The following is a 57,671-nucleotide window of genomic DNA, read 5'->3' as shown; positions in this document are numbered from 1 at the left end:
TTGCGTCGAGCCTCCTGATCATGCACGGGCTGATCGGCCATACGGTGATGATGTCCACCATCCTGCCGGTGGAAACCTGGTATGTGATCAGCGTTATCCTTGCCCCGGTGGGATATGTCATTCAGGACGTTGTCGCCGACGCCATGACGGTTGAGGCCGTGCCCGCGGTTGAAAAGGATGGCACCCCTTTTCCCGAAGACCAGATCAAGGCCATGCATACAACCATGCAGATGCTTGGCCGCTTTGCGATCATCGGCGGCACGGTGCTGGTGGCCCTGGCCAATGTCATTCTGTTCAGCGGCGTTGATGATCTGGGGGAAAGCCAGCGCATCGATCTTTATGCCGATATCTATCTTTATGCCCTGATCATCCCGGCGATATCCGTTCTCGGCGTGGCGCTGGCCTGGTTTCTCGCCGCGAAATCGGCAAGGGATTTCGCTGCCCGCGGCATTGACGCCCCGAGTGAAGACGCCATGCGGGAGAAGACCGAGGTCAACTGGTCTGTTCTTCTCGGCAGCCTTGTTTTCGTGATCTTCTCGGTGAGCATCGGCGCCTTCAACCTGCCTTTTGCGCAGGAAATCGTTTTTGCCGGTTCGGCGGCCATCATCCTTTTCCTGATGAGCCGCCTTGTGGCCTACCTGCCACCATCCCAGAGACTGATGATCATCGGCACGGCGATCATCATCTTTGTCTTCCGGGCGATGCCAAGCCCCGGGCCCGGATTAACCTGGTTCGAGATTGACGTTCTGCTTTTCAACGAGCAGTTCTTCTCTGTTCTCTCTCTTCTGGCATCGGTGCTTACCCTTGCCGGGATCATCCTGTTGCGACCGTTCATGGCGCGGAATTCGATTGCCCGGATCATGGTCGTGCTGACGATTGCCGGCACAGTGCTGTTCCTGCCGAGCATCGGGATGTATTACGGGCTCCATCTGTGGACCGCTTCCATGACAGGTGGCGTGGTCGATGCAAAATTCATCGCCATCATCAACACGGCGGTGGAATCGCCCCTTGGTCAGGTCTCCATGATCCCGCTGCTGGCCTGGATCGCGAAAAATGCGCCCGCAAACATGAAAGCCACGTTTTTCGCGGTATTCGCGTCCTTCACCAATCTGGCCCTGTCGGCAAGTTCGCTCGGCACCAAATATCTCAACCAGATCTTTGTCGTGACAAGGGAAGTGAAGGACAAGGTGACGGGCGAGATCGTTTCCGCCGCTGATTACTCGGAATTGGGAATCCTGATGATCACCGTTACCGTGATCACCCTCTGCCTGCCGATAGGCGCGGTGGTGATCGTGCAGAAGAGCCGCCTCAGAACAACCGACTAGATCTCCGGCCAAGGGCCCCGATCCGGCAAAAAATCATCAGGCAAAAAGTTCCTTCCAGCGGTGGCAGGCGACTTCGTGTTCGCCATCGGCAACCTCAAGCCTGGGCTCGGCGGATTTGCAGATATCCACCGCATGGGGGCAGCGTGTATGGAATTTGCACCCCGGCGGCTGATTGGTTGGCGAGGGAATCTCCCCTTCCAGTTTCTGGGCCTTGCCGCGCTCATCGGGATTGAGCGAGGGGATCGCGGAGAAAAGCGCTTTCGTGTAGGGATGCCGCGGCGCCGCAAAGAGTTTTCTGGTCGGCGCGATTTCAACCAGACGGCCAAGATACATCACCGCCACGTGATCACATGTATGGGCAACGACGCTCAGATCATGGCTGATGAACATGAAGGTCAGCCCCATCTCTGCCTGCAGCTGCTTGAGCAGATTGAGCACATCCGCCTGGATGGACACATCCAGCGCCGCCACGGCTTCATCGGCGATGATGAACTGCGGGCGGGAAACAAGAGCACGGGCAATGGAGATCCGCTGGCGCTGGCCACCGGAAAACGCATGCGGGAACCGCCGCAGATGCTCAAGATTAAGCCTGCATTTAGCGGCGATCTCCCGGACCCTTGCGTCGGTTTCTTCACGCGATGAGGTGATCTTCATGACTTCGAGCGGCTCGGCGATAATGTCACGGACCGTCATCCGCGGGGATAGTGCGGCATAAGGGTCCTGAAAGATCAGTTGTGCCCTGCGCCTGTAATCCCCAAGCTCATCCTTTCCGATATTGGTCAGGTCGTAACGAACCTCATCATCCTGATAGATCGCGTTGCCACCTGTAATCGGAGCAGCCCGCAGCAATGCGCGGCCAAGTGTCGTCTTGCCGGAGCCGGACTCCCCCACGATCCCGAAGAATGACCCTTTCGGGATATTCAGCGATACATTATCCACGGCCTTGAGATTTGCGTGACTGAAGAGACTCTTGCCAATCCGGAAGCTGACCGAAAGATCCCTGGCGGAAATCAGCATCTTCTGCTCCATCACCGGCCCTCCTTCTGATAGAGGTGGCAAGCAACACGATGCACCGGATCAACCCATTCTTCGAACGGGATTTGTGTTGAACAGATCGGCCCGACCAGTTCCGCGCATCGGGTGTTAAACACACAGCCATTCGGCCGTTCCAGCGGCGACGGAATATCACCCGGCACCGGGGTAAGCGGCGCGTCAAGATCATCAAGGCGCGGCAGTGCCGCAAGAAGGCCGCGCGTATAAGGGTGCTTCGGATTACGAATTACTTCGCGTACCGAACCTTCCTCGACCAGACGACCAAGATACATCACGCAGACTTTGTCGGCGGTCTGGGCAACAACACCCAGATCGTGGGTGATGAAGATGATTCCCATCTGAAATTCGTTGACAAGGTCCTTCATCAGGTCAATCACCTGTGCCTGAATTGTCACGTCCAGTGCTGTCGTGGGCTCATCCGCGATGAGCAGTCGCGGCTTGGTTGACAAGGCCATGGCGATCATCGCCCGCTGCCGCATACCGCCTGAAAGTTCAAACGCGTATTGGTCAAACCGGCGTGAGGCATCAGATATGCCAACGCGGTCCAGCATCTCGACCGACAATGCCTTCGCTTGTGCCTTGCTCATGTCGGAATGCAGTTGCAACTGCTCAACCATCTGCTTGCCGATGGTGATCGCCGGGGCAAAACTCGCCATCGGTTCCTGAAAGATCATGCTGATCGAACCGCCGCGCACGACTTTCAGCTCACGTGGGGTGCGCAAGGTCATGACATCGACCGGGCCACTTTCGGCTTCCAGCATCACGCGGCTCTGCGGGGAGTAAACGGCATTACCGGCATTGAGCTGCATCAGCGCCTTTGCCGTTACCGACTTGCCTGAGCCGCTCTCACCGACAAGACCCATCACCTCACCTTTCTTCAGGGAAAAGGACACATCTTCCACGGCCGTGATCAGCCCTTCATCCGTACGGAACTGGATAGTCAGGTTCTGAACGTCAATCAGCGAGGTCATTTTTTCGTATCCGTATAAGGGTCTGCGGCATCACGAAGACCATCTCCGACAAAGACGAAGGCCAGCACAAGCGCAACGAAGAAAATCACGGGGATGAAATACCACTGGTAATTCAACAGCACATCTGCCTTAGACACGTTCTGCAGCAATGCCCCAAGAGAGTTCACCGGATCCTTGAGGCCGAGACCGATGAAACTCAAGGCGGTTTCGGTCCGGACCATATAGGGAAAAGAGATCATCAGATCGACAATGATGTAACTGGTGAATGAGGGCAACAAATGGCGGCGGATAATATGCCGTGGCGGGGCACCACACAATTCGGCCGCCAGTACATATTCCTGTGTACGTTCAGTCAACAGGTGGGTTCGTATGCGCCGCGCAAGGGTCGGCCAGCCGACCAGCCCGAGAATGATCGAAATGACAAAGAAACGCATCTCGGATGATATCTGCGGCCAATAGGCCAGCAGGATCGCCGATATCGCCATGAATAGCGGGATCTGCGGCACTGTTCGCACCGCGTCCGTCACCATCTGCAACACGGAGTCAATCCAGCCGCCGAAATAGCCGGCCACCCCTCCTATCACCAGCGCGAGAACAAAAGCGATCATGACACCAAGAGTGCCAACTGCAAGCGACGTCCAGATTGCATGCAGGGTACGACTGAATATGTCCTTGCCACTGCCATCGGTGCCGAACAGGTGTATCTTTCCGCCCTCTACCCCGAACAAATGCACGTTGGTTGGCACAACCCACAGAAGTTTGTAATCCCAGTCACGAACAAAGAATTTCACATAAAGCCGCTTATCCCTGTTCTCGGTGATAACCCAGCGGAAATTCGTTGCAATCGAACGTTCACGTTCGGTTGCGTAAATGAAGGGGCGGATGGAAAAGCCATTCTCATCCCAGAATTTGGGCAACTGTGGACGACCATTCTCGTACTGTTCGTCCCGGCCTTCGATGCTCGGATTGTAGGGCGAAAGGAACGGCGCAAAGAGCCCCATCAGCACCATGATCGTGAGTGCCCAGGCAGCGATCATCGCCGTCCGGTTGGACTTGAAACGCGCCCAGATCAACTGCCCTTGCGAGGCGGTGAAATACGCCTCCTTGGCTTTCTGGTCAACGCCAGTAACTTTTGCTTTTCTTCTCCATAACATCGGCTTTACCCCATCAGTCCACGGCGCACCCGCGGATCGATCAGCGCGAGCAGGATGTCAGTGGCAAAGTTCATCACCACAATGCTTGCCGTCAGCAGGAAGATAATCGCGCCCGCAAGCTGCTGGTCATTGGACCGTGCGAGGCTCTCAATCAGCAATGCACCGCTTTCGGTCAACGTCAGAATCATTGCAATCACCGGCAACTCGTTGAAAATGCGGTTCAGATCAAACCCAAGCGAATTCACCACGGGCCCCAGTGAATGCTTGGCCGGGTAACGCCATAACAGTTTTGCACCCAAAACCCCGCGTGCCGCTGCGGCTGTAACGTAAAGCTTGCCGATTTCATCCAGCATCAGTGCCCTTACCGTCTGCAGAGCAAAGGCGGTGGCTGACCAGCCAAGCACAAAAACCGGTAGCCAAGCGTGACCGAGAAAATCCATGAACTTGGCCCAGTTCCAGGCAGCATCCCGGTACTCTTTGGAATAGAGACCAGTCAGACTCTCCCCAAACCAAACAGTGGCGAAGAGCATGATAATCAGCGCGAGCAGAAAGTTTGGCAGTGCCAGCCCGAGATAACTTACAAACCGCATTGTATTGTTTGCGACCGCACTTTTTGAACTGGCGGATATGATGCCTATGGGTAAAGCGATCGCATAGGATAAGATCAATGCTGCAAGACAGATTCCAAGCGAGATAAGAAACTTGTCCGCAAGCAACTGGTTGATGTCCAGCCTGAGGATGCAGCTTTCGCCGAATTCGCCGTGAACAAAGACCTTATAAACCCATTTCACCCAGCGTTCAGGAAAAGGACGGTCAAGACCAAGTCGGCGTTCTTCCGCCTCGATATCAGCGATGGTGATCTGGCTGCCTTGGGTATTCTTGAACGCAAGATAGCGCTCAGCGCAACTGCCGGGCACCAATTCCATTAGCGAAAACACGATCAACGACACTATCATCAGCGTCATGACCGCCATCGCTGCGCGGGTTAGCACAAACTGAATAAACTGTGCCATGGATAGCCTTATCCCGTCAGGTAAGTGTTTCTAGGTGATCAGGGCGGCAGCTGAACACTGCCGCCCCAACTCATTCCTATGTTCGAGAGGTCAGGACCTTATTCGTCCAGATACCACTGCGCACCACGGTACGGATAGGTGCGGTAGTATTCATAGGACTCGGTCATGAACTCAGGCACGTTCTTCAACGCGTTGCGATGATAGATCGGTCCTGCCGACAGAACTGTGCCAAGGAACAAAAGGTTGGAAGTCATGTTTTCAACCATGCGTGCGCCGATGGCGTTTGATTCCGGCGTGCCGACCGGGGTCGACTGGAATGCGTTGATGTCATTCATCAGCTGCTTGACGTATTCCGGCGGCTCAACACCTGAGGCGCCATTGCTGTCAACCCACTCAGCCCACAGCATGCCTGTGCGGTGAGCGAAGTAGTTTTCGAACGGTGGAACCCACAGCTCGTTATTGCCGAGAACGATAGCCAGCGGCTGGGATTTCTCCCACAGGCCAACATCGAGCTGGTTTGATGACTGAGCTGAGCGATACTCATCTGGTGTGACTTCCTTGACCGCGCTCTGGATGCCGACAGCATTCCAGCTTTGCGCGATCAGTTCCACCACCTGACCCGGCAGGCCCTGCTGGGCGAACTGAAGGTTCAGGATAAATGGAGCGCCACCCGGCAGGTCACGGATACCATCGCCGTTCTGATCGACCAGCCCGATTTCATCCAGCAGTGCCTTGGCACCGGCAGGATCATGCTCGGTTGCAAAGGTCAGCCACTTGGAATCGACAAAGCTGGGCACCGGCGAGAAGCCTACATACTGGCGTGCTTCACCCTGGCCGAAATACGCCGTCTCGTTGATCGCGTTACGGTCCATCGCGATGGACATGGCCTTACGGAAACGAAGGTCACCGAAGATAGCACGCTTGCCGGCATCTTCACTCGTCACGTTGAACGACACCGTCGGCATTGAAATCCGCGGCTTGATCTGTACCGTGTAGTCACCCTTTTCCATGTTCTGGAGCAGGATCGGGGCGTCAGGCAGGCCGAGAGACTGGGACTTGTAGTCAACTTCAGCGTTGATCAGCTTCAGCAGGCGGACTTCGTGATCATTGGCGTAGATCTCATCCATCTCGTTGATGTAGGGAAGCTGCTGACCTGAGGTATCCACCATGTGGAAGTAGGGGTTGGCCACGAAATGGCGGCCTTCGGTGGTTTCCGAGACAACAAAATGGCTTTCAAGCGTTGGCACAGCCGCGCCAGGCATCTTGGCCACTTTGTCAGGTGAGTTCAGCATAGGTGACGGCGTGTCGGTCCAGTCAGATGAACCATAATAGGCACGAATTACTGCATAGCCATTCTCAAAACCCAGTGCCTTTGCCTTGGCATCTGCATCCGCGCTGATGCCTGGATGGAACTGACCCAGGAAGTGCTTCGGCTGGAAGCCTTGAGCATAGGAGGTTGCGAAATGCGCCAGAAGGCCTGGCTTTGGCGCAGGCAAGTTAAACACAACTGTAGTCGCGTCCGGCGTATCAACCGTCATCCGCTCACCACCGACAAGGGCATAATCCTTGGGCTTCTCGAAGACGTTCGTGTCCATCATCAGGTTGTCATACCAGAACTTCACGTCCGCAGAGGTGAAAGGCTGGCCGTCCGACCACTTGTGACCTGCGCGAAGATGGAAGGTCAATTTGGTGTAGTCAGAATTCCATTCCCATGACTTTGCAACGTTTGGAACGATTGTCTGCAGGTCATCGGAATAGCGAACCAGGTTCACGTGACGGATCGAGAGAAAGTCCGAGGTGCCGGCTTCGGTGGCGTTGGAAAGCGCATCCAGGGTGCCGCCGTATTTACCAATGCTGCTATAGGGCACAACGACCAGCGGTTCTTGCGGGATACGATCTGCCAGCGGTGGAAGATCTGGATTACCCTGAATTCTTGCATTAAGTGATGCCGCATCCGGATTGGATGAAAACGACATTTTACAGCCCGCGGCCGCTTCAAATTCAGCGACTTCATATTGTTGCGGGTAGGCGCCGGATTTGACACCTTTCATATCTGCCACGGTAATTCCCGGGCAGTTGGCATAGGCAGCCGCCGGCATGGCCAGAACTGCAAATGCCGAAAGTATGTACTTTTTCATTTGTACCCTCCTGTTTTGCTCCCGGAATGGGAGTTTGAGCTGATTGATCTGGGGTGTTGCAAAAAGATAAATTGCTAGAGGGGCAAAATATTTTTGGAAAAATATTCATGAAACCCTGAAACCTGAGGTCTTGGCGCCTCTTTGCTCTCATTCATTGCGACTATCCCAAATAAGCATCAGCAAATATCTTTCACACAAACCTGCCCTTTGGCCAGTTTTTTTTTGCAAATATTTTCCAGGCCTCCTTCCGGTCGGAATGTGGATCGATCCTGCAAATGCCGACTGAAAGATATAAAACCAAGGTTACAGCTTTGTGACAGGGAAACGAAAATCAGCCAGACAAACGATTCGGTGAAACAATCAATACACTCCTCGCACCGCCCCGTTTGAGGTAATCATGACCCTTGAGAACTGCCCTTCCGCGTGACGCATCCGATGCCGCAAAAGAGCTTCGGTCAACTCAAGCCGGATATCGCTGAAGGCCGAATCATGGGCAAGGTTTTCAACCTCTCCCCCGGCGTTATGATCAAACAGAAGCGGCGGAAGATCGGCGGTAAACTGGACCAGTGTGTGCCGGTCAGACCGGATGATGGCAAGACCGCATTCCTCCGAGGAAAGATTGAGTTCACGCTGCCAGACCGTCGGGCTGACCGGATCACCAAAATCAAGTTCGGAGACCGAATATTTCCGCCAGTCCGCCCCGGGCTCACCTTTGAGCAATGGAGAAAGCGGCACCCCGTCCATCGAATCCGGCACCGGAATATTCAAAAGATCCAGTATGGTGGGGGTTACATCGATGGATTCCGTCGGCAGGCTGATCTGCTGGCCGCGCTGCGCATCGCCCGCAAGGCTCGATGGCGTGCGAATGACCAGCGGCACGCGAAACGCGGCGTCGTAATAATGCATCTTGCCCCAACTGTGATGATCGCCAAGCATCTCCCCATGATCCGAGGTCACGATGATCACCGTGTCGTCATACTGGCCTGTTTCCTTAAGATGGCTGATTATCCGCCCAAAGTGATGATCAAGCTCGGCGACAAGCCCCATATAGACGGCCCTGATCCTGGCGGTTGTTTCGCCGCTTGCCCGCAGGTCCGGGCATCCTTCAACCATATCGGTCACCTGGCGAAAGGCCATGGCCGGCCCGTTGAACGGATGTGATGCCTGATAATCCTCCGGCGAGCCACCACTGAGCGCTGGCGGCATGTCGGCAGGCTTAAAGAGCGCGTTATACGGCGCCGGCGCAACAAAGGGCGGATGCGGCCGGATGAAGGTGACATGTGCGCACCATCCCTGGCCCCGGGTCGGCAGATCCGCCAGCACGCGATCGGTCAGAAAGGCGGTATCGCTGTGCTCGGCCTTGTAGAAGGCGGGGGAGTCCGGCTGGTTACCTTGAGGCACATAAATATCCTGACCTTCTGGCACATCGTATCCAAGCCCGGCCAGATAGGCCCGCCAGGTCCGGCTGTCATCAAACCTCATTTCAAGCGCTTCCATGAAGCCGCTCATCACCTGTTCATAGGAGGTCAGCACCGGATCATCGGCAGCAAAATGCCTTGGGTCGGCCGATGTATCGGTATATCCATACAAGAGCGGCTGGATGCCCGCCCCGCGAAGCTCGGTGGCGAGATTGAGCTTGTCTTTGGGTAGGGGCGTGCCGTTGCGGATGGACCGGTGATTCATGGCATACTGCCCGGTCAGGAGCGAGGCCCGGGCCGGACCGCACGGACTGGTGACCGAGACATGATTGGTGAACGTCACCGCATCGGCCATCAGTGCCTTGAGATTGGGCAGATCAGCCGCCGCCGCCAGCGCGCCGGCAAGGCAGTCAGCCCGCATCTGATCAAATACCACGAAAAGCACGTTCGGCCGTTCCATTCCCTTTGCCATCAATCCGATCCTCAAGATTTCATCACCCTGATTGCCGCCCCCTTGATCCGGAACGGCTCGAAATTGCGATAAAGCAAACACTGGCGGCGAAAAGCGGTCAACCAAAATTCTTGCGTCAGATCAGGCCCCGTCTTTCATCGTCAACACCCCCATGAAGGCGCGGATGATCGGCACATGCTGACGTGACCTGAGATGGGCAAGCGTTTCCGGCATTTCCAGCATATCGCCCTTGAGTGCTATCCGAAGAAGCCTGGTATCGCCCTCGATCTCCGCTTCCGAGACGAAACCGATGCCGAAGCGCTGGGCCACCATATCCCGCATCGCCTCCCTTCCCTCGACCACCATCGCAGGGTCAAGCCTGACGCCGGCCTTTCGCGCCGCAGCCAGCACCCGTGTCTGGGTCTGGGAGCCGCGCTCACGAAAAATCAGCGGCAATGCCCTTATATCCTCAAAGGAAAGATTCTCCGGGGCTGCGGTGAAGAAATCCGGGCTGGCGACAGCCATGATCGAAGATGTGCCGAGGGTCACCGAGATGAGGTCCGGGGCCTCGGCAACACGGCCGAACACCCCGATCTCGGCGTCGTAATTGCGAAGCGCCATGAGCACCTCGTTCGAATTGCCGATGCGCATATCCACCACCACCCGGGGGTGCTTGCCCCGGAAACGATGCAGCATCTCCGAGACATGGGCGGGCGAATCGACCATGATCCGGAGCGTTCCGCTGAGTGCATGGCGTGACTGATCAAGGAATTCACCGATCGAATCCTCGATCTCGAAATACTGGCGGGTCAACTCCAGAAGCCTTTCTCCTGCCTCGGTAAGCACCACTTTTCGATTGCGGCGGATAAAAAGCAGCACATCGTGATCACGTTCCAGCTGCCTGACCTGTTCGGACAGCGAGGGCTGCGACTGATTGAGATATTCGGCGGCACGCGAAAACCCGCCCCTGAGGGCTACATGATGAAAAGCACGGAGCTGGGTGTATCGCATTTTATGTATAACCTTATCCTATAGATAAATAATTTATAAAGATTATACATATAAATATTCCTGTGCCAAGATGGCGCCATGAGCTGGACCTCTGGCGGAGAAACTTCATGAAAACGGATCAGTCAGCCATGACCGGAGCGGCCTTTCCATCCCCTGCCCTGGGTGAGCCATATCTGCTGACGCCGGGGCCGCTCACCACCGCTATCGAGGTCAAGAAGGCCATGCTCCGGGACTGGGGAAGCTGGGATGGTGATTTCCGGGCGCTCACGGCCGAATTGCGCCGGCGCCTGCTTGATATCCTTGGTGCCGGCGGCGAGGCCTATGAATGCGTGCCGATACAGGGCTCAGGAACATTCGCGGTGGAAGCCATGCTCGGAACCTTCGTTCCAAGGGACGGCAAACTGCTGGTGCTGGCCAATGGCGCCTACGGGCTGCGGGCAGCGGAAACCATGCGGTATCTGGGGCGGGAGGTCCACCTCCTCGACAAAGGCGACTATCTGCCGCCACGCGCATCCGACGTGGCGGCGATCCTTGCCGAAGATGAAGATATCAGCCATGTGCTCGTGATCCATTGCGAGACGAGTTCGGGCATCCTGAACCCGATCCGGGAGATTGCCGAGGCAACCGAGGCCGCCGGGCGGCGCCTGCTGATCGACAGCATGTCCGCCTTTGGCGCCATCCCCGTCGAGCCGGCCACGATCCGTTTTGAAGCGATGGTGTCTTCGGCCAATAAATGTATCGAAGGCGTGCCGGGATTCGGCTTTGTCTTTGCCCGCCGGGAGGCGCTCAAGGCGGCGGCGGGAAACTGCCATTCGCTCAGCCTGGATATCCACGCCCAATGGGCGGCGATGGAAAAAACGGGCCAGTGGCGCTTTACCCCGCCAACCCATGTGGTTGCCGCCTTCATCGAGGCGCTGAACCTCTTTGAGGCCGAAGGCGGCGTCGCGGGGCGGGGCGCGCGCTACACCCGAAATCGGGATGTGCTGGTCGATGGGATGCGCCGCCTCGGTTTTGAAACCCTGCTCGATCAGGAATGGCTGTCGCCGATTATCGTGACGTTTTTCTGCCCCGCTGATCCCGCCTTTGAATTTGCGCGTTTCTATGAATTGATGAAAGCCGCCGGATATATTATCTATCCGGGCAAGCTGACCGTGGTGGACAGTTTCCGTATCGGCTGTATCGGCCGCATGGACGAGGCCGTGATGCGCGGCGTCATCACCGCGGCGGGTGAAGCCCTGGCCGATATGGGCGTCCGAAGCGCAGCCCCGCCTGCCGAAGCCCTGGCCGAAAGACAGAGACTCTGTTCCTGAATCCAATCAGATGCAATCACGAAGGATCTATCGATGCCCCTGACCTCCCCTGTTGAAGCCAATGGACGAAATTACGCCGTACCGCGGACCTGTGCCGTTGCCATCTGCCTTGATGGCTGTGAGCCCGAATATCTTGATGTCGCGATCGCCGAAGGGCTGATGCCCAATGTTGAACGGATGCGCGCCGAGGGCACCGACCGGATCGCGCATTCGGTGATCCCGTCCTTCACCAACCCGAACAACATGTCGATCGCTACCGGCCGGCCACCCACGGTGCATGGTATCTGCGGCAATTTTCTCTATGATCCGGAAACCGGCGAAGAAGTGATGATGAACGATGTCCGTTTTCTGCGGGCACCCACCATCTTTTCAAAATACTACGCCGCCGGCGCCCGGCTTGCCGTGATCACCGCAAAAGACAAGCTTCGCGCCCTGCTCGGGGCGGGGCTTTCCTTCGACGATGGCCGGGCTATCTGTTTTTCCTCCGAGCGGGCGGATCAGGCGACGATGGAAGCCAACGGGATTGATGATGCCAGCGCCTGGCTTGGCCGCCCCGTGCCGGAAGTCTATTCAGGCGAGCTGTCGGAATTTGTCTTTGCTGCCGGCTGCAAACTGCTGGCGGAATGGAAACCTGACGTGATGTATCTTTCCACCACCGATTACATTCAGCATAAATTCGCCCCGGATGAGCAGGGAGCAAAGGATTTCTATGCCATGGTGGACCGCTATATCGGCCAGCTCGATGAAATGGGCGCGGCCATTGTGCTGACCGCCGATCATGGCATGAAACCGAAACATGATGCCAGCGGCGCACCGGCGGTGGTGTATATCCAGGACCTTCTCGATGACTGGCTTGGCAAGGCGGCGGCGCGGGTCATCCTGCCGATCACCGACCCTTATGTGGTGCATCACGGGGCGCTTGGATCTTTCGCCACCGCCTATCTGCCGGATAATGCCCGGCGGCAGGAGATCATCAGCCGGATCAGGGAAATTGACGGCATCATGCTTGCCATCGACAAGGAGGACGCGGTCAGCAGGTTCGATCTGCCCGCGGACCGGATCGGCGATATCGTCATTATCTCCGATGAAAACATGACCATCGGCACTTCCGAAGACCGGCATGATCTTGCGGCGCTGAAAGAGCCGCTTCGCAGCCATGGCGGGTTGACCGAACAGGAAGTCCCGTTCATCGTCAATCGCCGGATTGATCTGCCTTCGGCCCCGGAGTTGCGCAATTTCGATGCGTTCTTCTACGCCGCCATCGCCGCCGCTGAGTAAGCCCGACGCCACCATATCAAGCAGGATAGAGGAACCAACCCATGTCAACATCATCCATCCGCCGGGAAGCGATGCGTATCGGCGGCGAAAAAGTTCACACCGACAAGGTTGTCGAGGTGCGTTACCCCTATACAAACGAGGTGATCGCCACGGTTCCCGCAGGCACGGCGGAACATGCGCGCAAGGCTTTCGAGATTGCGGCCGCGTATCAGCCGAAACTCACCCGCTATGAACGCCAGCAGATCCTCTTCCGTGCCGCTGAACTCATCCGTGAACGCCGCGAGGAAATCGCCCATTGGCTGACGCTGGAACTCGGTATCTGCAAGCAGCATTCGCTCTATGAAACCGGCCGGTCCTATGATGTCTTCACCCTTGCAGGTCAACTCGCCATCCAGGATGACGGGCAGATTTTCTCCTGTGATCTAACCCCCCATGGCAAAAGCCGCAAGATCTTCACCAAGAGAGAGCCGGTGCGGGCCATTTCGGCCATCACGCCGTTCAATCACCCGCTCAACATGGTCGCGCACAAGATCGCCCCGTCTATCGCCACCAATAACTGCATGGTCTGCAAGCCGACGGAACTGACCCCGCTGACCGCGATCACCCTTGCCGATATTCTCTACGAAGCCGGCCTGCCGCATGAGATGTTCCAGATCGTCACCGGCTGGCCGCAGGATATCGGTGATGAGATGATCACCAACCCGAATATCGATATCATCACCTTTACCGGCGGCGTGCCGGTGGGCAAGATGATCGCCGAAAAAGCCGGATATAAACGCACCGCGCTTGAACTTGGCGGCAATGATCCGTTGATCCTGCTCAACGATCTCAAAGGTGATGATCTTGACAAGGCGGCCACGATCGCGGTTGCCGGGGCAACGGGAAATTCCGGCCAGCGATGCACCGCCGTCAAGCGTATCCTCATCCAGAAGTCTATCGCCGATGATGTTGTCCCGCTGATCCTTGAGAAGGCAAGGGCCATCCGCTTTGGTGATCCGATGGACCCGGAGACACAGCTTGGCTGCGTGATCAGCGACAAGGCGGCGGAGATTTTTGAAAACCGTGTGCTTGAAGCCGAAAAGCTCGGGGCGAAAATCCTCTATCACCCCGGCCGCGACGGCGCCCTTTTGCCACCGATTGTGGTCGATCACGTTCCCCATGAATGCGAACTGGTGATGGAAGAAACCTTCGGGCCGATCGTTCCGATTGTCCGGGTGCCGGACGATGATGCCGCGGTCATGGCGATTTCCAACAGCACCTCCTTCGGGCTGTCCTCCGGGGTGTGCACCAATGATCTGATCCGCGCCACCCAGTATATCGAGGGGCTCAATGTCGGGACCGTGAATATCTGGGAACAGCCTGGCTACCGGATCGAGATGTCGCCCTTCGGCGGGATCAAGGATTCGGGCAACGGCGTCAAGGAAGGCGTGCTTGAGGCGATGAAGTTCTTCACCACCGTCAAGACCTACTCCCTGCCCTGGCCAGCCTGAGAGGACAGGATCTTGACCCGTTCCGGCCAGGCCCATGACGCCTGAGGTTTTCAGCATCGTTCTGGTTGCGGCCCTGATGCACGCAACCTGGAATGCGGTGATCAAGGGCGCCGCTGACCGGACTGTTACCTTCGGGCTTGTTTCGATCGGCCATACCCTGCCAGCGCTTGCGGCGGTGCCTTTCCTGCCTCTGCCCGACCCTGAAATGATCCCCTATATCATCGCCTCGACGATTATTCACTGGGGGTATTATTATCTTCTGAACATGTCCTACCGGTTTGGTGATCTGTCGCTTGTCTACCCGATTGCGCGTGGATCAACGCCGCTGCTTGTGGCCATCCCGGCGTTTCTGTTTCTTGGTGAAGAGCTTTCGGCAAGCGGCTGGGCCGGGCTGCTCATGGTTTCCGCCGGAATCATGATCCTCAGCCTCAGGCCTTCCCGTACCGGACGGCCTCTCCTGGCCGTTGCGCTCGCCCTTGGCACGGCTTTGACCATTGCCGCCTATTCGCTGGTGGACGGCCTTGGCGTGCGCATCTCCGAGAAGACCTTTTCCTATATCGCGTGGCTGTTTGTTGCCGAAGGCCTGATTGTCATCTTTATCTTCTCAACACGGATGGAACGGCTGCGCGCGTTAAGCCGGACACAGATGGTGACCGGCCTTGCCGGCGGGGCGCTTTCCGCCTTCGCCTATGCGCTTGCGCTCTACGCCAAGACGCTGGCTCCGCTCGGCATGGTCTCCGCGCTCAGGGAAACATCGGTGATCTTTGCGGCAATGATCGGCTTGTTCTGGTTTGGTGAAGGCCCGGCACGTCCGCGGCTCATCGCCGCGGTCATCGTCGCCGCGGGCATTTTCCTTTTATCTCTTTCCTGAACCGTCAACGGCTGGACCACGCGCAAGCGTTGCGATGCGCCCTGCGCCCGGGCAAGGGGATTTCCCGAAAGGCCCGGTCCGGCAAGGCGAATTGAGGCGTGCTACCTGCCCCGTGAATTCATCCACCCCTCGGCGCCGGTCTTGACGAACTGTCCGGTATTGAGTTCGCGGAAAGCTTCCTGCAGTTCCGCCCTTGTGTTCATGACGATCGGCCCGTGCCAGGCAACCGGTTCACGAAGAGGCGCGCCGGAAATGAGCAGGAAGCGAACCCCCTCTTCCCCTGCTGTCACTTCAACCTCATCACCAGCGCCAAACACCACCAGCGTGCGATTTCCAGACTTATCCCTGATCTTCAGCTCCTCGCCATTGAATTCCTTTTCCACATTGACACCAAACGGCGCCGATGCATTGCCGAAACTGGCGCTGCCCTCAAAAATATAGGCAAATCCCTGGCGTCGTGTATCGAAAGGAAACCTCTTCTTCACGTTCGGCAGCAGCGTGATATCAAGATAGGATGGATCGGTATCAATCCCGTCCACCGCCCCGCGATAGCCGCGATAATCCCCGGCGATGACCCGGATATGTGTCCCGTCATCATCGGTCAGCGCTGAAATATCCCCCGATTTGATATCCTGATACCGGGGGGTGCACATCTTCTGATGGCTGGGCAGATTGGCCCAGAGCTGAAAGCCGTGCATCTGGCCTTTTGCGTTGCCGGTGGGCATTTCCTGATGGATGATACCGGAGCCCGCGGTCATCCACTGCACATCGCCGTCGCTCAACACACCGTGATTGCCCAGCGAGTCGCCATGTTCAACATTTCCCTTAAGGACATAGGTAATGGTTTCAATCCCGCGATGGGGATGCCATGGAAAGCCTTTCAGATACTGATCCGGAATGTCGTTGCGAAAATCATCCATCATCAGGAACGGATCAAACATATCGGTGTCGCCAAACCCGAACACACGATGAAGATGAACGCCAGCCCCTTCCATGGTGGGTTTCGCCTGGCTGCTTAGACTGATGGGACGGATCGACATGGGTAACCTGCTCCGGGTTAGGTAGACTTACATGCTATTAATCTGGTATCGCCTTTGCATATTTCAACAACTTGCCGCCGCCGACAATATGAGAAATAGCCGCAATGACTGAAATCATGGCTTACGCCGGAATATTTGCCGCCGCATTTCTGGCGGCGACGATCCTGCCGGCACAATCCGAAGTCGGGCTTGCTTTATTGATATCTTCCGGCACATATTCGGCAGCCTTGCTGCTGTTTTTCGCCAGCCTCGGCAATACGCTGGGCTCGGTGGTCAACTGGTATCTTGGCCGAAGCCTTGAGCGGCTGAAATCAAGAACGTGGTTTCCGGTGGGGGAAAGGCAACTCGATCGTGCCAGAAGATGGTACGAAAAATTCGGCTGGTGGAGCCTTCTGTTGAGCTGGGTGCCGATCATCGGCGATCCGATCACGGTTGCAAGCGGCTTTTTCCGAACCCCTTTCCTTCTTTTCCTCGTGGTCGTTGCGGTGGCAAAGACCTCGCGTTACATGGTGGTCGCGGCCATCACCCTTGAGCTGCTGTGATGGGGAAAAGCTGCGCGCCGGCGCGGCGCTGCCCCCCCGATACGCCGATGTTCAGCCCGCCTCAACCCCGGCAACCCTGTAGAGCATGGGCAAATAGTGATCAAGCGGGGGCACGTCCATGCCGGTGATCTTGCCCTGATCATCGCAACGCCGGACAAGGACAATGCGTTCAAACCCGGGGATGCGCTCGAACGCCTTGCATTCATCGTCACCCATCGGCCCGCCCTGCAGTTTCAGCGAGTGTTTCGACGCATCGGAAAGATCGTCATAATACTCTTTATCAACCGCGCAAAGATATCGTTTGGCGGCAACATGGTGTCGAACACAATCCACCACGGTTGCCGGAAAGATGCCTTCGATCAGCATGGCGCCTGCATCCTCGTGCATGCGATCCATGACATCATTCATCTCAAACGAGCCAAGTTCGGAGGTGAAATGCCCCACATCATGAACAAGTGCACCGATCACGGCGTCTTCATCGCCGCCTGCTTCCGCCGCGAAATAGGCCGCCTGCAACATATGCTCGCCGATTGTAACGGGCTCACCCAGATATTCTTCTGCTCCATTGGTCCTGAAAATGGTGATGATCCGGTCAATGACCTGACGCCGAGCTTCTTCTGTCATCATGCTGTTCTTTCCTTTTCCATGGCCGCCAGAGTTGAGTAAAGCCCATCCTTATCGGGATAACACCCCTGAAGCCAGCGCGAGCCTTCCCCGCTATAGCCGTTACGGGCATGAAGAACCCTGGTGTTTTCAACAACAAAGCACTCCCCCGGCGCAAGTTTGAAACTGACCTGCATCGACGGGGCCTCGATAATTTCTGCAAAGCGCCGCCAGGCACGATAGTAATCCGCCATGGAATCATAGGGGATATCGGTCAAGGCCGCTGCTGACCTGTTGTTAAAGCGGATGGTAATGACTTCCCCATCAGGGGTGGTTTCGATCATTGGTCGCCGTGAATTAAGGGCAACACCCTTGCTGCCTTCATAGGAAAATCGTGCGCAATGACTGGCAAGCAGGGCAAAGGCGGCGGTGTCTTCTTCAGCCAGCAATCTGGCTGCATGAAAGCCATCCACGACAATACTGTCACCGCCATGGGCCGAATTTTCAAGGCAATAGAGGATCTGCATCGACGGCACCGGATCACGATAGGGATTATCGGTATGCGCCTGAAGCCCAAGACCGGTATAGGCAAGATTGACCGGGTTGACCTCTGTTCTGACTTCAAACCATTTGCCGTAATTGGTTTCGCGTACAAATCCGAACAGGCTGGCCACCTCCATCAATGCCCCGCTTTTGACAGGGCCGCCCTCAAGTTTTGCAAATCCATACCGCCGCAGATCAGCAAGCCAGCCATACAAGGCGTCGCCGTCTTCCCTGACGTTGTTGAAATCCGCCACCGGCAAAGCCCGGCTTAGGCGACTGTCCCATGTCTCAACCCAATCCGCAAACCAGCAGCCCCTCGACCCCGGTTCGCGATCATAGCAATGCGAGATCAGCCATGCCGGATCATAGGCAACCTCAAGGTCACGGTCGCTATAGGTGATGGTGATAATATTATCTTCAAGTCGTGCCTTACGGATCACCACATTTTCGGGAATGTCCTGAATGGTGACCAGCCGCTGGCCATTGCCCGATGCCCTTGTTTTATCATCGGTGGCATTATCCCTCAGCCAGATTGCGTGAAACCTGATCACCTTTCCATCCGGCAGATGGCAATTCAGGCTCTGGCCCGTATCATCAATGGAAATGGATTGGATGGTCATCATTATTTCTCAACATCTCATCCTTTTCAGCGTATCACCGAAAACATGATCAACAAAGAGGTATCAGTAGCCTGTGATACGGTTTTCACCCCGGATTCATGGTGGCGGAAGCCGCCTTACCACAAGCGCCGTGATGACCAGAAACACCGTTGATCCGGCAAGGCAGGCCAGCAATCCACCCTGCTGGTAAAGAAGCCCTGACAAGAATGTGCCAACCAGCCGCCCTGCGGCATTGGCCGCATAATAAAAGCCGATATCTTCCGCGGCTTTCCTGCTGCCGGCATAGGCAACAATAAGAAAAGAGTGCAGAGAGGAGTTCACGGCAAAGACCACCCCGAAGACAAGGAGGCCTGAAATCAATATCAGCACATCCGGCTTCACCATCATGAAGCCAGAAAGACCCAGCGGAACAAGCGCGAGCGCCACGGCCCATCCCACCATTGCAGCCGAAGAAACGGCGCCGGCACGGGCGGCGGCGGTGCGCATGATCTCAGGTGCGATACCCTGAACACCGCCGTAAATCACCGTCCAGATGGCAAGGAACCCGCCTGCTTCCCAGAAACTCCAGCCATTGGCATAAAGAAAGACGGGGAGCGCGACGACAAACCAGATATCCCGCGCCCCGAAAAGAAAAATCCGCGCCATCGCAATCGCATTCACCGCAGGGGATTTGCTGAACAATTCCCGGATTGTCCTGGACGAAACACCTGCTCCGAGTCTTGGCGGAAGGGTTACCGCCACCATCACGGCGAGAAGCCCGAGCAGGCCTGCCAAGAGCCACAGCCCGCCACGGAACCCGATCGTGGTCAACATGACCCCGCCCAAAAGAAACCCTGCCCCTTTCATGGCGTTCTTTGAGCCGGTGAACCAGGCAACCCACCGGAAGAGGCCTTCACCTTCATCGATCTGGACAACCTTGATGGCGGATTTCGAGGCGGTCTTGGTGATGTCTTTGGCGAGCCCGGCAATGCCTTGTGCTACCAGAACCCAGATGACGGAAAGAACAGGATCAAATGCCGGGTCAAGAAACGATAGCAGTAATAAACCAGAAACTTGCAATGCCATCCCGAGCAGCAGCATTCTCGGGATGCCGAAGCGGGTTGCGAGCCAGCCGCCGCCAAGATTGGCAACGATCCCTGCCGCTTCGTAAAGAAGGAAAAGAAGCGCAAGGGTAAAGGGCGAATACCCGAGCGTGAAGAAATGAAACAGGACAAGGATGCGCAAGGCACCATCCGAGAGCGTGAACCCCCAATACGATCCGGTGACGGTCAGATACTGGCTGAGGGATGTTCTCATTGGTCGAGGTCAGCCATCTTTTTCGCCAGATCCACCATCCGGCAGGCATAACCCATCTCATTATCATACCAGGCATAGACTTTGAGCATCGTGCCATCGGTCACCAGCGTGCTGGCCGCATCGACGATCGAGCTCCGCGTATCGTTCACGTAATCCGCCGAGACAAGAGGCCGTTCTTCAAGGCCGAGGATGCCGGCAAGCTCATTTTCAGCTGCTTCGGCAAAATATTCGTTCACTTCTTCTGTGCTGGTGGGGCGGGCAAGTTCAAACACCGCGTCGGTCAGGCTGGCATTGAGCACCGGCGCCCGCACGGCGTGACCGTTCAGCCTGCCCTGAAGCTCGGAATAGATCAACCCGATGGCTTTCGCACTGCCGGTGGAGGTCGGGATAAGCGAGGTCATGGCGGAACGTGCACGCCGCAAATCCTTATGCGGTGCGTCAACAATCACATTCGTATTGGTGGGGTCGTGAATAGTGGTGATCTGGCCATGGCGTATGCCGATCTTCTCATGCACAACCTTGACGATCGGTGCAAGGCAGTTGGTGGTGCAAGACGCCGCCGTCACCAGATGATGCATCTCGGGGTTATAAAGGTGGTCATTGATCCCGAAGACGATATTGAGGGCGCGGCTATCCTGGACCGGGGCCGCAACCATGACCTTGCGAATCCCTTTGGCAAAATATCCCGCCAGTTTTTCCGGCGTGCGGAACTTGCCGGTGCATTCAAGGACAAGATCACAACCATGCGCGGCCCAATCGACACTTTCGGGCATCTCACATGAAGAAAAACCCATGCGGCGGCCATCGATGGTGATGCTGTTTTCATCGGATTGAATATCCGCGCGCCAACGTCCATGCACGGTATCAAATTCGAGAAGATGTGCCGTGCTCTCAGCCCCGCCCTTTACCTCGTTCAGATGCATGATTTCAAGCCGTGTATCCGGGTTTCGGTCTTTCGCATCGCGGAGAACACCACCCAAAGCCGCCCTCAGCACCAGACGGCCAATGCGGCCCATGCCATTAATGCCAATCTTCATGATAAAATCCTGCCAAATAAGGGGATTTATACCGAATAAATGTGACAGGTTTATTGCAAGTGATCTTTCCTTCAAGACCGGAAGGGTTGACGCAATCCCCCAAGACGGCCTTTCAATGCAACATGATTGAAACCTCACGGTAATATTTCTGCAATATCGGGTTTTTATAGCTCATTCATGTTTTCTGGCATCAGGGGTTTTCGCCTTGAATACCGTCCTTGAGCATCAGCTTTATTTCCGCACGATCTGGATATCGGATACCCATCTTGGCACGAGTGGGGCCCGGGCAATGGAACTGTTGCATTTTCTGAAACACACCCGCAGCGAAACGCTCTATCTGGTGGGTGATATCATCGATGGCTGGCAGCTGAAGAAAAGATGGTACTGGCCCCAGCCGCATAACGACGTCATTCAGAAAATCCTGCGAAAGGCACGGCACGGCACCAAGGTTTACTATATTCCCGGCAATCACGATGAAGCGGCGCGCGAATTCACCGGCCTGACCTTCGGGGAGATCGAGATCTGTGAAGACGCGGTGCATGTCACCTCGCAAGGCAAGCGTTTCTGGATCGTGCATGGTGATCTTTTCGACAACGTGATCCAGCACGCACGGTGGCTGGCCTATCTTGGCGATACGGCCTATGTCCTGTTGCTCAAGATCAATCACTGGCTCAACCTGTTGCGGCGGTTTTTCAACATGCCGTACTGGTCTTTTTCCCAGTATCTCAAGCACAAGGTCAAACACGCGGTATCGTTTATCTCGGCGTTTGAAACCGCCATGGTGAGGGAAGCCCGGCGGCGGGACTGCACGGGCGTGATCTGCGGCCATATTCACAAACCTGAAATCCGCCATATCGACGATGTGCTGTATTGCAACGATGGCGACTGGGTTGAATCCATGACTGCGCTGGTCGAGCACCATGATGGCCGGTTTGAAATTCTGAACTGGTCGGAAATGATGAAGGTTTCCGTTGTCTCCGGGGAAACTCTGCGTGAAATGAAGGAGGCCTGATGCCCGAGTGCGGCCAAAAAATCCTGATCGTAACCGATGCCTGGTATCCGCAGGTCAACGGGGTGGTGCGAAGTCTCACCCATACAAGAGATGCGCTGATTGAAATGGGCCATGACGTGACCATGCTGACGCCGGAGCTGTTCCGCACGGTGCCCTGCCCGACTTACCCGGAAATCAGGTTGTCGCTGATGCCGGGAAGCCGGGTTGCCTCCTTTATTCACCATCTGTCACCAGATATTATCCATATTGCCACCGAAGGCCCGCTGGGGCTGGCGGCCAGGAATTTTGCCCGCCGCCATGGGCTCAACTTCACCACCGCCTATCACACGAGATTTCCCGAATATGTCCATTCCCGCTTTCGTATCCCCTTAAGCCTGACCTATGGGTTTCTTCGCTGGTTTCATCGCCCTGCTACGGTGGTGATGGTGCCGACGAAAACCGTCGAGGAAGACCTGAAGCGCTGGCGTATCGGCACGCCCGTGCTCTGGCCACGCGGGGTGGATCTTGACCTGTTCCGTCCTGCCCGGCGGCGCAAGACCAATCCGAAGCCTGTCTTTCTCTATGTCGGCAGGGTCGCGGTGGAAAAGAATATCGAAGCGTTTCTCAGCCTTGATCTGGACGGCGAAAAATGGGTGGTGGGTGATGGCCCGTCTCTTGAAAAGCTCAAGGCCAGATATCCTGATGCTGTCTATTTCGGCATGAAATCGAAAGAGGAATTGCCCGAGTTCTACCGCAAGGCGGATGTTTTCGTCTTCCCGTCGAGGACAGATACATTCGGCCTTGTCCTGCTGGAAGCCATGGCCTGCGGTCTGCCGGTGGCGGCCTATCCGGTCACCGGGCCGATCGATGTGGTCGGTGCATCCGGTGCCGGCGTCCTTGACGATGATCTTGGCGCAGCCTGCCGGGAGGCCCTTGATATTGCGCGGCAACAGGTCCGTCGTCATGCAGAGACATTTTCATGGCAGGCGGCAACATCTGTTTTTGCCGAGCATCTCGTGAAAACACGGCCGGATGATTCCTATCACATCATTGACAATCCCTATAAGAATAATACCGGGATGAAAAGGGCGTTCAACGCGGCACGACATTCCATCTCCGGGCTCAGGTTTGCGATCACCGAGGAAAGTGCGTTCCGGCAGGAATTGCTGCTTGGTGTGCCCTTGCTGGTGCTGGCGTTTCTCCTGCCCGTTGATCTCTTCGAGCAGATGATGATGATCTGCTCGGTGCTTCTTGTCTTTATCGTCGAATTGCTCAATTCGAGTATCGAAGCGGCGGTTGACCGCATCTCCCTCTCCCGCCATGACCTGTCACGACGGGCCAAGGATTACGGCAGCGCGGCGGTGATGATGGCGCTGATTTTCTGCGGCATTGTCTATGCGACCTGCATCACCATGGCGCTGACAACCTGAAATGGCACGGCAGGCTCAAGCATATTTTGCTCAATCAACGGGTTATCATGCGGTCTGGGGTGAAGTTTCCCGGCGGTGGTGGTGAAACTGGCCAGGCCTCCGAGCAGATTTACAGCGAAAAGAAAACCATCACGGTTCCCAAAACTCCCTTGAGTCCCGACTCTATCGATGGCTTTCCAGTGATATCATTCACCTTCATCGGTAATGCCCATAAAAATCCTGTGACCCTTATGGGCTTTGCTAAGGGAGGCTTTATTGGTTTTTCTTCTCAGCCTGTTTTGCTTCCCAGGCGGCTTTCTTTGTCGCGTATTGATCTTCTGTGAGGCTGTGCCAGCCAACGCATTTGCCAGTTGGGCTGCGTCCACAACCGCAGGTATTTGCTTCACTCATTCGATTCTCCTTGTCGAAAAGATTAAAGGTAAGCCTTATGTAGAATATCATCCCTGCTTTTCCATGCGCCCCATGCACATTTTTTGTGGCCGCACGCTTTGAGAGGTTGAATAGTTGACAAAGTGGTGCCCGAGGGCGAGGCGAGAACCACCGAAACGCGGATGTCCAGCATACCGCTTTTAAGATATCGTCATTTATATTAGTTGATTGCAGGGGAGCTCACGCGCCGAAGAGTTTGCCAGGATTGAGGATATCATCGGGGTCGAGTGCTTTTTTCACCGCGATCATGACCTCCACCGCCGGGCCCATCTCCTGCCTGAGATACGCCATCTTGCCCTGGCCGATCCCGTGCTCGCCGGTGCAGGTGCCGCCCATGGAAATGGCGCGTTCGGACAGCCTTTCCGAAAACCCCTTGATCTTCGCCCAGGTCTCCGCGTCATCGGGCAGCGCCATGGGCAGGGTATGGAAATTCCCATCCCCCACATGACCGACGATGGGTGAGATGATGCCGGTGGACTCGATATCACGGCGGGTCTCCTCAACACATTCCGCCAGGCGTGATATCGGCACGCAGACATCAGTCGATATCCCCTCCCCCCCGGGCAGGAGCGCCAGCGCCGCCCAGAACGCATCGTGACGCGCCTTCCAAAGCTTGCCCCTCTCTTCAGGATCGGTGGTCCATTTGAACGCATGCGGGGTGTGCTCGGCGGCGATCTCACCAAACATCTCCGACTGCTCCCGCACGCCATTTTCGGTGCCATGAAATTCGAGCAAGAGCAAGGTTTCCTCCGGTAGTTCAAGCCCGGAATACTGGTTGCAGGCCTTAACCTGCACCGCGTCCAGCAACTCGATCCGGGCCACGGGGATGCCATACTGGATGGTCGTGATCACCGCGTTGCAGGCGGCCTCGACGCTGGGAAAAGAACAGATGCCGCCGGCGATGGTCTCCGGGATGCCATGGAGCTTGACCGTCAGTTCCGTGATGATCCCGAGCGTGCCCTCAGAGCCGATGAGAAGCCTTGTTAGGTCATACCCGGCGGCCGATTTCTTGGCCCGGCTGCCGGTGCGGATCACCGAGCCATCCGCCATCACCGCCTCCAGCGCGAGGATATTATCCTTCATCGTCCCGTAGCGTACAGCATTAGTCCCGGAAGCCCGGGTCGCCGCCATCCCGCCAAGGCTGGCATTGGCCCCGGGATCAATCGGGAAGAAAAGCCCCTTGTCACGGAGATGGGTGTTGAGCGCCTCCCGCGTCACCCCGGGCTGGACCACGGCATCGAGATCGTCTTCATGCACCGCCAGCACCTTGTCCATCGCGTTCATGTCGATGGAAACCCCGCCCTTAGGCGCGTTCACATGCCCTTCAAGCGATGAGCCGACACCAAAGGGAATGACCGGGCAGTGATGCTCCCGGCAGACCGAGACAACCGCCGCCACATCTTCGGTGGAATGGGCGAAGATGACCGCATCGGGCAACTCGCTCCTGATCTGGGTCGTTGTGTGGCTGTGATGCTGGCGCACGCTTTGAGAGGTTGAAAGCCGGTCACCAAAACGCTGCTTCAGGATATTGATCGCAGTTTCAATTGAAGGGCTGGTCATTTTCTGGCTTTCCCGGGCTACTGCTTTAAGGTGATGGCCGTCTTTTCTCTCATCAGATTTTGAGATCGAGGCGCGGCTTCCAGAAGGGGCGGAAGAGCTCAATCTTCGGGCAGCGGTTCATCACCACCCTGAGCCCTGCGTCTTCAGCGAGGCGCGCGGCTTCATGATCCACCACGCCGATCTGCCCCCACAGCACTTTCGCGCCGATGGCGATCGCTTCCTCTGCCACACCATAGAGGTCTTCAGGCTTGCGGAAAACCTCCACCATATCCACCGGCCGGTCAATGGCAGCGAGGCTCGGGTAGACTTTAAGCCCCCTGATCTCTTCAAGCCCCGGCCGCGGGTTGATCGGGATCATGTCATAGCCGGTCTCATGCAACACCCGCAAGACACCATAGCTGAACTTGGTCTTGTCGGGGCTCGCGCCGACCATGGCGATCGTCTTCACCGAAGAGAGGATATCTTGCAGATATTCATCCGTGTAAGGTTCATCATGGTTCATATACGCCATCAGTCTATATCCTTCGGTGTTGCAATATCGGCCTTTAATTCATGGGGTGCAAGCGGATCCAGAAACGGGTTGCGGTAGAGTTTATCATGGCTTTCCACCCCGATCTCAAAAATGCAGTCGCTTTTGGCCCGGGCAACGCAGAGTATGACATATCCATCGCTGATCTGCCGATTGTTGAGGGCTACCTGGGCCCGTTGGTCCACCTCACCCTCGATGAGTTTTGCAGCGCAGGTGATACAGCCGCCATATTTGCACCCATAGGGGAGGTCTACCCCCTGATCGCGCAACTCATCAAGGAGAGGCTTACGGCCCTTCACCTGATAAGTGGCGTTATCCTGATTGGCGATGGTAATGGTGATCATAGCCAGATATCGCTTGTGCAATCACCGCCGGGATACCGCATCTCATGGCACCGTGACGGGCCGTTCGGCTCACCACCGAAATTGACGATGAAATCAGGGTTGATCGACATCCCGCCATTGATCGGATCGCAGTCGATCATCACCATGACGCCGCCTTTCTCACGTATCTCGGGATAGAACTGATTGTCCCATGTTGAAAAGAGCGAGGTGGTGACGTAAAGCCGCCGCCCATCAAGTGAAAGCTGGAACATCTGCGGGCCGCCCGCCATCTCAACCCCGTTGACCACCGGCGCCCGGCCCAGAAGCCCGCCCATCCAGACCTGGCCTGTCAGTTTGGGGTTATGCGGGTCCGAGATATCGTATTGCCGCATATCGCCATGGAGCCAGTTGTTGAGATAAAGGTATCTGTCGTCCATTGAGACAAGGATCGCCGACATCACCCCCGGCACCGGGATGGGCCAGTCGGGATGCGGCTCGTTTGCCACATCGATGATCTTCTCCCATTGCCAGTTGCCGGCATCGTTCTTCCACCAGTGGATCACGTTGGTGCTGAGCGCCGCGCCGCAGAAGCCATGGGTGCTGTCCGGGTTGTGGTGAAATTTGACCTCCAGCGGGATCAGCCCGTCTTCGCCGAGATAAAAACTCTCTATCGGCTCACGTTTTTCGAAATCCCAGAAATGGAGCTCACGCCCGTATTTGAGATGGCCGACTTCTTCCAGATCAAAGCCGGGCATAAAGGTGTTCGGTGCCGCCCATTCCGACGAGACCATCACGTTATGCCGCGGCTGGTACCAGAAATCATAGCCGAATTTGATTTCCCCCATGGAATTCTCCCAGCGGCCCACAATCTCAAAATCCTTGTTGAGATGAAGATACCCGCCCGGTGCCTCGCCCTTCGCGTTGCCGAGGAAGGAGATGATGATCTCACTGCCGAGGCAATGCACCGTATGCGGGCCGGAGAGATCGGCCTTTGATTTGATCTCTGCGCCATCAATCACCTTATGGAGGCGCGGCGCCCGCGGGTCGGTGGCGGTATCGACAATATGCAGATTGTTTGATCGCACCCCGGGCAGGATCAGATATTTGCGGGACATGCTCGCATCATCATGGCAGGAGGAACACGCGTTCCAGCCCATGTGATGCAACTCATCGCCGATCCCCGGCATCTCAAGCCGGTGGATCACCTGACTATAGGTCGGGCTGTCGGGGTCAACATCCACGGTGGCCAGATAATCCGGCTTCTGGATACCTGTGCCGGTATAGATGGCTATCGTATAAAGCAGCTTCTCCCGCGGCGCCCTGATCGCGTCTTGAGGGCTTGCATAACCCGGGCCACAACATTCCATTATCCAGTCTCCCTCTATTAATTCTTATTATAATCCCATCTGGTCGGCAATCGCCACAATTCGGTGTATATCCCGAAGCACCGGTTTTTCGATCAGCTTGCCGTCGATCACCACCAGGCCCGGCACTGGCCGCCGCAACGCCGATCAGCAGAGATGAACTTTTAGCGAAGATGGCCAGCCATCACCAGACCCCACCCATTCACCAGCCATTATCACCTTAACAAAGTACAGCGGTGCGGTTTTTGCATACCCGATGGCAAAAATTAACACTTTTTTGAACAATGCTTTTCTGTTCAAACTATAGTGTAATTAAGCGCCAGTCGCGCGGAGTCAGGTGACGATGTTTGATGAGATGTTAAGCAGCCAAAGTGAAGATGGTCGTGAACCATACAAAAAGCTTTTGGCGTGGCTAAACAGTCAGGACTTGAAAAAACTCTCAACAAAGTCTGCCACAGCTGAAGAACTTTTCCGTCGGGTGGGTATCACCTTCAATGTATACGGTGACAAAGAAGCTGAAGAGCGCTTAATACCTTTTGATCTGATACCCAGGATTCTATCAGCGGATGAATGGCGAGGATTGGAGCGCGGCATCATACAGCGCGTTGCTGCAATAAATGCGTTTCTTAATGATATCTATAATGGTCAGGAAATCATTAAAGCAGGAATAATTCCTGCGGATTTGATATACAAGAATAAAGCTTTCCTGCCACAAATGTGCGGTTTCACCCCTCCGGGAGGTGTCTATACTCATATTGTTGGTGTGGACATAGTTCGGACAGGTCCAAACGATTTCTTTGTTTTGGAGGATAATGCCAGGGTTCCTTCTGGCGTATCATACATGCTTGAAAATCGCTCTACGATGCAGCACATGTTTCCAGAGCTCTTTACAACTCACCAGATAAAACCAATCAGCGGTTACCCAAAAGAGCTTTTCAAGTCACTTTCGTCCTGTGCCAAAACCAATACCAGTGACCCGAATATTGTTGTGCTGACACCAGGCATTTTCAATTCAGCCTATTACGAACACTCGTTTCTGGCTGACGAGATGGGTGTTGAGCTTGTGCAGGGCTCTGATTTGGAAATCTGCGACGGACGGGTGATGATCCGCACCACCGCCGGCACAGAAACTGTTGATGTCATTTACCGACGGGTTGATGATGAATTTCTTGATCCCCTTTCATTCAATCCCAACAGTCTGCTTGGTACACCCGGCCTCTTTGATGCCTACCGGAACGGGAGTGTAATACTTGCCAATGCTCCGGGAACGGGCATTGCTGATGATAAGGCAATTTATTCATATGTGCCCGAAATCATCAGATTTTATACAGGCGAAAGAGCGTTGCTAAACAATATTCCAACCTGGCGCTGTGCCGAGGCTGACAATCTGAGCTATGTGCTTGACCATTTGAATGAACTGGTGGTCAAAGAGGTGCATGGTTCAGGCGGTTACGGAATGCTGGTCGGTCCTGCTGCAAGCAAACGCGAACTGGCAGCCTTTGCACGAAAACTCAGAGCTAATCCGGGTAAATATGTCGCTCAACCGACTCTGGCACTGTCCACCGTGCCAATCCTCACAAAAAGCGGTCTCGCGCCACGCCATGTTGACTTACGGCCATTTGTACTTGTGTCACCCGACTCCATAAAGGTCACGCCCGGCGGGTTAACCCGAGTCGCCCTTAAAAAAGGGTCATTGGTGGTAAACTCAAGCCAGGGTGGGGGCACCAAAGATACTTGGGTGTTAGGATCATAAATGCTTGGACGCCACGGTGACAATTTATTCTGGATGGCGCGCTACCTTGAGCGCAGCGAGAATACTGCGCGCCGGATTCAGGCCGCCCTGCACCATGCCTTATCGCGAGAGGATGAAGGCCAGGAGGAATGGACCGCCATAGTTGTCTATGATGGGCTAGCAACCGTCTTTGATGAAAAATACGGCACTCCCTCAACAACAAACGTCATCAATTTCCTGCTTCGAGACAGAGATAACCTGAATAGCGTAATATCGCTCATGTCGAAAGCCAGACAAAACGGCCGGTCGGTTCGCACATCTCTTACGCAAGAGGTCTGGTTGTCACTGAATGAAAGCTGGATCGCCTGCGAGGCGGCATTGAAAAGACCTGTGAACATCCACGATCTGCCGACAATTCTTGAAGGCATCATAAAGGGGAGTTCCCTGTTCCGCGGCGCGCTTTATGGAACAATGCTGCATAATGATATCTTCAATTTCATATGTCTTGGCACCTATATCGAGCGGGCAGACAACACTATCAGAACCGTAGACGCGAAATATCACCGCCTATTGCCAACTGCCAAGGTTATCGGAGGCAGTGAGGATCAGAGCCAGTGGGAAGTCATGCTTCGTTCCCTTGCTGCGTGGCGTTCATTCAATTGGCTGAAAAAAGGCCGCCTTGACCCCCTTGGGGTTTCCGACTTTTTGATTTTTGACGAACGTATGCCGAGGTCGATAAATTTTTGCTATAAGGAGATGAGTTCAAATCTTGAAGAACTTTCCAACTCCTATGGCAGAGATTATAAAAGTTTAGACATGGCGCGTGAGATTTGTCTGGATCTAAATCATGCCCGGTCACAGATTATAAAGAAAATCAATCTCAGGGACTTTATCAACGAACATATTGTAAAGAACAATCAATTAAGCCTGACCATCGCCAGTGATTTTAATTTCAATTAACCATGATTCATTCAATTAATCATCAAACTGTATTTGACTATGAAACAACTCCTAAATCTGTTGTCCAGCGTTTGCACCTTACACCGCTAGAAAACACCCACCAGCACGTCATTGAGTGGGACGTAACCGTCGAAGGTGGGGAAATAGTGATGGAAACAGTCGATTATCATGGCAACAGGGTTCATCTTTGCAGGAATCATGCTGAAGCCAATAAAATGCAAATTTTGTGTGGTGGACAGATTGATGTCACGGATATGAACGGCATAGTTGGCGTGCATGACAGCCACCTCCCTCTTGACCTTTTCAAGAACCCCACTTCACTCTCAATGCCCGGCCCCCTTCTTCGGCAATTGAGCAAAGAGATGAGAAGCTTGAAGCAGGCCGATCTGAATGGAGACCTTCAGATTCTGCACGAACTATCAGCACGTATATTGGCTAACATTGAATATTCGAAGGGAAAAACTGATATCAATACAACCGCAGAAATGGCCATGGAAATAGGCGCAGGTGTATGTCAGGATCACGTACATGCCTTTACGGCCGTGGCACGCCTGCTTGGTTTCAGCGCACGCTATGTCAGCGGATATTTGATGATGCATGACGACAAGATTCAAGAAGCCAGCCACGCCTGGGCCGAAGTTCATGTCGAAGGACTGGGTTGGGTGGGATTTGATATTTCAAATGGAATCTCGCCTGATGACCGCTACGTGAAACTTGCAACGGGATTTGACTATGCGGATGTAATTCCATTATCGGGTGTCAGATTTGGCAGTGGTGAAGAGCAGATTGCCACGCGAATAATGGTCAGCCAACAATGATTAAGGTCGATTTCAAATGTCATATTGTGTAGCCCTGAAACTGTCGCGCGGACTGGTATTTATGTCGGACACGCTCACCAATGGTGGCCTTGACAACATTTCGCGATACCCGAAGACATTTAGATGGAGTGTGCCCGGAGAAAGGCAAATTTTGCTTACCACCGCCGGCAACTTGGCTACCAGCCAAGCCGTGATCAGTATTTTGTCAGAGCAAACAAAAGTTCGGAGCGAACGGTCGCCGTCCATTTTGGAAGCTCCAACCATGTTCCAGGTTGCGCGCACCGTCAGCCAAGTACTGGCAGAAGTGATCGACACTTCCGCCAGAGGCCAGCAAAAAGCCGAGAATACATTTTCAGCAACCTTTATCCTTGGCGGCCAGATCAAAGGCGGTGATATGCGACTCTATTTGATCTATCCGGAAGGCAACTTTATCGAAGTATCAGATGAAAACCCCTTTTTTCAGATTGGAGAGACCAAATATGGGCGACCAATCCTGGTCAGGGCATTTGACCCGGACATGAGTTTTGAGGATGCCGTTAAACTCCTGATGGTTTCTTTCGACTCAACCATGAAAGCCAACCTGTCTGTCGGCCCGCCACTTGACTTGAGCATTTACGAGATAGACAGTTTTGCTCCAGCCAGAGAGATAAAGATCACCGCCGAAAACTCATATTTTCAAATGGTCTCGAGAGAATGGGGCGAGGCGCTTAAAGAAAGCCTGGCTTCTCTTCCGAAATTTAATTTTGATGCCTGAAATCATCTGAAGTCATCAACTAATTGCCTGCTTGCTGATTTATCAAGATTGAACACCAGGCTTCTCCTGAAATATTGGAAAGCAAGCCGAGACGATATTTTATTTCTCTTCGTTATGTATCAACCAATCTGGTGGCTCATGTGGTGCAAAGCCTGAAATTGCCGCATCAACACATTCCTTGAGCGAACCTAATCGTGAATGACGATTACTCAGGCCGTGAGCGTAGTGTGCATATTTTCCAGAATTCGTCATTAAGCCCTTTGCGTCTCTAGGAAATATAGGTTCGATGATCGAGCACCAGCAAAGGTCTGGTATCAGCGTTACACCTGACCGGTCAAGGATCTCAATGATCCCCTCTTTCTTCGCCATTTCTAGCGTTTTCCTGCCCGTGGTGATGATAAATCTAGTGCCAGTCCGGCATCTGTTACCATTCATGAGAGCTGACAGTTTTCTAATTTCATCAATTGATGAATGCGGGCTACCGATCGCGACCAGATCTATCTTTGACAGCCCCCGATTAAGTTCGCTCCAGGCATCGAGTAAATCTTTATGGGTGATGACCTTAATTGGCATTTTCTCATCATATTGATCATCGGCTTCCGGAGTATGCCCCCTGATATGAAGCATCGGAGCGCCGGATGTTGTGCCAAAAGCAGCACATAAGGCTTTCAAATCATCGGTTGTCGGACACAAGTTTTCGAGCCCTGAAATTAACGGTATTTGATCTGGAGCGTGCTTGCCGGCAATCCATCCCACCAGCGGCCACAGTACTTCATCATCAGCGCTCCACTGACCTGGAACATGTATCTGAATCAATATTTTCGCTTTTCTGCCAGCAATCGAATAAACACCCGTTGCTGGAGCCCGGCCTGTCATCGCAATAAACAGATCAAGATAATCAGGGTGTTTTTGCGTTTGCGCACCGATCACCGTATTTGCATAAATCACGGCGTTGGATTCGGACCATCCAATTTTCTCACCGAATTGTGGCGCATCATCAAGCAGGTATGGGGCACATGTGAATGTGGGTTTCACGCCCATATTCACATATGCATCCGCGAGGCGGCTTGCTTTTTCTCCAAACTCAGTCGATAAACCCGAGCTTTTCCAATTCTCACGATCAACGGAGATGGCATTAATCGTTGTAGGAATATTCACCCTGGCCCCAAGCGTCGCCATCTTTTCGGCAAATATGAGATTTGCCTCATGTGCCAGGATGCACCCATCAATATGGCCTTTATGTACGGTTACCAGTTCATCTGTATTTTCAACAGCAGCCATCAAACAGATAGTTTCCATTGCAGCTTTGGCCGCTGCTCCATGGTCTCCTGAAAGAAATGATTTATCCCGTTCTGTCAAACTCAGATGATCAACATTTACAGGAATTAGATCGATAACTTTGTCTTCAATAATAATCTGCCGCTCAGCAAGTGTCATTGTGGCAGCACTTGCAACATCAAGGTAGTCTTCTTTTGTGAGGTAGATGATCGGTATTTTAACCCCAAAGATACGATCACAGACAATTGCGCCGAGCGTTAATACCTGTTCAGGCTCATTGAAAACGATTGCTGCCGGCCCTGATTCATTCAGGGCGAGCTGCAATAGAACGCCGCTGCCACTGCAGGACCCTCTTGAGGTTGGCATCAACAGGCATTTTCCTGAAATACAGTCGCCATGGTTTGGGTGATGCGCATCGATAATGACGCCTGATTGCGGGTCCACCCCTCCCCAGAAGCTTAAACCCTCTGGACATACCAGAGTGTTTCCGACTGCCGAACCTTCTACAATCAATCTGTTTGAGGTTGCCGGATGGCTCTTATTTTTGTTCATCCTGAAAAAACTCTTGATGGATAAAGACGTTGCCCGTCACATTTATTTTGGCAAGGTTGGAAATGATTCGAGTAAGGATGCTTTGGCACCTAAAATATGTTTGCGAAGAAGTTCAGCCGCCAAATCTCCGTCGCCCTGCAGGCAAGCGTCTAATATTGCCTGATGCTCGTATCGTGCCCTTTCCATGCCATCACTGACAACAAGTTGTGCCCTTATATAACGATCAACTCTATCCATTGCATTAACGGCAACTTCTTTAGTGAATGATTGGGTGCTATCGGCATACAGCGTGTTGTGGAAGGTCCGGTTCAACCCTCCCCAAGACAGAGGATCGGTTGAGTTAGAGAAGTCATTGCAGTGAATGATGGCCTGCTGCTTGGTCTCTTCAGACATTTTGGGAACTGCCTGACGAAGTATTTCAGGTTCCAGGAGAGCACGAAGATCAAAGATTTCCGATGCCTCATCGGCCGAGAGTCCCAGGACTACAGAGCCTTTGAATCTTTGTGTTTTAATCAAGCCCTGCTCTTCCAGTCTTGATAGAGCTTCGCGAACCGGGATTCTACTTGTTTGAAATGAACGTGCTAATTCATCTTGGCGTAGAGGGGTGCCAACGGGGAGATCCCCACCGATGATGGCCTTGCGGAGCGCAGAAAAAATTATCATCGATGCGGAATCTGTCTGGGAGATATCTACGAAATCTATTTTCAATTCAGGCCTCAAAATAGCCGCTTGTCTATTGGATACAATATGCGATATTAGTATATGTTGCAATAATGCTTATGATAACTAGGGTGGATAATAGCATGATTAAAAAAATTATAAGTATGGCGGCAATAACAATGCTCGTTGCAGGGACTTCAGTGGCTGATACGCTAGATGATGTTATTGATCGTGGTAAGCTGAGATGTGGGGTCGTTCTCGACTTTCCTCCAATCGGATACAGGGATTCAAACAATCAGCCTGCAGGCTTTGATGTCGAATATTGCAAGGACATGGCGGCAGCTTTGGAAGTCGAGCTTGAATTGCTGGAACTGACATGGGCAGATCGCTTGCCTGTTATTGTTACAGGTCGCGCGGATGTCGTATTCGGCGCAACTTCTGACAGTCTGGCCCGCGCTAAAACAGTTGGTTTCTCTATCCCTTATGCCATCTATTACGCTCAAGGCATCGTTAACTCGAAAAGTGGCATCAAAACATTTGATGATATCCGCGGCAAACGAGTTGCGGCCGCAGTTGGAACTGTTCCTGAACAGGAGTGGTTGAAGATAGCCAAAGAGTGGGGTGAGGAAAACCTGTACCAAGGATATCAAAGCGAAAACGAGGTGTTTTTGGCCGTCGCTCAAGGTAAGGCTGATATCGGGATAACGACAAATACTGCTGTCAAGCCGGTGTCTGATCAATACGAAACCGTAGAGCCTGGCCCGCGTATGCCATGGACAACTGACTACACTTCAGTGGTGGGCAAGCGACAAGATGTAAGTTGGCTGAACTATCTCAATCTTTTCGTAACGCACCAGGTACGTTCTGGCCGATATCAGGAATTATGGGGTAAGTTTGTGGGTGGTGAAGCTCCCGAACTTCGAATTCCTAACGTCATGTACTAGAAATGGAGTGCCCGACCGGTTCTGCCCTTATCCCGTAGAGCACCGGTCGGGCTTTTTATGTTCGATTATAATTTTCACTGGCGACCCGTTTTAAAGAGTCTGCCCGATCTTCTCGAGGCTGGTCTCACAACCCTTCAAGTTGCCTCTCTAGCGATGCTACTGGGCATTCTAATTGGCTTATGTCTCGCGGTTGGTCGTTTAAAGGGGAATGGGCTTTGGTACTGGCTCTCGACCATATGGATCGAGTTGGCAAGAAATACACCTGCGCTTTTTCAGCTCTTTTTCTTTGGTTTTGGTTTAGGGGCCCTCGGTATTCATTTCTCACCTTATATGATAGTCCTAGCCGGTTTGTCGTTTAACACAGCAGGATATCTCGGTGAGAATTTCAGAGGGGGATTCCAGGCAATTCCTGATACCCAACTAAAAGCTGCAAGAAGTCTGGGTATGAACCTTTGGCAGGCTTATACGAGAATATTGGTCCCTCAAGTATTTCGCATCGTTTATTACCCTATGACAAACCAATTTGTTTGGGTTGTCCTCATGTCTTCGTTGGGCATGCTGGTTGGATATAGAGAATTAACTGGTGAAACCCAGTTTTTCGCGAGCAAAACCTACAGGATCTTTGAATATTTCGCGGTGACAGCAGTCATTTATTATCTCATGGTTAAAATTATCCTGGGGTTATCGAAACTGTTTGCATCCAGGTATTTTCGCTATTAGGCCGGATGATGGAACCAACCGTTAAAGTATTTAGCAGCTTTACTCTTCAGGACCTTTCCTTTTTAGGGGAGGCTGCCTTGAGAACTCTCTGGATTTCGTTTCTGTCAATATCCATTGGCTCGTTTATCGGAGGCATTTTTGGTTGGATATTGCACGAGACACGAATGTGGGGAGGTGTTTTCATCAATCCGGTGCTGGATGTGTTTCGTTCCGTTCCGCTGATTGTGCAGCTTGTACTATTTTACAATTTCGCGCCGATTATCGGGCTTAACCTGGATGCATTTGAATCCGGTCTCGTTGTCCTCACCCTTTATACGGCTGCATTGGTAGCCAACGTGGCACGTGGCGGTATCGAGGCGGTGGGCAAACCTATGCGCATGGCATCTCGTTCGCTTGGGATGAACTATTGGCAGGATATGCGGTATGTTGTTTTCCCAATTGGTGTAAGGGCAGTCTTTCCCTCCTGGGTGGGTGTCGCCCTGGGCGTCATGAAGGACAGCGCTCTGGTATCGGTATTGGGGTATGTCGAGTTGGTGAAGGCAAGTCAGGTACTGATTACACGCACCCAGGAACCGTTGTTGATAATACTGGTGGTGGGAGCATTTTACTTTGCCCTTTCATACCCTGTGTCTAGATACGCTGCAAAAATTGAGAAAAGGTGGTCGTCATGATCAAGATAGCGGGGCTTCAAAAATTTTTCGATGATCTTCACGTCTTAAGAGGTATTGACCTTGAAGTGCAGAAGGGTGAGGTACTTTCGGTCATTGGCGCCTCAGGATCAGGCAAGTCAACGCTTCTATATTGCATAAACGGTTTGGAGCCCATTCAAGGAGGCCAGATCCATGTCGATGGTATAGAAGTTCATTCGAAATCGACTGATCTGAACCAATTGAGACAACGTCTTGGTATGGTTTTCCAACAATGGAACAGCTTCCCTCATCTGACCGCGTTAGAAAATGTGGCGCTTGCCCCACGGATCGTTAAAAAACTCTCTAAGGGTGAGGCTCTTGATATAGCTGCAAAGCAGTTGGAACATGTGGGACTTGGCGACAAGTTAAATGTTTTTCCCAGTGTTTTATCAGGAGGCCAGCAGCAGCGTCTGGCCATTGCGAGAGCCTTGGCGATGGATCCGCAGTATATGCTGTTTGATGAAGCTACATCCGCGCTCGACCCTGAATTGGTAGGAGAAGTGCTTGATACGATGCGCGTGCTCGCCGAAGAAGGCATGACAATGATTTGTGTTACGCATGAAATGGGTTTCGCGCGGGATGTATCTGATCGAGTGGCGTATTTCCATGAAGGTGCTGTAGAGGAAATGGGGTCACCTGAGCAAATTTTTGGTGATCCGCAGTCTGAAAATACCCGCAAGTTTCTGGCAAAAGTGCGTTGACATGGTGAGCAAGACTTTTATTTCCTGATGCCAAAACAAAAGTCGATCTAATGAAGGTGAACATAATGCAAAACAATATTTTTTCAGGATGCGTGCCAGCTTTGATGACACCATGCAATGACCAAAGAAAGCCGAATTATGGTGCTTTGGTTGAGAAGGGTTTAGAGTTAATTGATCATGGCATGTCGGCCGTCGTCTATTGCGGGTCCATGGGGGATTGGCCTTTGCTAAGCGACGCCGAGAGAATGGAAGGAGTAGCCAGGCTGGTCGAAGCAGGTATCCCGGTGATAGTAGGAACGGGCGCAGTAAACACCAGCTCTGCTGTGGCCCACGCGAGACACGCCCAAAAGGTAAAGGCTCAGGGGCTTATGGTAATTCCGCGCGTGCTATCCAGAGGCAATTCCCTAGACGCTCAAAGACATCACTTCAAGGAAATCCTGGATGCCGCACCGGACTTGCCTGCCGTCATCTATAACAGTCCATATTATGGATTTGCCACACGTGCAGATTTATTCTTTGCCTTGCGCGCAGATCATCCGAATTTGATGGGATTCAAAGAATTTGGCGGGTTTGATGATTTGCGCTATGCGTCAGAATACATTACCTCCCAAGACCCGGATATGTCTCTGATGATAGGGGTTGATACCGCCGTTTATCATGGATTTGTAAACTGTGGAGCCCGAGGCGTGATAACGGGCATCGGGAACGTCCTGCCCAAGGAGGTATTGCTGTTGGTTGAGCTCAGCCAGAAAGCCGCCAGGGGTGATGCTATTGCGCGCCGCCGCGCTAAGGAACTTGATGACGCTATGGCTGTATTAGCGAGTTTCGATGAAGGGGTGGATCTTGTTCTTTATTACAAGCATTTGATGGTCGTATCAGGCGATGAGAATTATTCATTACACTTCAATGAGACCGATCAATTGACAGATGCCCAAAGAAATTATGCTGAAGCGCAGTATCATCTCTTCAGACGCTGGTTTGATAATTGGGTGAAGGAAGAGTAGTTCGTTCTCACTGATTTTCTTCTGAGCCCCCTTCCCCTTACAGGAGAAGTGCAACACACCCAGCAACAAAACAACCGAAAGGTTTTTTTGAAACGTGATTTGAAGTCAGAGGGAAGATTACGCGTGAAGTAACAGATGCTATTCAATTGGAAATTGACTTGAGTCCCGCCGGAATCACCACCCCTATGCATGCCGGATGGGGAAGGTCAGGCGATTACTCATGAGAAATTACTTATGAGAAATCGTGAATTCTTACATTCCTTTAGCAACAGAATTTCCTGTTTATATTCCAGGTGAAAGCAAATCGCCGGCAATGTGCTCATCTCCCATGATGTCGGGATTGCCCGCCGGCTGGTCGAGGAAAAATCCGAATTCTCCCATCGCCAGCGAAAAAGCCGCAAAAGTCACTTGAAGCGCCTCGCCGCTGGCCGCACTGAAAGTCTTGAGACGAGCGATCTGCACCTTGAAACCAGCCTTGCCTTCAAGGATTTCAACAGCCAGATCGCCACCATCGCCTACCCCATTCTCTCGCGTGAAGGCCAATTGCTTGACAGCCGGCTGGTTGAAAAGGGTGGGAAATAAATTAGCATCCTTATGAGCTTGTTTGATCAGCCAATACAATTAAAGCCTATGCTTTACCCAAGGTTTTCTTGGTTCAATTGAATGTCTTTGCAGTCGCAGGAAAGCCTGCTTGCGAGATTGCGCCTGATATCTGCTTCCTCTTTTGCAAATATCCGCCATCATCAGCCCTTCCCGTGTGGCAAGGGTGTGGCAGACCCGATTGGGCCTTGTATCAGAATGGCTGAAAATGAAGGAAATCGAACAATTAATAGAAGAGCATATTCAAAAATTCACCAAACCCAGTCGCCGAAGACAGTGACATTCAGCGGTGAAAAAATACTGATATATACAACATGAGAGATACCGAAAAGTTGTCGCGCTAGTCTTCCGAGGCAAGGGCAATCGAGGCGAGTTTGATGATATAGCCATATAATATTGTCAGCATCGAAACAGCAAGCGCCGGCCCCATCTTTTCAAGATTGCCCCAAATCTCATACCGGTTCCCGGCAATCGCCACCAGCCCGACCAGCGTGCCGAGCCAGCCGAAAAACACGGCACCTTCCCCAAAGTCTTTGATGCGGGTATCTGATGTGTTTTTCATCAGGGCATAGCCAATAGCACCACCAAGCACGAAAAGAAAGCTCAGGATATCAAGATACAAATCGATCCCGACCACGGTTGTCGCCCCGAAAATGGTTGCAAGGCAAATAGCCAACCCCAACACCTTTATCATTTCACTGCTCCGGGAAATACTATCTGTTTCAATTCAATCACGACAAAACTGAACGGCCCTTTAGCCAGTGGTTACCACCGCAATCCCAATCAGCACGATGGCAAGAGATGTTCTAGCGATATAGGGGATGGTGTTCATGATTTTCGGATTGGGTGGTGTGCCCTTTTTCGCGCTATCGGCCAGGTGGTAGTTCAGAAAAGCAATAACCGCCAGCAATACAGATGCGCCAAGAAGTTTGAGATGGAACGCCCAACCCAAATCAAAGCTGCCGTAAATATGTTTGGTGAGACCTATGCCGGTGAGCCACAAGATAACCAGCGCAAGCAATCCAAGGCGCGCCAGTTTCATCATGGTTTGCTGAACCGGAGGCGCGGGCGGCATCTGCGCTTGCTGATGCGCCTTTACCAGCATCGCGTTTGCCACACCCAAGCCGCCTGCGAGAAACAGCGACAGATAATGAAAAAACTTAAGGGCGATAACCCAGGACATTACGCTCCCACCTTTTCAATATTCAGCCTTCAAACACAACCGTACCCGAAACGGGGTCGGTCACCCCCAATTCGGGGGAAATCTCTTCCAGCAGATCGCGTGCCGTATCAAGCAAGGCAATCATACCTTCGCGGGCAGCAATCATCGCCTCTTCACTTTCCCACAAACCATAAGCCACATAGGTGTTGGTCCCTGTTTTTGCCAGAATATGAAGTAATCTGCCTTCCCATTTCGGCACTTTCCTGAAGCGATGTTCAAATTCCTCTTGCTGCCCGTCTTTGACAATGAATCTGACAACATTCGTGTGCTTGGGCATGCTGAACTCCTCACTCTTCACCGGGGACTTTATATACCGACTTAACCGCATTGATGGCTTTGAGTCCTTTATCAAGGTCAAACTCAGGGAACATCATCATGTCTTCCCAAACGCCAGATGCCATGACTGATTTCAACAGCCCGCTCGCGGTTTCAATATCTGGCAGCTCCATGATTGCCGCCATATCCCAGTCACCCTGCAAATACATGACATCCGTCAATTTTCCACCTGCAGCACTTGCAATGGCACTTGCCGCCTCTTTTCTTTTGGCAAAACTGCTTCCCTCAAGACCCGCGTAGCCTTGCTCGTTATACATTCCTATATATAGAACCTTCATTTTCCCCTCCCTTTGTCAGGCCAATAAAAATGGCTGAGAACATGATTATCATGAAATTGGTATATTAAGCTTTTCTTATAAACCCCTTTATTACCCAATCTAAAACTATACCGGTTTCATTTCAGATATGGTTTTGAAGCCGGCAATTCCTGTGGTAGGTTCAATTATGAACGATATGAAAAAGAACATCATATTAGACCGCGGCGATGTGAGGTGCCCTATAGCTGCGGCTTCAGCCGTTCTGACGGACCAATGGTCCGTGATTGTTCTTCGGGATATTGCTTTCTTCGGGCGCCGGACATTCCGTGACATCATTTCAACCAATAATGAAAAGATACCGTCATCAACCTTGGCAAAGCGTCTAAAGCGTCTGGTGGATGTGGGCCTCCTCCGTTTTGAAGGTGACGAGACACATTCCCAGCGAAAAATATATTGCCTCACTCAAGCAGGAATTGACCTTGTGCCGATTATTATCGGCATGGCTGTCTGGTCAACCAAACATCATATTTTTGATGCGCACACTATCGAATTTCTTAAGCCACTTCAGGAAAAGAATAATCCAGCTTTGGATGAGTTTATAAAGAAGTTAGGAACAGAACATTTAGATTAAGGTATTTACCACTGTTGGCTGTTAAAGATGTATTGAACCTCATGGCTATGCTAAGATTTTAAGAGTTTCATTTAAAACCAGCAAGTTACTATCAATGAAACATGAACCTTCACTTTCCGAAATAGTTGAAAAAATTAAGGCTAACGCTGCTCTCCCAGATGAACTTGCAGAGGGCACGCCACCTGCCGCCTACATATCTGCGGAACTTCTGGAGCTAGAGCTTGACCTGATTTTTTCAAAAGAGTGGCTTTGCGTTGGCAGAGAGGATGAATTCTCCCGCCCCGGTGATTACAAAACCATGGTGATTGGACGTGACCCGGTTATCATTCTGCGCGACAAAGATGGAAGACTTCGGGCAATGTCTAATGTCTGCCGACATCGGATGGCAACATTGCTTGAGGGTGCTGGCCATCTCAAAGCTGGTATCAGCTGTCCTTATCACGCATGGACATACAATCTTGAAGGCCAGCTCGTTGGCGCAAGCCATATGCGGAATAACTTCCATAAGAATACAGTGTGCCTGCCTCAATTTGCTTTGGAAGTCTGGAATGGATGGGTTTATGTCAATCTAGATGCCGATGCTTCTCCACTAAACCCAAGGCTGGAGACGCTTGCCACACGATATCAGAATTACCGAATGGGTGAATATCAAACCTTGTTCAGGGCAGAGGAAATCTGGGATACGAACTGGAAGATTCTGGCTCAGAATTTCATGGAGGGTTATCATCTTTTTGTGGCCCACTCGAAAACCATCGAGCCTGCCATGCCTACCGAACTTGCCAATGCATTACATGGCGGAGAAGCCTACAGCCTTTACGAACAGGGCCGTATTCCGGGCAAGTCATATGAGCGGACAACACATACCCCAATCAAGAATATGAAACTCGCTGAAGAGGAAAAAAACAAGGCCGTGCTTTTCTCTGTTTTTCCCAGTCATGTTGTATCAGTGGTTGCTGAAAGAACGTTCTGGTTGTCGCTTCAACCCCATGGGGTCGGTCAGGTCAAAGTCCTTTGGGGTGTGGATATTTTCCCGGGCTCTGTTCCGGACGGTATCAGCAAAGACGAATACGCAAAAGAACTTAAAGCAGGATTTGATGCCATTAATGATGAAGACAAACCCATAGTCAGTAAGATTTTCGAAAACGCAAAAGCATCTGCCGCAATCCCGGGCAGGCTTTCCCCGAAAGAACGCACCATATGGTATTTTCAACGTTATCTTGCTCAGAAGTTAACGATGGCCGGATAGCCATCATACTGCCAAAAGCATAATGAATTTTTTATTTTGATAACGGGGTTCCCCAAGTTTCACCATGGGTGAGGACTCGGAACACGTGTTCAGAAATGCCCTCCTTCTTGAGCGCCGCCTTAAGCCTGACTGGAGGCTCATCCATTTTCTCCAGCGTCAGTTTGAATGTACCCCAGTGAATGCCAAATGCGTATTTCGCCCCCAAATCCTTGAACGCCTTGACCGCCTCTTCAGGGTTCAGATGCGCCGATTTCATAAAATCTCTCGGCTCATATGCGCCTATGGGTATAGCCGCCAAGGTTGGGCTTCCGAGTCTTTGGGCCGTTTTCCGGAAGTCATCCGAATAGCCTGTGTCTCCGGCAAAATAAAAGGAGAAGTCATCCCAGCGCAACATCCATCCCGACCAAAGAGTTTTGTTGCGGTCAAAAAATGACCGCTTGGACCAATGCTGAACAGGAGTGGGTTGTATTTCCACTCCGGAAATTGTTACAGATTGCCACCAATCCAATTCTTCAACATCCCGCGCGCCCCAATCTCTTAGTAGCGAAGCGAGGCCAAGAGGAACCAGAAATTTTAAATCTGGTTGAAGTTGCGCTAACTGCCGGATGCTTTCCTCATCAAGGTGGTCGTAATGATTATGGCTTATTAAGACGACATCAATCCTTGGTAAATCAGCTATATTGAAGGGAATTGAGGTTGCACGCTTCGGGCCCCAGAAGGTAAAGGGTGAAGCCCTCCCTGAGAACTGGGGGTCTGTCAAAACCGTGGTGCCTTGATGGTTCAGCATAACGGTAGAATGCCCCACCCAAATCATGTTTTCAGCAAAATCAGCCAGAGTTTCCTTGGATGAGAGCATCAGGGGGAAACCTTTCTCTTCCCATTCGTCGTCTTCACGACTGAAAAACTTCGATGCGAGGCCAACAAGGTCAGTGAGGCTTTTATCGTGCCTATCGCCACCAGGATGCTCGAAGCGGCCGGTGGAGGAATTAAAGTTTTCAGATTTGGAATAATCCATCGAAGCAGAACACCCCAAGAGGAAAATGCTGAACGGCAGAATAATTATATATCGTAAAGTCATTTAAGAAATATGTTCACTGTTGATTGTTTTCTTTATCTACAAGCATCAAGCTAAGTCACTGATGGACATTATCAATTAGGATTATTAATCGGAGATGGGTTTCTCAGGCCATCAATGTAATCAATATCCTGGATTAAATAACTATAGAATACTTGTTGGGGGCAGGGTTTTCCCGAAGACCCCACAATTATTCTTTAGATTTAACTTGCTGAAATGCTGCGCAAACTGCAGTGCTTCTGCCTTGACTTTAAGAGTTCATATAGAATGACGAAATGTTTTGTCGGGCATTTAGAGACCAATTTTTTCGGATATTGAAACTGCCCCATATTCATACCGAGCAGGTCAGATATGATATAGAAAGGCACCAGGCAATCTGTCCGGTCACCCTCGGCTCATATAACCTGACTCAAGGCTGATGTATTGGTCGCAAAAGGCGATAGCGGCATCGCTGTTTTGGTCAACCAGAATAACCGCAATTCCCGTTTCCACCAGCTTTCCCAGTGCAACATAACACTCATCAACAACTTTTGGCATCAAGCCAAGCGAAAGTTCGTCAACGAGTAAAAGCCGAGGCCGCGACATCATTGCCCGGCCGAATGCCAACATTTGCTGTTCTCCGCCTGACAGTGAACCTGCAAGCTGGCCTTGTCGATCCGCAAGTCGAGGAAAGACATCATAAACCGAAGCCAGACTCTCACCCTCATCGGTTCTTGGTCGTGAATACCCCCCGACAATGAGATTTTCCAGAACGCTGAGATCCGGGAAAATTCTTCGCCCCTCGGGGACAAGGCCAATACCACGTTGGCACCGTCGGTTTGGCGCAATATGGGTGATGGTTTCTCCATCAAATGTAATAGAACCAGATTTAGGTTTCACATGCCCTGCAAGTGACATGATAAATGTTGTTTTACCGGCACCATTCGGGCCAACAAGAGCAAGGGTACCGCCATTGGCAACCGTCAGGTCCATTTGGTGAATGGCGATAATATCACCATAACCGCAAACTAGATCCGTTACCTGCAACATCACATATCCTTCCCAAGATAGGCTTGCCGCACCTCAGGCATTGCCATCACTTCTTCGGGTGATCCCAAGGCGAGGCCTTTACCATTCGCCTGAACATAGAGCTTGGGGCACACCCGCATAACTTCCGGAAGATTATGTTCAATCAAGATGACGCTGAGACCCGGTCGTGGTAGTTGGGCGATCAAATCAGCCATATTTCTGGCTTCGGGCTTGCTGAGTCCGGCCAGCGGCTCATCCAGTAGCAGCAGTTCGGGGCGCAAAGCCAGTGCCCTGGCTACTTCAAGGCGCTTGAGAAAACCGAGAGGAACCTCATTGGGATTTTTATGCATTTCGTCAGCAAGGCCAACGCTATTTAGAATGTCGGCGGCAGTTTCACGTTCGGCAATTCGCGATTTTTTGAACAACGCGTGCATCGGGGATAGCAGTTTTTGTCCCCCGACCGCCAATGCCACATTGTCAAGAAGCGACATCTGGCGCAGGGGTTTAACTATCTGCTGACCCAGAGCAATCCCAGCATGGATACGTTCTACTGTTGGAAGATCTGTAATATCTTCAGCATTGAGATAAACTCTCCCTGATTTTGGCCGGATCAAGCCCATGATTACCCGCATCAATGTCGTTTTGCCGGCTCCATTCGGCCCGATAAAGCCCAACAGTTGATTGTCATCAATTTTCAACGTGACCTTATCCAGCGCACAAAGTCCACCGAAGGAAACCGTCACATCAAGGATGGAAAGCCGAGCCTTGCTCATCGCCCTGACCTCCGATGAAACAGGCGCTTGAGCAGACCGTCCACACCATCAGGAGCAAACCGCATCGCCCCAAAGAGAAGCAGGCCATAGACGAGAAGCTTGTAATCATCAATGATTTGGAAAAATTGCGGGAGAGCTGAAAGCACAGCGGCAGCCAGTATCACACCCCAAATTGAGCCAATCCCTCCAACAATAACCATCGCAAGCACCGAAATCGATTCCACAAAACCAAAGCTGTCCGGGCCAATAAATCGGACCTGGTGGGCATATAGGGCCCCTGCCAGCCCTGCTCCAGCCGTTCCCACGACAAAGGCAAACAATTTGAACCTTGGAACATTGACACCAAGCAAGCGCGCCGTATCTTCATCCTCTGCTATGGAATCAAAAGCAAATCCGGCCCATGACTTGCGAATATGGATGGTAAACCACAGATATATCGCAACACAGGCCAAGGCTGTAACAAGCAACCCCGGTCGCCCGAAGGCAGGTGCTGGAATACCGGAAATACCAATTTCCCCCCCCAGGAAATCCTGTTTTCGGACAATACCGGTGAACAGAAAGACGACCCCCATTGTTGTGATTGCCAAAAAATCATGGCGCACCCGCAGTGATGCCATACCGACAATCAGCCCGACAAGAGCCGCCATTGCCATAGACGGCAGGAAGGAAACAACAAGCGGGACGCCTGCCTTGGTCAAGATGGCGCTGGTATAGGCACCTATACCAAGAAAGGCAGCGTGCCCCAAACTTACCTGACCACAGAAACCGGTTATTACATTCAATGATAAAGCGAACAGGATGCCGATCGCCATGTTTGTCAAAACAACAATCTCGTAATCCACCGCTCTACTCCCGCGTCAACAGGCCCTGCGGGCGAAGCATCAGAACAAGGATCAGAAAGGCAAAGGCGATTGAGTCACGATCGAGAAAGTTGCCTATATATATAGTTCCGTAAGCTTCGATTACGCCCAGAGCCAGAGAAGCCAGCAAGGCACCTCTTACACTTCCAAGCCCCCCAAGCACGATAATTGCAAGTGCTTTATATGATGGCACAGCACCCATTGTCGGCTCGACCAGATTATTCAGCAAAGAGACCAATACCCCGGCCGCTCCGGCAAAAGCCGAGCCGATAAAAAAAGTGGCATAACGGATGGTTTCGACATTCACGCCGCTGCTGGCGGCCATCCTCGGATCTCCAACTGCAGCCCGGGCTGCAATACCAAGCCTGGTTTTAAGCGCGAGCCACCCGACGAGTGTGAGCAGGCCAATCGCCAGGATCACAACAAGAATGCGGGCATAGCTAAGATATATACCTGACAGGATTTCAATCTGCCCTTGAAGCGGCGGTTTCAAATAAGAGAGACCATAAGCCCCAAAGATGATGCGAAACAATTCCTCTGAAGCGATAAACACCCCTATGGATGCAATTAGCGCGATCAACGGTGTGCGATCCAGGAGTGGCCGGTAGATCACCCGGTAGCTTGCCATGCCGACAAGCCCCACCAAAAACATCGCCAGGATCAGGGCAGAAAGGAAACTACCGCTGTCATTTGTCACAATGACGCCGATATATCCGCCCAGGGTAAACAGGGCAGCATGGGCTACATGCAGGATACGCAAGAGACCGTAAACCAAGGTCAACCCAAGTGCTACAAGTGCGTAAATTGCACCTTGAATCAGACCTTGTATCAATAAATCGAAATAAAGCATCATTGATCAAGATATAGGCAAGCCCCTTTTTAAGGGACTTGCCAGTAAATTTGTTTGGCGATCAAGTCTGGATCACTTGCTTGGCGGAGCAAGCAGAACTGCATCGCTGATTACAGAATGGTGATGCCAGTTCCCGTCTTTTACAATCTGAACCTGCACATCCTTTTTCACCTCACCCAATGCGTTGAAGGAAATCTGACCGGTGGAGGCTTTCAGGTTTGTGTCGGCAATGGCATCACGCAAAGCCGCCCCGCCCTTTCCACCTGACCGTTTCAGCGCATCAGCCAGAACAAGGATTGCCGTGTGGCCAGAAGCTGCAACCATATCAGCCGGGTATCCAGCCTTCGCCGCAAAACCGCTGATAAAGTCTTTGGTTTCGGCTTCGGTTGAATCCCGATCAAGTGATGTGGTGATCATTACCCCTTCCGAGGCAGCGCCAGCAATTTCTATGAATTTCTGACTGTCGTAGCCCTCTTGACCAATCACTGGCTGGGAAAGACCGGCGGCGCGCATCTGGCTTACCATCGGGCCGGCGGTAAAGAAATACCCGGAGGCATAAATCGCATCAGGGTTATCGGCTTTCAGTTTGGAAATAATAGGCCCAAACTCACGATCCTTAATGCTGTATTCATATTCAGCAATGATCTCAATTCCAAAATTTCCTGCCTGTTCGCGGAAACCGGCGGCAAGGGATTTCCCGAAATCATTATTGATCGTGACCATCGCAACCCGCTTTTTGCCAAGCGTATCGCCAATCAGCTTGGCGCCTGCACGGCCTTGCACCTCACCCATGAATGAGGTGCGGAACACGTAATCACCAGCCCGCGTAATGTCAGGATGAATAGCATAGGCCGAAATGTAGGGAACCTTGCTTTCGGCAAAGATCGTTGCTGCGGCACGCGTAGATCCGGAATAGCTTCCTGATACGCCTGCAACAACATTATCTTGGGTGATCATCTTCACGGAGAGCGGTGCCGCTTCCTTAGGGCTGGCCTGATCATCATAAACAACCAGTTCAATTTTGCTGCCATTCACGCCACCTGAATTATTGATCTGCTCAACGGCGAGTTCAGCACCATGCAGCGCGGACATGCCATCGGCTGCAGCAAAACCAGTAAGCGGGACATTGAACCCAATTTTGATATTATCGGCCGACGCAGCAGTGATTAATCCCCCAAAAGTGATCAAAGTTGCCAGCGTCAATCTCATCACATGATTTATCATCGTCTCCTCCCAATAAAGGCTTTATGTATGCACATAATAATTAATTTAAGCACTATCCAATGGACCGGTCAAGAACCAAGCCGCCTCGTTTCTGCTAATCCAATCAACCAGTCCACTCTATTGATTGCGGCCGGGCGAGGAAGATCAGATCATCATGATTGACATGCCTTTGGTCTATAGGATTGAGGGCAGATTCAACTTGTGTTCACGAGCACAGGCCAAGGCATCCTCATACCCGGCATCAGCGTGGCGCATGACACCGCTTGCCGGATCATTCCACAAGACATTTTCAATTCGCCTGTCGGCATCAAGACTGCCATCACAACAAATGACCATACCTGCGTGTTGGGAGAAACCCATTCCTACGCCGCCACCATGGTGCAGCGAAACCCAGGTAGCTCCGCTCGCCGTGTTTAAAAGCGCGTTGAGCAGCGGCCAATCTGAAACGGCATCCGATCCATCTTTCATGGCTTCGGTCTCACGGTTAGGTGAGGCGACCGAGCCACTGTCCAGATGATCCCGTCCGATTACGACCGGGGCGGACAACTCGCCGTTCCTGACCATTTCATTAAAGGCAAGTCCGAGGCGGTGGCGCACGCCTAATCCTACCCAACAAATTCGGGCCGGCAGCCCCTGAAAGGCTATACGTTCACGCGCCATATCCAACCAATTATGCAAATGTGGATCATCCACCAGTTCCTTGACCTTGGCGTCGGTCTTGTAGATGTCTTCAGGATCGCCGGAAAGAGCGCACCAACGGAATGGCCCTATACCTCGGCAGAATAATGGTCTGATATAGGCAGGCACAAAACCGGGAAAACTGAAAGCTGTCTCCAATCCCTCATCAGAAGCAACCTGTCGAATATTGTTGCCGTAATCGAGGGTTGGAACGCCCGCATTCCAGAAATCAACCATGGCTGCGACATGGGTTTTCATCGACGCCCGCGCCGCCGCCTCGACTTCTTTCGGGCTTTTTTCCTGCATGTCTCGCCATTTGGCCACGGTCCAGCCCTGGGGCAGATACCCGTGAAGTGGATCATGGGCTGATGTCTGATCAGTCACGATATCGGGCCTTACCCCCCTCTTGACCAACTCCACAAATATATCTGCAGCATTGCCGATAAGGGCAACGGATTTAGCCTCACCAGCGGTTGTCCAGCGATCAATAAGGGATAACGCTTCATCCAGGGAGTGGGTCTTCTCGTCAACATATCGCGTACGCAGGCGAAAATCCACGCGTGCCTCGTCACATTCGACCGCCAGACAGCACGCCCCGGCCATCACCGCTGCAAGTGGCTGGGCACCGCCCATGCCGCCCAGACCGGCAGTCAAAATCCAACGCCCTTTCAGGTTTCCATCGTAATGCTGACGCCCGGCCTCAACGAAGGTCTCGTAGGTTCCCTGAACGATCCCTTGAGTTCCAATATAAATCCAGGATCCGGCCGTCATCTGCCCATACATGGCAAGACCACGCTTGTCGAGTTCATTGAAATGTTCCCAATTTGCCCAATGAGGCACCAGATTCGAATTGGCAATAAGCACCCGTGGTGCGTCTTTATGGGTGCGGAAAACTCCAACCGGTTTGCCTGATTGCACCAGCAGTGTCTGGTCGGCTTCCAAATTTCGAAGCGATGCAACAATCATGTCAAAATCTTCCCAGGTGCGCGCAGCCCTGCCGATACCGCCATAGACAACGAGTGCATGCGGATTCTCGGCAACATCCGGGTGCAAATTGTTCATAAGCATCCGCATTGGGGCTTCGGTCAGCCAGCTTTTGGCAGAAATTTCTGCCCCTGTTGGGGGGATTACATCACGGATATTATGACGACTGTTCTGCATTTCACGCTCCTCTTACTGTCTTAAAGATTACACCGAACCCTGAATATAAGGCGACAGGTCAAGCCCTTCGACAATTCTGCCATTGGCGATCAAGTCGGCGGCCTTCTCAAGATCTGATGCAAGATAACGGTCTTCTTCAAGAGGGCTAATCACCTGCCTGACGGTGGCGATAACAGATTGAAGCTTTGGGCTGGTTTTCAACGGTTTCCTGAATTCAATCCCCTGAACGGCGCAGATGAGTTCAATGCCAAGAATCATGTTAAGATTTGCGGTCATCCGGCGCAATCGATATGCGGCATGTGCCGCCATGCTGACATGGTCTTCCTGATTGGCTGAAGTCGGGGTGCTGTCGGTTGAACAGGGGTTGGCAAGATGCCGGTTTTCACTCATCAGGGCGGCACTTGTCACTTCTGCAATCATAAAGCCGGAATTCAGGCCAGGCTCAGGGGTCAGAAAAGGCGGCAAGTCAAAACTAAGGGATGGATCAACCATTAGAGCGACCCGCCGTTGGGCTATCGAACCTATCTCAGCCACAGCGAGAGCTATCTGGTCGGCAGCGAAAGCAACCGGCTCAGCATGAAAATTACCTCCTGAAACAATCCGACCTTCCTTCACAAGAACAATAGGGTTGTCGGTGACCGCATTGGCTTCGTTTTCCAGCGTCCGGCCAGCAAATGCAAGAATGTCTATCGCGGCACCGGTGACCTGTGGCTGGCAACGAATGCAGTATGGATCCTGAACACGCGTATCGTCCGCGCGATGACTTTCGCGGATTTCCGAGCCCTTCATGATCTCCCGCTGTGCCCGGGCGACTTCGATCTGGCCCGAATGTCCACGCAGAGTATGGATCTCATCCACGAGTGGTGTTGTTGACCCCATGATTGCGTCTGTTGACAACGCTGCGGTGACCACACATGCGCTCGCATTACGCCAGGCTTCGAAGAGTCCGGCCAATGCGCATGCGGTAGAGAATTGTGTGCCATTAATCAGGGCCAGACCTTCCTTCGGCCCGAGCACCAACGGCTCAAGCCCGGCCGCCTGTAGCGCGATATTACCGGTCATCACGCTATCGTCTTTCATGGCTTCGCCCGCGCCGATCATCACAGCGGCCATATGGGCAAGTGGCGCCAGATCGCCAGATGCCCCAACCGAACCCTGAGCAGGAATACATGGCAGAACGCCGGCATTGATCATATTTTCTATCATCATCACCGTATCCCAACTGACGCCGGACGCCCCGCGCCCCAGCGAGATGAGCTTGAGTGCCATCATCAGCCGGGTTGTTGCAGCATCAAGCATCTCACCCACGCCACAACAATGGGACAGAACCAGATTGTGCTGAAGTTTCGCCGTCTGATCAGCGGGAATAACCATATGGGCCAGTTTGCCAAACCCTGTATTGATCCCATAGATGGCATCCTTGCCTTGTGCTGCTTTTCTGACAAGAGCTTGCGCAGCTTCAACCGGAGCCCGGGCATCATGATGCAATGAAATTCGGTCTTCACCTCGCCAGATCTGCTCAAGCTGAGACAACGTGACCTGACCTGGCACCAGAGTAATCATGCTATCTGACCGGCAAACAGGCGGAGGTGAAGAGGGTTCAAGCCAATCCGATAGGAAAGTTCTGCCGGCTGCGCGACATCCCAGAGAGCAAGATCGGCCCTCAACCCCGGACGGATAATTCCGGTATCGCTCAGGCCCAACGCCCTCGCCGCATTGCGGGTCACACCTGCCAATGCCTCGGCCGGGGTAAGGCCGAAAAGCGTGCATCCCATATTCATCGCCAGCAGAATCGAGGTCATAGGCGAGGAGCCAGGATTGGCGTCCGTCGCAAGAGCCATGGGTACATCATGCTTGCGGAAAAGACCCACCGGAGGGCTTTGTGTTTCGCGTAGCGTATAAAAGGCGCCTGGCAGCAATACAGCCACACTTCCCGCCGCAGCCATAGCTAAAACATCCTCTTCGCTTGCATATTCAACATGATCAACGGAAAGCGCCCCATGTTGCGTCGCAAGCAAGGTGCCACCACATCGCGACAACTGTTCTGCATGCAGTTTTACCGGCAGGCCTAATTGCCGTGCAGTGGCAAATAATGGCGCAAGTTGTTCCGCCGAAAAGGCGATCGATTCACAGAACCCGTCAACCGCATCAACAAGCCCTTCCGCATGGGCAGCGTGTAACGCAGGTATGCATATATCATTAATATAGTCTTCGGGTTGCCCGCCAAAATCTGACGGCATTGCGTGCGCCCCAAGAAAGCTGGTTACAACACGCAAGGGGCATTCATCCGCAAGCATCCTCGCTGCCCGCAGCATCCGTAACTCGGTATCCATATCAAGGCCGTAGCCTGATTTTACCTCGATAAGGCAAACCCCTTCAGCCAATAATGCATTTACACGCGGCAATGCCGTTTCAACAAGTTCTGAAACCGACAAGGCGCGGGTTTCTCGAACGGTGGAAACAATGCCTCCTCCGGCCCTTGCTATTTCAGCATAGCTGGCGCCATTCAGGCGCATCTCGAACTCTGTCGCACGGTTGCCGCCATGTACGATATGCGTGTGGCAATCGATCAAGGCCGGGGTAAGCAGTCGGCCACCCGCATCAAGACAGTTCGCCGACCGGTTCCTGGCAAGCGCTGGAGGCATTGCTGCCATGGGACCAAGACTACTGATCAGGCCATCTTCAATGACAAGGTAGCCGCTTGATATCAATCCAAATGGATTGCCGGATACATCGCTTTCTGTCCTGGTAACTATCGGGGCATCCAGTGTTGCAATTTTTGCATTTGTTATCAGTGTCTGCATTGGAGACCTTGTGTTAACTGGTACTTTAATTTATATGTACACACATAATAATCTGTCAACAGTAATCAACATGACTATAATTCAGGCTGAAATTGCGCTCCTCCCTGACGGCTGGCAGCAAAATATACAAGTAAAGATCGGCAATGATGGGCGCATCGCTGAAGTGAAACAGGACGCTGCCAGTTCTGCTGCAGATGCACATGTTCCGTGCCTGTTGCCGGCGCCGGTTAATATTCACAGTCACGCCTTTCAGCGTGCCATGGCCGGGCTTACCGAACGCCGTGGCAACAACCCGCAGGATAGTTTCTGGACCTGGCGTGAATTGATGTATCGCTTTCTTGATCAATTAACCCCAGATCATGTAGAAGCAATTGCCGCCATGGTACAGATGGAAATGCTGGAAGCCGGATATGCGACATGCGTTGAATTTCATTATCTGCATCATGCGCCGGATGGAACTCGATATGAAAATCGTGCCGAAATGGCACAAAGAATTGTCGCCGCCGCCAGCCACAGCGGCATCGGCCTTGTTCTCTTACCCGTTCATTATCAATTCGGAGGGTGCGACGGGCGGGAACTGACAAGGGGCCAAATCCGCTTTCGGAATGACCCTGATGAATTTGCGATGCTATGTGGGGATGTGCAGCCAATACTCGCCAGACTAACACCTGATGCCGGTTTCGGCGTTGCTCCACACAGCCTTCGCGCCGTTGCAAAAGATAGTTTTGCGCAAACCCGTGCCCTTGCTGCAGGCGGGCCATTTCACATGCACCTGGCCGAACAGACAGCTGAGGTAGATGAAGTTCTGCACTATCTTGGAAACCGCCCTGTGGAGTGGGTGATTGATAATATCGAACCAGGGAAGGATTGCTGTTTCATCCACTGCACGCAGATGTTGCCTCATGAAACCTCTGGCCTTGCACAGACGGGTGCCGTAGCAGGACTTTGTCCGATTACCGAAGCCAGTCTTGGTGATGGAATTTTTGACGGAGTTAACTGGCTGGGTTCCGGCGGGCAAATCGCGATAGGCTCTGATTCAAATATCCGGATTTCTCTCTCGGAGGAGTTGCGTAGCCTCGAATATTCACAGCGACTTCGCGACCGTACACGCGCCGCCCTTGCAACTTCGGCACGGTCGACCGGCCGCCGCATCTTTGAGGCAGCGGTATTGGGCGGGGCGCAAGCTGCGGGACGACATACAGGGAAGATTGCTCCCGGGTTCTGGGCTGACCTGACGGCTCTTGACCACTTTGGTGTTGAAACCTGCGATCTGGAAGGTGATGTCATTCTTGACAGTTTCATCTTTGCTGGAGACGATCGACTGGTTCAGGAAGTTTGGTCAGCGGGTCGCCATGTGGTTTCAGGGGGGCGTCATATTGCCCGTGAACAAATTTCCAAGGCTTATCAGGGCGTGTTAGCCAGCCTTCGTGATCGTCTTTGAGGACTGAAAATGACGCGACACTCGCTAACAAACTGGCAGGCAGTTATGGCCGAAGTTGAACGCCGGATTTACACCCGTGAGTGGAAACCGGGCCAATCCATCCCAAATGAGGCAGATCTTGCCATCGAGTTCGGTTGCGCTCGCGTGACGGTCAATCGGGCCCTGCAGACCCTTGCAAGTAACGGCCTGCTTGACCGCCGACGCAAAGCTGGCACGCGCGTGGCACTTCATCCGATAAGTAAAGCCACGCTGCAGATACCACTCATCAGAAAGGAAATTGAAGCCAGCAACAAAGCCTACAGGTATCATCTTCATCATCAGGAAGTTGAAGCAGCGCCGGAATGGATCAAAGCTCGATTTGGGCTAGAGGAGAACACATTTCTGCTTCATGCAGTTGCTCTTCATACCGCCGATAATAAACCCTATGTAATTGAAGACCGCTGGATCAACTGCATTGCGCTACCTGAGGTTTTGTCGATGAAATTTGATACTATAAGTGCCAATGAATGGCTTTTGCAAAGCATCCCGTATACCCATGGCGATATCGTATTCAGAGCGCTCAATGCCAGCATTGAGCAGGCAGAGCTTTTGGATACAAAAGAAAACAAGGCTCTCTTTGAAATTGAACGTACAACCTGGGATCACGATACCGCGCTTACCACCGTCCGACTGGTGTTTCATGCCGGCTATCAGATGAACACAGGGCTCTAGATTTGCTTCAAGAAGATATCTTGGAGCATTTGGGATTTTTCTAGTACCGCTGCAAGGTCATTAAACGCCATCGGTTGCAATATACCTTGCTGCCAGAGAGCAACGCCATCTAGACGGATCGTCGGCTCGGCAATCATCCAGCATATTTCACCGGGTGGTGTCACACCACAGGTGTGAAAATGCAGATAATGCGGGCTGCCAAAGACTGTATTGGCCCAGTAATCAGCATCTTTGGAGGAGACCTTCGCTGGTTCCAGCCCGGGGTGGATTCCGGCATGAAAAGAATGGACATAAAACGGCTCCAACCCAAAGGTTTCGGCGACATGATAATAATGTTGGTGAAATCTCTCTTGATCAGCCTTACTTCCTTCTATGGAAGCCATCACATGACCATCAAGTGTTATGGTTAAAGCATCCTCCAGGTGCAACACTGCTGGCTCATAGACTCGGGATCCGGTGGTTGTCAGATTACCTCGGATGACAACCTTACCAGCAAACCCGGCACAGCCAAGCGGTTGCGGAACCGACATGGGAAAGCGCTTGATGCCAACTTCCTGAAGGCCTTCTTGTTCGTGCGGTGGTACGGCCACATTGCCAACAAGATAGGTTCCCAACGGGCAGGTAATCTCAATCTGCTCGGCTTGCATGCATAAACGGTCAATTTCTTTTTTCAGCCTGACCATATTGTCATGCGGAACGAGCCCAAATGGGCTGGCAAGCATAGCGGCGTTGCGCGCATAGCACATAACAACAGGTTTTGCTTCGGTCTTGCGCTCAAAACGTCCCTGATCACCACTGCGGCAGAGAAAGACCAGAGCGTCCACCTCAGTTTCGAGAGCGGTGATCCGAGGGTCGGTTTCATTCGCCGGACCATTGCTGGCAAGACGACGGCAGATCCCGCCTCTGTCGGTAATGCGTTCTTCCAGCACATCGGCAATGGCGGCATCATACCAGCCCAGTTCAGGCCGTTCAGCGATCAAGCCGATTATCTTGCCATTTATCTGGCCAAGACAGCTATCGATCAGGTTATCCGCTCCTCTTGTGGCGAGTGCCTGACACATTTGCCGTCTACCCCTTTTTTTGCTGGCGATAGGCAAAAGCGCGATTGAATCGCCAGATCAGGTAATCACCACAACTGATGGGATCTTCGCTGGCTGGCTTGCCGGTAACGGCACTGGCATCAATCATTGTTTCAGGCTCCGGGTCCCATGCCAGCACCAGCGACAAGCGTTCGCGGCCCGAAGAATTGATCACCCGGTGCGGTGTTGATTTATAAGCTCCTTCGGTCCAGCGATGTAGCAGATCACCGACATTGACAATCATGCTGCCTTCTATGGGCGGGGCCTCTATCCAGTCGCCATTGACATCCTGAACCTGCAAGCCGCCGACGCTATCCTGGCAGAGTACGGTGAGCACCCCGAAATCGGTATGCGGGCCGACCCCGAACTGATCCTCTCCCAGTTCCGGTGGCTGATCAGGATAATAGACAAGCGAGCAGCGGCTCAAGGGACGTGCTGTCTGGCGGAGGAAGAAATCATTCTCAAGCCCCAGACCAATGGCAAAGCCTGCCATCAGTTCAGCGGCAAGCCGGTGGCTGTGTTCAAACCATGCCATAGCGTGGTGTTCGAGTTGAGGCAGGAATTCCGGCCATTGATTAGCCCCGCGAAGGGCATGATCTTCCATCGTCCTGCCATCTTTATCCTGATATCCCCAGAGAAAACTTTCCTTGCGGTCAGGTTTGGCATCATCATACATCTTTGCCCCGCCAGTGCTGATCCAGCCGCGATGACGGTCTGATACCCGCACGGGTTCTTTATGGGCCTCATCAGCGGTAAAGAAATCCATCGCTGTATTACGCAGATTATCTATGGCTTCGTCAGGAATGCCGTGGCCGGTGATATAGATGAAACCAAGTTGCTGGCTTGCCTGATGCAACTGGCGTGCAACCGATACCGGATCACTGCCATCACGCAGAGGCGTTACATCAATAACCGGGATCAGTTTGGGATCAAGTGGCTTTGCAGTTGCATACCCCATTTCACGCTCCTTTTGGCTGGCCTTCCTTATAGTAGCCGACAATATCACCGGCGGTGGTAACGCCGAGGCCGTTCAGGCTTCGGTTGACATAGTTGAAATAGCAGATGATCTGGTTAGCCTCCAGAATGGCTCCGTCATCCATACCTGCATCACGC

General features: G+C 52.8%; 57 protein-coding genes (2 of these 57 only partly in view). 22 read left to right on the top strand and 35 right to left on the bottom strand.

The genetic code is table 11. The annotated features are described in order from the left end of the window. A protein-coding gene (locus tag AB8880_01365) for a hypothetical protein (protein ID XDZ66069.1) crosses the window boundary here: on the top strand, positions 1-1,325 show its 3' portion. The gene continues 289 nt to the left of window position 1, outside the view; only the last 1,325 of its 1,614 coding nucleotides appear in the window; its start codon lies beyond the left edge, outside the window; its stop codon occupies positions 1,323-1,325. A gap of 36 nt (positions 1,326-1,361) precedes the next feature. Here the strand turns inward: AB8880_01365 and AB8880_01360 are convergent, their stop codons facing one another. The 7 genes from AB8880_01360 to AB8880_01330 all read right to left on the bottom strand — a co-directional run bounded on the left by AB8880_01360 (position 1,362) and on the right by AB8880_01330 (position 10,534). Further along, a complete protein-coding gene (locus tag AB8880_01360) occupies positions 1,362-2,354 on the bottom strand; it encodes an ABC transporter ATP-binding protein (GenBank protein XDZ66068.1) in 993 nt (330 codons plus the stop codon). Beyond that, positions 2,354-3,349, bottom strand: a complete 996-nt coding sequence (locus tag AB8880_01355) for an ABC transporter ATP-binding protein (protein XDZ66067.1) — start codon at positions 3,347-3,349, stop codon at positions 2,354-2,356. The genes AB8880_01360 and AB8880_01355 overlap by 1 nt, the downstream gene beginning before the upstream one ends. Then, the gene (locus tag AB8880_01350; GenBank protein XDZ66066.1) at positions 3,346-4,503 is read right to left on the bottom strand and encodes an ABC transporter permease; all 1,158 of its coding nucleotides are present in this window, start codon (positions 4,501-4,503) and stop codon (positions 3,346-3,348) included. Before AB8880_01350 ends, AB8880_01355 begins: the two co-directional genes overlap by 4 nt. 5 nt (positions 4,504-4,508) lie before the next feature. Next, entirely contained in the window at positions 4,509-5,516 is a 1,008-nt protein-coding gene (locus tag AB8880_01345; GenBank protein XDZ66065.1) for an ABC transporter permease, read from the bottom strand. A gap of 98 nt (positions 5,517-5,614) precedes the next feature. Then, the gene (locus AB8880_01340; GenBank protein ID XDZ66064.1) at positions 5,615-7,654 is read right to left on the bottom strand and encodes an ABC transporter substrate-binding protein; all 2,040 of its coding nucleotides are present in this window, start codon (positions 7,652-7,654) and stop codon (positions 5,615-5,617) included. A gap of 360 nt (positions 7,655-8,014) precedes the next feature. Beyond that, entirely contained in the window at positions 8,015-9,544 is a 1,530-nt protein-coding gene (locus AB8880_01335; protein XDZ66063.1) for a sulfatase-like hydrolase/transferase, read from the bottom strand. Positions 9,545-9,664: 120 nt separating this feature from the next. After that, on the bottom strand, positions 9,665-10,534 hold the full coding sequence (locus AB8880_01330; GenBank protein XDZ66062.1) for a LysR substrate-binding domain-containing protein: 870 nt from the start codon (positions 10,532-10,534) through the stop codon (positions 9,665-9,667). 107 nt (positions 10,535-10,641) lie between these two features. Here AB8880_01330 and AB8880_01325 point away from each other — a divergent pair, with 107 nt between their 5' ends. The 4 genes from AB8880_01325 to AB8880_01310 are packed head-to-tail and all read left to right on the top strand — an operon-like array spanning position 10,642 to position 15,483. Further along, the gene (locus tag AB8880_01325; GenBank protein XDZ66061.1) at positions 10,642-11,844 is read left to right on the top strand and encodes a 2-aminoethylphosphonate--pyruvate transaminase; all 1,203 of its coding nucleotides are present in this window, start codon (positions 10,642-10,644) and stop codon (positions 11,842-11,844) included. 33 nt (positions 11,845-11,877) lie between these two features. Beyond that, positions 11,878-13,122 (top strand): phosphonoacetate hydrolase, encoded by a 1,245-nt coding sequence (gene phnA, locus AB8880_01320; protein XDZ66060.1) that lies wholly within the window; start codon positions 11,878-11,880, stop codon positions 13,120-13,122. A 41-nt stretch (positions 13,123-13,163) separates the two neighbouring features. Beyond that, a complete protein-coding gene (gene phnY / locus AB8880_01315) occupies positions 13,164-14,612 on the top strand; it encodes a phosphonoacetaldehyde dehydrogenase (protein XDZ66059.1) in 1,449 nt (482 codons plus the stop codon). Positions 14,613-14,646: 34 nt separating this feature from the next. Then, positions 14,647-15,483, top strand: coding sequence for an EamA family transporter (locus AB8880_01310; protein ID XDZ66058.1), 837 nt, complete (start codon positions 14,647-14,649; stop codon positions 15,481-15,483). A 101-nt stretch (positions 15,484-15,584) separates the two neighbouring features. Here AB8880_01310 and AB8880_01305 read toward each other — a convergent pair whose 3' ends face one another. Next, a complete protein-coding gene (locus AB8880_01305) occupies positions 15,585-16,523 on the bottom strand; it encodes a pirin family protein (GenBank protein ID XDZ66057.1) in 939 nt (312 codons plus the stop codon). 104 nt (positions 16,524-16,627) lie between these two features. On the opposite strand from AB8880_01305, the gene AB8880_01300 reads away from it, so the two are divergent. Continuing rightward, entirely contained in the window at positions 16,628-17,065 is a 438-nt protein-coding gene (locus tag AB8880_01300) for a YqaA family protein (GenBank protein ID XDZ66056.1), read from the top strand. A 51-nt stretch (positions 17,066-17,116) separates the two neighbouring features. On the opposite strand, the gene AB8880_01295 is transcribed toward AB8880_01300, so the two are convergent. The 4 genes from AB8880_01295 to AB8880_01280 all read right to left on the bottom strand — a co-directional run bounded on the left by AB8880_01295 (position 17,117) and on the right by AB8880_01280 (position 21,164). After that, on the bottom strand, positions 17,117-17,692 hold the full coding sequence (locus tag AB8880_01295; protein ID XDZ66055.1) for an HD domain-containing protein: 576 nt from the start codon (positions 17,690-17,692) through the stop codon (positions 17,117-17,119). After that, on the bottom strand, positions 17,689-18,831 hold the full coding sequence (locus AB8880_01290) for a TauD/TfdA family dioxygenase (GenBank protein ID XDZ67087.1): 1,143 nt from the start codon (positions 18,829-18,831) through the stop codon (positions 17,689-17,691). Before AB8880_01290 ends, AB8880_01295 begins: the two co-directional genes overlap by 4 nt. Positions 18,832-18,927: 96 nt before the next feature. Then, positions 18,928-20,127, bottom strand: coding sequence for an organoarsenical effux MFS transporter ArsJ (gene arsJ, locus AB8880_01285; protein XDZ66054.1), 1,200 nt, complete (start codon positions 20,125-20,127; stop codon positions 18,928-18,930). Beyond that, the gene (locus AB8880_01280) at positions 20,124-21,164 is read right to left on the bottom strand and encodes an ArsJ-associated glyceraldehyde-3-phosphate dehydrogenase (GenBank protein XDZ66053.1); all 1,041 of its coding nucleotides are present in this window, start codon (positions 21,162-21,164) and stop codon (positions 20,124-20,126) included. The genes arsJ and AB8880_01280 overlap by 4 nt, the downstream gene beginning before the upstream one ends. A gap of 205 nt (positions 21,165-21,369) precedes the next feature. On the opposite strand from AB8880_01280, the gene AB8880_01275 reads away from it, so the two are divergent. From AB8880_01275 to AB8880_01265, 3 genes are read left to right on the top strand one after another with little or no spacing between them, the layout of a single operon-like run. After that, the gene (locus AB8880_01275) at positions 21,370-22,176 is read left to right on the top strand and encodes a UDP-2,3-diacylglucosamine diphosphatase (GenBank protein XDZ66052.1); all 807 of its coding nucleotides are present in this window, start codon (positions 21,370-21,372) and stop codon (positions 22,174-22,176) included. Then, positions 22,176-23,585, top strand: coding sequence for a diacylglycerol kinase (locus AB8880_01270; protein XDZ66051.1), 1,410 nt, complete (start codon positions 22,176-22,178; stop codon positions 23,583-23,585). The genes AB8880_01275 and AB8880_01270 overlap by 1 nt, the downstream gene beginning before the upstream one ends. 59 nt (positions 23,586-23,644) lie before the next feature. Next, complete coding sequence (locus AB8880_01265) at positions 23,645-23,908, top strand: hypothetical protein (GenBank protein ID XDZ67097.1); 264 nt, start codon at positions 23,645-23,647, stop codon at positions 23,906-23,908. Between the two features lie 286 nt (positions 23,909-24,194). Here the strand turns inward: AB8880_01265 and AB8880_01260 are convergent, their stop codons facing one another. Genes AB8880_01260 through AB8880_01245 form a run of 4 tightly spaced genes read right to left on the bottom strand, consistent with a single transcriptional unit; the run spans position 24,195 to position 27,793 of the window. Next, a complete protein-coding gene (locus tag AB8880_01260; protein XDZ66050.1) occupies positions 24,195-25,574 on the bottom strand; it encodes an FAD-binding oxidoreductase in 1,380 nt (459 codons plus the stop codon). Positions 25,575-25,626: 52 nt separating this feature from the next. Then, positions 25,627-26,076 (bottom strand): CoA-binding protein, encoded by a 450-nt coding sequence (locus AB8880_01255; GenBank protein ID XDZ67086.1) that lies wholly within the window; start codon positions 26,074-26,076, stop codon positions 25,627-25,629. An 8-nt stretch (positions 26,077-26,084) separates the two neighbouring features. Beyond that, on the bottom strand, positions 26,085-26,447 hold the full coding sequence (locus AB8880_01250; protein ID XDZ66049.1) for a 2Fe-2S iron-sulfur cluster-binding protein: 363 nt from the start codon (positions 26,445-26,447) through the stop codon (positions 26,085-26,087). Continuing rightward, the gene (locus AB8880_01245; GenBank protein XDZ66048.1) at positions 26,444-27,793 is read right to left on the bottom strand and encodes a selenium-binding family protein; all 1,350 of its coding nucleotides are present in this window, start codon (positions 27,791-27,793) and stop codon (positions 26,444-26,446) included. The genes AB8880_01250 and AB8880_01245 overlap by 4 nt, the downstream gene beginning before the upstream one ends. A gap of 340 nt (positions 27,794-28,133) precedes the next feature. On the opposite strand from AB8880_01245, the gene AB8880_01240 reads away from it, so the two are divergent. Genes AB8880_01240 through AB8880_01225 form a run of 4 tightly spaced genes read left to right on the top strand, consistent with a single transcriptional unit; the run spans position 28,134 to position 32,054 of the window. After that, positions 28,134-29,543, top strand: a complete 1,410-nt coding sequence (locus tag AB8880_01240; protein XDZ66047.1) for a circularly permuted type 2 ATP-grasp protein — start codon at positions 28,134-28,136, stop codon at positions 29,541-29,543. After that, entirely contained in the window at positions 29,544-30,482 is a 939-nt protein-coding gene (locus tag AB8880_01235; protein XDZ66046.1) for an alpha-E domain-containing protein, read from the top strand. It abuts the gene before it with no gap. Between the two features lie 2 nt (positions 30,483-30,484). Beyond that, positions 30,485-31,300 carry a transglutaminase domain-containing protein gene (locus AB8880_01230; GenBank protein ID XDZ66045.1) on the top strand — a complete coding sequence of 272 codons (816 nt, stop codon included), beginning with the start codon at positions 30,485-30,487 and terminating at the stop codon, positions 31,298-31,300. A 16-nt stretch (positions 31,301-31,316) separates the two neighbouring features. After that, positions 31,317-32,054: a peptidase gene (locus tag AB8880_01225; GenBank protein ID XDZ66044.1), complete on the top strand. Its 738-nt coding sequence runs from the start codon at positions 31,317-31,319 to the stop codon at positions 32,052-32,054. 99 nt (positions 32,055-32,153) lie between these two features. On the opposite strand, the gene AB8880_01220 is transcribed toward AB8880_01225, so the two are convergent. Both AB8880_01220 and AB8880_01215 read right to left on the bottom strand, forming a co-directional pair. Then, positions 32,154-33,884 (bottom strand): aconitase X, encoded by a 1,731-nt coding sequence (locus AB8880_01220; protein ID XDZ66043.1) that lies wholly within the window; start codon positions 33,882-33,884, stop codon positions 32,154-32,156. Positions 33,885-33,926: 42 nt separating this feature from the next. Then, complete coding sequence (locus AB8880_01215) at positions 33,927-34,592, bottom strand: GntR family transcriptional regulator (protein XDZ66042.1); 666 nt, start codon at positions 34,590-34,592, stop codon at positions 33,927-33,929. A 95-nt stretch (positions 34,593-34,687) separates the two neighbouring features. Here AB8880_01215 and AB8880_01210 point away from each other — a divergent pair, with 95 nt between their 5' ends. From AB8880_01210 to AB8880_01190, 5 genes are all read left to right on the top strand, one after another. After that, positions 34,688-35,488, top strand: a complete 801-nt coding sequence (locus tag AB8880_01210; protein ID XDZ66041.1) for a transporter substrate-binding domain-containing protein — start codon at positions 34,688-34,690, stop codon at positions 35,486-35,488. A gap of 57 nt (positions 35,489-35,545) precedes the next feature. Then, positions 35,546-36,208, top strand: coding sequence for an amino acid ABC transporter permease (locus tag AB8880_01205; protein XDZ66040.1), 663 nt, complete (start codon positions 35,546-35,548; stop codon positions 36,206-36,208). A gap of 8 nt (positions 36,209-36,216) precedes the next feature. Continuing rightward, a complete protein-coding gene (locus AB8880_01200) occupies positions 36,217-36,879 on the top strand; it encodes an amino acid ABC transporter permease (protein XDZ67085.1) in 663 nt (220 codons plus the stop codon). Further along, on the top strand, positions 36,876-37,598 hold the full coding sequence (locus tag AB8880_01195; GenBank protein ID XDZ66039.1) for an amino acid ABC transporter ATP-binding protein: 723 nt from the start codon (positions 36,876-36,878) through the stop codon (positions 37,596-37,598). Before AB8880_01200 ends, AB8880_01195 begins: the two co-directional genes overlap by 4 nt. A gap of 65 nt (positions 37,599-37,663) precedes the next feature. Further along, positions 37,664-38,602, top strand: coding sequence for a dihydrodipicolinate synthase family protein (locus AB8880_01190; GenBank protein XDZ66038.1), 939 nt, complete (start codon positions 37,664-37,666; stop codon positions 38,600-38,602). A gap of 282 nt (positions 38,603-38,884) precedes the next feature. Here the strand turns inward: AB8880_01190 and AB8880_01185 are convergent, their stop codons facing one another. The 5 genes from AB8880_01185 to AB8880_01165 all read right to left on the bottom strand — a co-directional run bounded on the left by AB8880_01185 (position 38,885) and on the right by AB8880_01165 (position 41,038). Beyond that, positions 38,885-39,223, bottom strand: coding sequence for a hypothetical protein (locus tag AB8880_01185; protein ID XDZ66037.1), 339 nt, complete (start codon positions 39,221-39,223; stop codon positions 38,885-38,887). Between the two features lie 319 nt (positions 39,224-39,542). Continuing rightward, complete coding sequence (locus AB8880_01180) at positions 39,543-39,896, bottom strand: hypothetical protein (GenBank protein XDZ66036.1); 354 nt, start codon at positions 39,894-39,896, stop codon at positions 39,543-39,545. 60 nt (positions 39,897-39,956) lie between these two features. Beyond that, a complete protein-coding gene (locus tag AB8880_01175; GenBank protein XDZ66035.1) occupies positions 39,957-40,385 on the bottom strand; it encodes a hypothetical protein in 429 nt (142 codons plus the stop codon). A gap of 22 nt (positions 40,386-40,407) precedes the next feature. Further along, positions 40,408-40,701 carry an antibiotic biosynthesis monooxygenase gene (locus tag AB8880_01170; GenBank protein XDZ66034.1) on the bottom strand — a complete coding sequence of 98 codons (294 nt, stop codon included), beginning with the start codon at positions 40,699-40,701 and terminating at the stop codon, positions 40,408-40,410. Positions 40,702-40,711: 10 nt separating this feature from the next. After that, positions 40,712-41,038, bottom strand: coding sequence for a GYD domain-containing protein (locus AB8880_01165; protein XDZ66033.1), 327 nt, complete (start codon positions 41,036-41,038; stop codon positions 40,712-40,714). A 166-nt stretch (positions 41,039-41,204) separates the two neighbouring features. Between AB8880_01165 and AB8880_01160 the strand changes: the two genes are divergently transcribed. Then, positions 41,205-41,648 carry a winged helix-turn-helix transcriptional regulator gene (locus AB8880_01160; GenBank protein ID XDZ66032.1) on the top strand — a complete coding sequence of 148 codons (444 nt, stop codon included), beginning with the start codon at positions 41,205-41,207 and terminating at the stop codon, positions 41,646-41,648. A gap of 94 nt (positions 41,649-41,742) precedes the next feature. Further along, positions 41,743-42,894, top strand: coding sequence for an aromatic ring-hydroxylating dioxygenase subunit alpha (locus AB8880_01155; protein XDZ66031.1), 1,152 nt, complete (start codon positions 41,743-41,745; stop codon positions 42,892-42,894). 31 nt (positions 42,895-42,925) lie between these two features. Here the strand turns inward: AB8880_01155 and AB8880_01150 are convergent, their stop codons facing one another. From AB8880_01150 to hutI, 9 genes are all read right to left on the bottom strand, one after another. After that, complete coding sequence (locus tag AB8880_01150; GenBank protein ID XDZ66030.1) at positions 42,926-43,909, bottom strand: MBL fold metallo-hydrolase; 984 nt, start codon at positions 43,907-43,909, stop codon at positions 42,926-42,928. 444 nt (positions 43,910-44,353) lie between these two features. Then, the gene (locus AB8880_01145; GenBank protein XDZ66029.1) at positions 44,354-44,998 is read right to left on the bottom strand and encodes an ABC transporter ATP-binding protein; all 645 of its coding nucleotides are present in this window, start codon (positions 44,996-44,998) and stop codon (positions 44,354-44,356) included. Continuing rightward, entirely contained in the window at positions 44,998-45,750 is a 753-nt protein-coding gene (locus AB8880_01140) for an ABC transporter ATP-binding protein (protein ID XDZ66028.1), read from the bottom strand. Before AB8880_01140 ends, AB8880_01145 begins: the two co-directional genes overlap by 1 nt. Beyond that, positions 45,747-46,592, bottom strand: coding sequence for a branched-chain amino acid ABC transporter permease (locus AB8880_01135; protein XDZ66027.1), 846 nt, complete (start codon positions 46,590-46,592; stop codon positions 45,747-45,749). The genes AB8880_01140 and AB8880_01135 overlap by 4 nt, the downstream gene beginning before the upstream one ends. A gap of 4 nt (positions 46,593-46,596) precedes the next feature. Beyond that, positions 46,597-47,463, bottom strand: coding sequence for a branched-chain amino acid ABC transporter permease (locus tag AB8880_01130; protein ID XDZ66026.1), 867 nt, complete (start codon positions 47,461-47,463; stop codon positions 46,597-46,599). Between the two features lie 69 nt (positions 47,464-47,532). Beyond that, on the bottom strand, positions 47,533-48,552 hold the full coding sequence (locus tag AB8880_01125) for an ABC transporter substrate-binding protein (protein XDZ66025.1): 1,020 nt from the start codon (positions 48,550-48,552) through the stop codon (positions 47,533-47,535). A gap of 306 nt (positions 48,553-48,858) precedes the next feature. Then, positions 48,859-50,523, bottom strand: coding sequence for a urocanate hydratase (gene hutU, locus AB8880_01120; GenBank protein ID XDZ66024.1), 1,665 nt, complete (start codon positions 50,521-50,523; stop codon positions 48,859-48,861). A gap of 27 nt (positions 50,524-50,550) precedes the next feature. Beyond that, positions 50,551-52,086: a histidine ammonia-lyase gene (gene hutH, locus AB8880_01115; protein XDZ66023.1), complete on the bottom strand. Its 1,536-nt coding sequence runs from the start codon at positions 52,084-52,086 to the stop codon at positions 50,551-50,553. After that, the gene (gene hutI / locus AB8880_01110; protein ID XDZ66022.1) at positions 52,083-53,327 is read right to left on the bottom strand and encodes an imidazolonepropionase; all 1,245 of its coding nucleotides are present in this window, start codon (positions 53,325-53,327) and stop codon (positions 52,083-52,085) included. Before hutI ends, hutH begins: the two co-directional genes overlap by 4 nt. A gap of 70 nt (positions 53,328-53,397) precedes the next feature. On the opposite strand from hutI, the gene AB8880_01105 reads away from it, so the two are divergent. Beyond that, complete coding sequence (locus tag AB8880_01105; GenBank protein ID XDZ67084.1) at positions 53,398-54,768, top strand: formimidoylglutamate deiminase; 1,371 nt, start codon at positions 53,398-53,400, stop codon at positions 54,766-54,768. Positions 54,769-54,777: 9 nt separating this feature from the next. Beyond that, a complete protein-coding gene (locus tag AB8880_01100) occupies positions 54,778-55,479 on the top strand; it encodes a GntR family transcriptional regulator (protein XDZ66021.1) in 702 nt (233 codons plus the stop codon). On the opposite strand, the gene AB8880_01095 is transcribed toward AB8880_01100, so the two are convergent. The 3 genes in view from AB8880_01095 to AB8880_01085 are tightly spaced (at most 7 nt apart) and all read right to left on the bottom strand, a layout consistent with a single transcriptional unit that may run on beyond the window. Next, positions 55,476-56,540, bottom strand: a complete 1,065-nt coding sequence (locus AB8880_01095) for a hypothetical protein (protein ID XDZ66020.1) — start codon at positions 56,538-56,540, stop codon at positions 55,476-55,478. The genes AB8880_01100 and AB8880_01095 overlap by 4 nt on opposite strands. Before the next feature lie 7 nt (positions 56,541-56,547). After that, a complete protein-coding gene (locus tag AB8880_01090) occupies positions 56,548-57,516 on the bottom strand; it encodes an isopenicillin N synthase family dioxygenase (GenBank protein XDZ66019.1) in 969 nt (322 codons plus the stop codon). Between the two features lies 1 nt (position 57,517). After that, on the bottom strand, positions 57,518-57,671 hold the 3' end of the coding sequence (locus AB8880_01085; protein ID XDZ66018.1) for a peroxidase-related enzyme. It continues 440 nt past the right edge of the window; only the last 154 of its 594 coding nucleotides appear in the window; its start codon lies beyond the right edge, outside the window; the stop codon is at positions 57,518-57,520.

It is taken from the genome of Alphaproteobacteria bacterium LSUCC0684, from assembly GCA_041228335.1.
Taxonomy (GTDB): domain Bacteria; phylum Pseudomonadota; class Alphaproteobacteria; order Puniceispirillales; family UBA1172.
This window is presented reverse-complemented; position numbering and strand designations above follow the sequence as displayed.

Coding starts and splice junctions, on each gene's coding strand:
- AB8880_01130 (XDZ66026.1), bottom strand. CDS start 47,463: ATGATGCTTTATTTCGATTTATTGATACAAGGTCTGATTCAAGGTGCA.
- AB8880_01145 (XDZ66029.1), bottom strand. CDS start 44,998: ATGTTGCAGGTAACGGATCTAGTTTGCGGTTATGGTGATATTATCGCC.
- hutH (XDZ66023.1), bottom strand. CDS start 52,086: ATGATTACTCTGGTGCCAGGTCAGGTCACGTTGTCTCAGCTTGAGCAG.
- AB8880_01345 (XDZ66065.1), bottom strand. CDS start 5,516: ATGGCACAGTTTATTCAGTTTGTGCTAACCCGCGCAGCGATGGCGGTC.
- AB8880_01170 (XDZ66034.1), bottom strand. CDS start 40,701: ATGCCCAAGCACACGAATGTTGTCAGATTCATTGTCAAAGACGGGCAG.
- AB8880_01205 (XDZ66040.1), top strand. CDS start 35,546: ATGTTCGATTATAATTTTCACTGGCGACCCGTTTTAAAGAGTCTGCCC.
- hutI (XDZ66022.1), bottom strand. CDS start 53,327: ATGCAGACACTGATAACAAATGCAAAAATTGCAACACTGGATGCCCCG.
- AB8880_01200 (XDZ67085.1), top strand. CDS start 36,217: ATGGAACCAACCGTTAAAGTATTTAGCAGCTTTACTCTTCAGGACCTT.
- AB8880_01150 (XDZ66030.1), bottom strand. CDS start 43,909: ATGGATTATTCCAAATCTGAAAACTTTAATTCCTCCACCGGCCGCTTC.
- arsJ (XDZ66054.1), bottom strand. CDS start 20,127: ATGAGAACATCCCTCAGCCAGTATCTGACCGTCACCGGATCGTATTGG.
- AB8880_01230 (XDZ66045.1), top strand. CDS start 30,485: ATGATTCATTCAATTAATCATCAAACTGTATTTGACTATGAAACAACT.
- AB8880_01165 (XDZ66033.1), bottom strand. CDS start 41,038: ATGAAGGTTCTATATATAGGAATGTATAACGAGCAAGGCTACGCGGGT.
- AB8880_01360 (XDZ66068.1), bottom strand. CDS start 2,354: ATGGAGCAGAAGATGCTGATTTCCGCCAGGGATCTTTCGGTCAGCTTC.
- AB8880_01355 (XDZ66067.1), bottom strand. CDS start 3,349: ATGACCTCGCTGATTGACGTTCAGAACCTGACTATCCAGTTCCGTACG.
- AB8880_01255 (XDZ67086.1), bottom strand. CDS start 26,076: ATGAACCATGATGAACCTTACACGGATGAATATCTGCAAGATATCCTC.
- AB8880_01325 (XDZ66061.1), top strand. CDS start 10,642: ATGAAAACGGATCAGTCAGCCATGACCGGAGCGGCCTTTCCATCCCCT.
- AB8880_01095 (XDZ66020.1), bottom strand. CDS start 56,540: ATGTGTCAGGCACTCGCCACAAGAGGAGCGGATAACCTGATCGATAGC.
- AB8880_01305 (XDZ66057.1), bottom strand. CDS start 16,523: ATGTCGATCCGTCCCATCAGTCTAAGCAGCCAGGCGAAACCCACCATG.
- AB8880_01210 (XDZ66041.1), top strand. CDS start 34,688: ATGATTAAAAAAATTATAAGTATGGCGGCAATAACAATGCTCGTTGCA.
- AB8880_01340 (XDZ66064.1), bottom strand. CDS start 7,654: ATGAAAAAGTACATACTTTCGGCATTTGCAGTTCTGGCCATGCCGGCG.
- AB8880_01140 (XDZ66028.1), bottom strand. CDS start 45,750: ATGAGCAAGGCTCGGCTTTCCATCCTTGATGTGACGGTTTCCTTCGGT.
- AB8880_01225 (XDZ66044.1), top strand. CDS start 31,317: ATGTCATATTGTGTAGCCCTGAAACTGTCGCGCGGACTGGTATTTATG.
- AB8880_01220 (XDZ66043.1), bottom strand. CDS start 33,884: ATGAACAAAAATAAGAGCCATCCGGCAACCTCAAACAGATTGATTGTA.
- AB8880_01175 (XDZ66035.1), bottom strand. CDS start 40,385: ATGTCCTGGGTTATCGCCCTTAAGTTTTTTCATTATCTGTCGCTGTTT.
- AB8880_01195 (XDZ66039.1), top strand. CDS start 36,876: ATGATCAAGATAGCGGGGCTTCAAAAATTTTTCGATGATCTTCACGTC.
- AB8880_01125 (XDZ66025.1), bottom strand. CDS start 48,552: ATGTCCGCGCTGCATGGTGCTGAACTCGCCGTTGAGCAGATCAATAAT.
- AB8880_01350 (XDZ66066.1), bottom strand. CDS start 4,503: ATGTTATGGAGAAGAAAAGCAAAAGTTACTGGCGTTGACCAGAAAGCC.
- AB8880_01250 (XDZ66049.1), bottom strand. CDS start 26,447: ATGATCACCATTACCATCGCCAATCAGGATAACGCCACTTATCAGGTG.
- AB8880_01245 (XDZ66048.1), bottom strand. CDS start 27,793: ATGGAATGTTGTGGCCCGGGTTATGCAAGCCCTCAAGACGCGATCAGG.
- AB8880_01240 (XDZ66047.1), top strand. CDS start 28,134: ATGTTTGATGAGATGTTAAGCAGCCAAAGTGAAGATGGTCGTGAACCA.
- AB8880_01290 (XDZ67087.1), bottom strand. CDS start 18,831: ATGACCATCCAATCCATTTCCATTGATGATACGGGCCAGAGCCTGAAT.
- hutU (XDZ66024.1), bottom strand. CDS start 50,523: ATGCAGAACAGTCGTCATAATATCCGTGATGTAATCCCCCCAACAGGG.
- AB8880_01300 (XDZ66056.1), top strand. CDS start 16,628: ATGACTGAAATCATGGCTTACGCCGGAATATTTGCCGCCGCATTTCTG.
- AB8880_01280 (XDZ66053.1), bottom strand. CDS start 21,164: ATGAAGATTGGCATTAATGGCATGGGCCGCATTGGCCGTCTGGTGCTG.
- phnY (XDZ66059.1), top strand. CDS start 13,164: ATGTCAACATCATCCATCCGCCGGGAAGCGATGCGTATCGGCGGCGAA.
- AB8880_01190 (XDZ66038.1), top strand. CDS start 37,664: ATGCAAAACAATATTTTTTCAGGATGCGTGCCAGCTTTGATGACACCA.
- AB8880_01330 (XDZ66062.1), bottom strand. CDS start 10,534: ATGCGATACACCCAGCTCCGTGCTTTTCATCATGTAGCCCTCAGGGGC.
- AB8880_01235 (XDZ66046.1), top strand. CDS start 29,544: ATGCTTGGACGCCACGGTGACAATTTATTCTGGATGGCGCGCTACCTT.
- AB8880_01105 (XDZ67084.1), top strand. CDS start 53,398: ATGACTATAATTCAGGCTGAAATTGCGCTCCTCCCTGACGGCTGGCAG.
- AB8880_01100 (XDZ66021.1), top strand. CDS start 54,778: ATGACGCGACACTCGCTAACAAACTGGCAGGCAGTTATGGCCGAAGTT.
- AB8880_01270 (XDZ66051.1), top strand. CDS start 22,176: ATGCCCGAGTGCGGCCAAAAAATCCTGATCGTAACCGATGCCTGGTAT.
- AB8880_01160 (XDZ66032.1), top strand. CDS start 41,205: ATGAACGATATGAAAAAGAACATCATATTAGACCGCGGCGATGTGAGG.
- AB8880_01090 (XDZ66019.1), bottom strand. CDS start 57,516: ATGGGGTATGCAACTGCAAAGCCACTTGATCCCAAACTGATCCCGGTT.
- AB8880_01155 (XDZ66031.1), top strand. CDS start 41,743: ATGAAACATGAACCTTCACTTTCCGAAATAGTTGAAAAAATTAAGGCT.
- AB8880_01260 (XDZ66050.1), bottom strand. CDS start 25,574: ATGACCAGCCCTTCAATTGAAACTGCGATCAATATCCTGAAGCAGCGT.
- AB8880_01335 (XDZ66063.1), bottom strand. CDS start 9,544: ATGGCAAAGGGAATGGAACGGCCGAACGTGCTTTTCGTGGTATTTGAT.
- phnA (XDZ66060.1), top strand. CDS start 11,878: ATGCCCCTGACCTCCCCTGTTGAAGCCAATGGACGAAATTACGCCGTA.
- AB8880_01180 (XDZ66036.1), bottom strand. CDS start 39,896: ATGATAAAGGTGTTGGGGTTGGCTATTTGCCTTGCAACCATTTTCGGG.
- AB8880_01310 (XDZ66058.1), top strand. CDS start 14,647: ATGACGCCTGAGGTTTTCAGCATCGTTCTGGTTGCGGCCCTGATGCAC.
- AB8880_01295 (XDZ66055.1), bottom strand. CDS start 17,692: ATGATGACAGAAGAAGCTCGGCGTCAGGTCATTGACCGGATCATCACC.